The following is a 57114-nucleotide window of genomic DNA, read 5'->3' on the forward strand; positions in this document are numbered from 1 at the left end:
GGACCTGTTCGCCCAGCTGCGCCAGCTGGCCAAGCCGCTGGGCATCACGCTGGGGTCCGGGCGCGATGTGGACCCCGTGGGGAAGCACGACGACATCCACAAGTCGCTGCTGGCCGGCTTGCTCAGCCACATCGGCGTGTACGAGGAACGCAAACGCGAATATGCCGGCGCCCGCGGCACTCGGTTCGCCATTTTCCCCGGCTCGGCGCTGTTCAAGAAGTCGCCGGACTGGGTGATGGCGGCTGAACTCGTGGAAACGTCCCGGCTCTGGGCCCGTGTGGCGGCAACCTTTGATCCCGGCTGGGCCGAGGAGATTGCGCCCCAGCTGTGCAAGCGAACGTATTCGGAGCCGCACTGGTCCAAGAAAATGGGCTCCGTGATGGCCTACGAGAAGGTCACGCTCTACGGGGTGCCGATCGTGCCGCAGCGCAGGATCCAGTACGGCCGGATCGACAAAGAACTCAGCCGCGAGCTGTTCATCCGCCATGCCCTGGTGGAGGGCGATTGGCGAACGCACCACAAGTTTTTCCACCGCAACCGCAGGCTGCTGGCCGAGGTCGAGGAACTGGAGACCCGGATGCGCCGCCGCGACCTGCGGGTGGACGACGAAACGCTGTTCGAGTTCTACGACGAGCGGATCGGCCCCGATGTGGTCTCGGAACGGCACTTCGACAAGTGGTGGAAGGATGCCCGGGCGGACAACCCCACGCTGCTCGATTTCGATCCGGACGCCGTGCTGGCTGCCGACGCCGAGGAACTGGACGCTGCGGCGTTCCCCAAGATCTGGCAGCAGGGATCGTTCGAGCTCCCGCTGAGCTACGAATTCTCGCCGGTGGCACCGGGCGCCGCTCCGGATCCGTCCGACGGCGTGACCGTGCACGTGCCGGTCCTGTTCTTGAACCAGCTGGACGAAGCCCCCTTCCGCTGGCAGATCCCCGGGCTTCGGGTGGAACTGGTGACGGCACTGATCAAGTCGCTGCCCAAGCAGATCCGTAAGAACTTTGTCCCGGCCCCGGACGTGGCGCGGAGCGCGGCCGCGGCGCTGGCAGCTGACTTTAATCCGGCCGAGGACGAGCTGGAGCCCTCGCTGGAACTGGTGCTGCGCCGGTTGAAGGGGCACATCATCCCGCCCGGTTCCTGGAACTGGGACACCGTGCCGCCGCACCTGCGGATGACCTTCCAGGTGGTGGACGGCAAGGGCAAGGTGCTGGACGAGGCCAAGGACCTGTCGCGGCTGCAGCAGGAACTGGCGCCGGCCAACCGGCGGGCGATCGCCGAGTCGCTGGGCGCGACGCCGAGTCTCCACGCGGCCGCGAGCGGCCTTGGTCGACCACCGGCTCAATCTTCGACCGGACAGGGCCGCGGCACCGCCGGCAAGAAACACGGCAAGCACGGCGGCAGGCAGGGAGCCGCCGCGGCCGGTGCCGTCCCCGGTGCCGGCACACCGTCGTCGCCCTCCCCCGCGCAGACTACCGGCGGCGTGCAGGAACGCAGCGGCCTGACCGCTTGGCCGGAAGGTGACCTTCCCCGCGAGGTCAAGCGCGAGGTGGCCGGCCACACCGTGACCGGTTACCCGGCGCTGGTGGACGAGGGCACCACCGCGGGTGTGCGGGTCTTCCAGACCCCGGCAGGTCAGCAGGCGGCCATGCGCGCAGGTCTCATCCGGCTGCTGGTGCTGCGCGTCCCCTCGCCGCAGCGGTACGTGCTGGACCACCTGAACAACACCGAGAAGCTGACCTTCACGCAGAACCCCCACGGCTCGGTCGCGTCGCTTATCGATGACTGCACGCAGGCAGCGGTGGATAAACTGGTGCCCGCCGACTTGCCGTTCACCAAGGCCGGGTTTGACGCGCTCTACGAGCAGGTCCGCGCCGATCTGATCGACACCGTCTTTACCGTGACCGCCATTGTGGAGAAGATCCTCTCCAGCACGCGGCGGATCCAGAAGGAACTGAAGTCCAACGCCAGCCTGGCCCTGATCAGCCCGCTCTCCGACATCAAGAGCCAGCTGGAGCAGCTGGTCTACCCCGGGTTCGTGGCTGCCACCGGCTATGCACAGCTGAGCCAACTGCCGCGTTATCTGGAGGGCATCGAGCGCAGGCTGCAGAAACTCCCCACGGCCGTGGGCCGCGATGCGCAGCAGATGTCCGTGGTTCAGCGCCTCGAAGACGAGTACGACGACGCCCGGGCGGCCCTGAAGCCCGGCAGCTTGGACGGCGCCGGACTGGACAAGGTGCGCTGGATGCTGGAGGAACTGCGGATCAGCTTCTTTGCGCAGGAACTTGGCACGGCGTTCTCGGTGTCGGAGAAGCGCGTCCGGGCGGCCCTGCACGAGGCGCTTTCCGGCTGAGGGCGGGCGCCGGGTCTGCTGACCTCTGGGGCTGGCGCCGAGGCTAACCCGGCACAGTGCCCGGCCCGCCGCACCAAGCGCCCCTCAGCGCAGGCCCGGGTCAGTCCGCCGGGACGAAGTCTCCGTGGCCGGCGTCGCGGAGAGCCGCCCGAAGACGCTTGGCGGATTCCTCCATCACGTCCGGATCGGGGTTCTGCTGGGCGCGTTTGAAGTCGAACTCGGCCTCGGAGTTCGACGGCCAGACATGCAAGTGCAGGTGGTTTACCTCGAAGCCGGCGATGATCAGGCCCGCACGGGCGGCACCGAAGGCCTCCACCTGGGCTTTGCCGATGGTCTGGGCGACCGCGGTGAGCTTCTGCAGCAGGTCGGCCGGGGCGTCGGTCCAGCGGTCCACCTCTTGCCGGGGCACCACCAGCGCATGCCCGTCCGCGAGCGGACCGATGCTCAGGAAAGCCACCACGTCGTCGTCCTTCCAGACGAAGCGCCCGGGGATCTCGCCGTCGATGATCTTGGTAAAGAGTGTGCTCATGTACGCCATCCTTGTCAGTCGGTCAGTCAGTCAGTCGTCAAAGTCAGTCAGTCAGTCAGGTTCAGCAAGCCAGGTTCTGGGTTGGACAGTCAGTTGGCAGCAGTCAGCAAACCAGGTGTCCAGTGCAGGTGTCAGTCGTTGAGCGAGGCGATGTCCAGCACAAACCGGTAGGCAACGTCGCCGGCCACCATCCGGTCATAGGCCACGTTGAGGTCCGGCGCGCGCACCAGCTCGACGTCGGCGGTGATTTCGTGCGCGGCGCAGAAATCGAGCATCTCCTGGGTCTCGGCGATGCCGCCGATGTTCGACGCGCCGTAGGCAATCCGGTCGCGCATCAGCAGGTTGACCGGCACCGGCGGCATCGGCTCGGGCGGCACGCCCAGCTGGATCAGCGCCCCGTCACGCCGGATGGTCCGCAAATACGGCGCCAGGTCGTGGGCCACGGATACCGTATCGATGACCAGGTCAACGCTGCGCCGGGCGGCGGCGAGCGCCTCGTCGTCGCCGGTCACCACCACGTGGTCGGCACCGAGTGCACGGGCGGAATCGGCCTTGTCCGCCGAGCTGGTGAAGACGGTCACAGACGCGCCCATGGCCTTGGCCAGCTTGACCGCCATATGGCCCAGCCCGCCGAGACCCACCACACCAACGGAATCGCCGGCTTCCACGCCGAAGTAGCGCATCGGCGAGTAGGTGGTGATGCCCGCGCACAACAGCGGTGCGGCAGCGGCCGGGTCCAGCTCCGGCGGCATCCGCAGCACGAAGTTTTCATCGACGACGACGGAGGTTGCGTATCCGCCCTGCGTCACCTCGCCGCCGTGGCGCCGGTCGCGGGCGCCATAGGTGCCCACCGCGCCCTTGGCGCAGTACTGTTCAAGTCCCTCGTCGCAGGAGGTGCAGTCACGGCACGAGTCCACCATGCAGCCCACGCCCACCAAGTCGCCGACGGCGTGGAGCGTCACATCCTGGCCGATGGCGGTGACCCGTCCGACGATCTCGTGGCCGGGCACCAGCGGGTAGTCGATCTCGCGCCACTCCCCGCGGACGGTATGCACATCGGAATGGCAGAGGCCGCAGAACGCGATGGCGATCTCCACGTCGTGGGCACCCGGGTCTCGGCGTTCTACCTGCAGCGGGACCAGAACGGCCCCGGGGGCCTCCACGCCGTAGGCCAGGGCCGTGTTCATGCTGCTCCTCGGTGTCTGCAGGTCCGCTGCCGCATGAGCCAGCTGTTCCTGCTGAAGTGAAAGCGCTTTTCCCAGCGGCGGTGGTGCCGGACGGCCAAGTGTCATGAGCCTGACGCTACCTTTTGCCGGCCCGCCATGCCACCGGGACGCACCGTCTGTGACGCTCTGGATTCAGTAGTGAACGACGTCGGGTGCCTGCCGGTCACGGCTCGTCGCCTGTTGCTACCGGCAGGTCCGGATGCCCGCACCACTGAGACCACGAACCAGGAAACAAGGCGGCATCGATGCCGGCCTCGGCCAGGGCCGCAATCTGGTGCGCGGCGGTAATGCCGGAGCCGCAGTAGACCGCTACGTCCCGTCCATCGGCGCCCAGGTCCTTGAACCGCGCCGCGAGTTCTGCGGCGGGCAGGAAATGTCCGGCCGGGGCGAGGTTGCCCGTGGTCGGTGCGCTCACCGCGCCGGGGATGTGGCCCGCGCGCGGGTCCACCGGCTCCAGTTCGCCTCGGTAGCGCTCGGCAGCGCGGGCATCAAGCAACAGCGAGGTGGCGGCGAAGTCCAACACGTCTTCCAGCTCCAGCCGGGGCATCCGCCCGCTGCCCAGTTCGACGTTGCCCAGCGATGCCATCTCGTCGCCGCTGTCGAGTTCGTAGCCTTCGGCCTGCCACGCGGCCAGTCCGCCATCGAGCAAATATACGGTGTCGAAGCCGCCGTCGCGCAGCAGCCACCATACCCGGGCGGCGGACAGGCCGCCGTTATCGTCATAGGCCACCACGACGTCGTTGTTGTTAATGCCCCAGTCCCGCGCGGCCTCGCGGAAGGCCTCCGGCTCCGGCAGCGGATGCCGGCCGCCGGATGCGGACGGTGCGGACGCAAGTTGCGTCGGCAGGTCAACGTAGACCGCTCCGGGAATGTGGGCCTGGCGGTAGCGGTTCCGGCCTTCGCCGTCGCCGTCGCCGAGTTTCCAGCGGACATCCAGCAGTACGGTGCGCTGTCCGGAGGTCATCCGTTCACGCAGCGTCTGCACGTCCATCAGAGTCCTCATGAGATCTCCTCCTGACTGCTGGCGGGCGCCGTTGCCCGCCTGTGTGGGGCCAGTCCATCACAGCAGCCCCTGCCGGGCCAAGGATCCGGGCGCGGACACCACTCCCGGAGCTGTCAGGCCAACTCCACGCTCTCCCCCGGCGACAGGTGCTGATAGCTGGTGCCGTAGTGGCCGCCAAAGAGCGTCACGTGCTTCTCCACCAGCGGCAGGCCACGGTCGCTGAGCCCGGCGTCGTGGATGGGGTACGCATGTTCGGCGCGCATGGCCGTGACGAAGTCGATCACCTCGGCGGTCTTCGACCACGGCGCGTGGATAGGCACCAGCACATTCTTCACCATCAGCCCGTGCGGCACGATGAAGGAATCCCCCGGGTGGTACAGGTTGTCATTGACGACGTAGCCGATGTTGGCCACCACCGGGATGTGCGGATGGATCAACGCATGCTGGCCGCCGAAGGTGCGGATGCGGAAGCCTGGCACCTCGAACTCCGTCTCCGGTTCGGCGGCGTGGATCCGCGCGGCCGTCTCCGGAGCGGACGCTCGGAGCTCGGCCGCAACCGAGGCCGGAGCATACAGATTCATTCCATCCGCCTCAGCGAGCACGCCGAGCACCTTGTCCCGGTCAAGGTGGTCCGCGTGCTCGTGGGTCACCAGGATGGTGGAGGCCCCGTCGAGGGCTTGCTCCACCTCGGAAAAATTGCCGGGGTCGATCACCAGGACATGCCCGTTCTCTTCGAGCCGGACGCAGGAGTGGGTGAATTTTGTCAGCTGCATGGCACCAACCCTAACGGCGCGCGGCACCCGGCGGTACGGCGGCCCCGCCGGCCCGGCAAATCAGGCCTGCTGGTAGGCTGGAGAGAGCCCACGGGCGCCCAGATCAAGCAGCAAGGAGCCGAAGCGGACATGTCCGTCCCGTCAGCCAAACCGCAGGCGCAGCGCCGCGGTTCGGAGCAGCGAGTGACCCGCCAGCGGGTAGCGGTGGCCACGGCCTTGGACAGCCTGGAGGACTTCGTCAGCACGCAGGAACTGCACCGCTGGCTGCAGCAGCGCGGCGAGTCGGTCTCTTTGGCCACCACCTACCGGATCCTGCAGTCCATGGCCGACGACGGCCAACTGGACGTCATGCGCAACGGCGAGGGTGAAGCGGTTTACCGGCGCTGCGCCGTCGAGCACCACCACCACCACCTGCTCTGCCGGAACTGCGGCAAGACCGTGGAGATCGAGGCTCCGGCGGTGGAACAATGGGCAGCCCGGATGGCGAGGGAGCACGGCTTCACGCAGGTGGCGCACACTGTGGAAATGTACGGGCTGTGCCCAGAATGCAGCACCGCCCAGTGACCCGCCAATTCAGCAACCCGGCAGTCCAGTAGCCTCAGGCGCTTATCCGGCGCTGACCTTCACCGCGGCCACAGTGCGCCGGCCCACCGTGCCGCGGCGCTGCCGCCGGGCGCCGACCAGCCGGCAGACCACGTAGATCAGGAACGAAATCGTGGTCACGTAGGGGCTAATCGGCAGGCTGCCGCCCAGGGCCAGCAGGATCCCGCCCAGCGTTGCGGTCACGGCGAACAGCACGCTGAGCAGCACCACCACCCGCGGCGAACTGCTCACCCGGAGCGCGGCGGCCGCCGGCGTAATCACCAGCGATAGCACCAGCAGGGCACCGACCACCTGGATGGACAGCGCCACGGCCAGCCCCAGCAGGAACATGAAAACAATCGCCAGCGCACCCACGGGCACGCCGCGGGCCTCGGCCAAGTCCGGATCGGCGCTGGCAAAGGTCAACGGACGCCAGATGGCCAGCAGCCCCAGGACCACTACCGCCGACCCCGCGGCCAGCAGGTTCAGCTGCACGGTGTCCACGGACACGATCTGCCCGGTCAACAGGCCAAACTTGTTCGCCGACCGGCCCTCGTAGAGCGAAAGAAACAGGATGCCCAGGCCCAGGCCGAAGGACATGATCACACCGGTGATCGAGTTCCGGTCCCGGGCGCGCATGCCCAGTACGCCCAGCACGACGGCGGCAATCACCGAGCCCACCAGCGACCCGAACACCACGTTGGCGCCGATTAGCAGGGCGAAAGCCGCCCCGGCGAAGGACAGCTCGGCGATGCCGTGCACCGCAAACGCCAGGTCCCGCATCATCACGAACACGCCGATCAGCCCGCCGACCAGGCCCAGGATGGCGCCCGCGATCAGCGAATTGCGCACCAGCGGAAGCAAGTCGCCGTAGTCGCTGAAATTGAAGACCGCGTTCAGCAGCTCCGAGGGGTCCATGGTCACTCTCCCTCGCCGTGATGGTGCGTGGTGGCGTCCGGCAGGCCCACCACAACGATGCGTCCCTGGTTGTGGATGACGTCGACGTGGCTGTTGTACATCCGGGACAGCACCTCGGTGGTCATCACTTCTTCCGGCGTGCCCACGCGGAACTGCCCGCCCGCCAAGTACAGCACCCGGTCCACGTAGTCGATAATCGGGTTGATTTCATGCGTCACGAAGACCACGGCACTGTTCTTTTCGTGGCATTGCCGGTTGATCATCGCGCTGACGGCCTGCTGATGGTGCAAGTCCAGTGAAAGCAACGGCTCGTCGCAGAGCAGGACTTGCGGGTCGGAGGCCAGCGCCTGGGCCGCCCGCAGCCGCTGTTGCTCGCCGCCGGAGAGCTGCCCGACCGGGGCGTCCGCGTACCCGGAGGCGCCCACCATCTCGAGCAGTTCATCCACCCGCCGGCGGTGCTTGCGCGTGTGCAGCCGGATCCCCCACCGGTGACCGTCCAGGCCCAGACCCACCAGATCGCGGGCCCGCAGCGGCGTCTCCGGGGCGAAGGTCTTCTGCTGCGGAATGTAGCCGATGTCCCGGCTGCCGCGTTCCAGCGGCCGGCCATTGATCTCGGCGGTACCGTGGGTCAGCGGCTGCAGGCCCAGCAGCACGCGCAGGAAGCTGGTCTTTCCCGAGCCGTTCGGGCCCAGCACCGCGAAGAACTCCCCCGGCTCGATCGTCAGGTCCAGGTCATGCCACAGCACGCGCTGGCCGAAGGACAGCGAAGCTCCCTGCAGGCGGACGGCGGCGGACGCGGCCCCGCTCATCCGCGCAGCGCCTTCTCCACCGCGTGGAGGTTGTCGCCCATCCAGCCCAGGTAGTCCTGGCCTTCGGGCAGGGTCTCGGTGAAGTTGACGACGGGCAGGCCCGCCTTTTCGGCCAGCTGGCGGAGCCGCTGTGTCTGCGGGCCCTCGGTCTGTTCGTTGTAGGCGACGAACCGGACCGACCCACCGGTCACCAGGTCTTCGGCTTCTTTGAGGGCCTGCGGGGCCGCGTCGCTGCCTTCCTCGGCTGCCTCCATGAAGTCCTCGGGAGTCTTGTTCTCCAGCCCGAGGGCATCGAACAGGTGCAGCGGCACCGGATCGGTGGCCGCTACGGCTTCCCCGTGGGCCGTTGCGGCGAGGGCGTCCACCTCGGCGCGCAGCTTGTCCAGGCCGGCATGGAACTTCCCGGCGTTGGCTTTGAAGGTGTCGGCCTGCTCCGGGTCCAGCGCGGACAGCTTCCCGGCAACGGCATCGGCGACCTTGGCCATGGTGGGGAGGTCGTACCAAACGTGTTCGTTGAAGCCGCCATGGCCGTGGTCCGCGTGGCCGGCGTCGGAGCCGGTTGCCTCAGACGCGTGCGCCGCATCGTGTTCCGCGCCGGGCAGCGGCGACAGTTCCACCGCGGTGATGATGTGGTTGTGGTCGACGCCGGTGTCGTCGGCGAGTGTGTGCATGAACGTGTCATAGCCGCCCCCGTTTTCCAGCACCAGGTCAGCCTGGGAAACCGCCAGCTTGTCGCGGGCCGTTGCCTCATAGGAGTGCGGGTCCTGGGCCATCCGGTTGACGATCGACGTGACCTCGACCTGGTCGCCGCCGATGCTGCGGGCCAGGTCTCCGTAGACGTTCGTGGAGGCGACCACGCTCAATCTGCCGTCCGCTTCGCCCTCGCCCCCGGCAGCGGCGCAGCCGGACAGCAACAATGCCGTCACGGCCAATCCTGCCAACACGGGGGTGGTACGGGAGTGCCTCACGGAACCTCGGTTCTACTCACAGTTGAGAATCAGTAACAATAAGGATTCCAGCTTAGCGCATTGCGAACCGTTCGCATTACTGCGGGCGCGGAACCGTCCAGCAGTTCCGCGCCCTCAGACGGGTTATTCGCCGGTCCGGCGCAGTCCCTGGGCCTGCGTCTCGTCGCGGATCTCGCCCACCAGCACTTCGATCACGTCCTCGAGGAACAGCACGCCGTGGGTAGTGCCGTCGTTGCCCAGCACACGGGCCAGGTGCGAGCCGGTCCGCTGCATGACGCCCAGCGCGTCCTCGATCTCTTCGTCCAACGCCAGATTGGCCAGCGTACGGACCTTGGTGACCGGGATCGTCTTGTTGAACCGGTCCTCCGGGATGGTCATGACGTCCTTCAGGTGCAGGTACCCGGTCAGATTGTCGCCGGCGTCGGCCACCGCAAACCGGGAAAACCCGGTCCGGCCCACCACCCGCTCGAACTGCTCGGGCGTGGTGTCGACGCCGATGGTCACCAGCTGGTCAAGGGGCACCATCACGGTGGCCGCCGTGACGGCCGAAAACTCCAGCGAACTGGAGATCAGTCCGGCATCGTCGTCAACCAGTCCGTGCTTGGTGGACTCCTGCACGATCGACTGGACTTCCTCCAGCGTGAAGGTGGAGGTCACCTCGTCCTTCGGCTGGATCCGCACGGCCCGGAGAATGTGGTTGGCCGACCAGTTCAGCGTGGCGATCACCGGCCGCACCACCTTGGACACGGCCACCAGCGGCGGAGCCAGCAGCAATGCGGCCTTGTCCGCCACCGAAACGGAAATGTTCTTCGGCACCATTTCGCCAAACGTCACGTGCAGGAAGGTCACCGCCAACAGCGCCACGGCGAAGGAAATCCCATAGGAGACCTCATGCGGAACGCCCAGCCAGCCCTCCAGCGGCAGCAGCAGCAGTTCCTTGATCGCCGGTTCAGCCACGTTCAGAATCAGCAGCGAACACACGGTGATGCCCAGCTGGGCACAGGCCAGCATCAGGGACACGTGCTCCATGGCCCAGAGGGTGGTCTTGGCCCGCTTGGAGCCGGCCTCCGCCAACGGTTCGATCTGGCTGCGGCGGGCGGACATGACGGCGAACTCGGCGCCGACGAAGAAGGCGTTGCCGAGCAGCAACACGACCAACCAGAAAATACCCATGGCCGCCATCAGAGCTCACCCGCCTTGCCGGCATCGGGCAGCGCGGCGCTGGCAGCCGGATCGGGAATGAAGCGCACCCGGTCCACCCGCCGCCCATCCAGCCGCTCGACCTCGAGGACGCCGCCGTCCACCGGGACCGTGTCGCCGACCACGGCAATCCGGCCCAGTTCGGCCATGATGAAGCCGCCAACCGTTTCATAGCTGGCCTCGTCGGGCACGGTCAGCTGCGGGATCTGTTCGGTGACCTCATCGGGGCGCATCAGACCGGGGAAATACCAGTTTCCGGCGGCGCTCTGCAGCACTCCGGGCTTGACCCGGTCGTGTTCGTCGGCGACCTCGCCGACGATTTCCTCCACCAGGTCCTCCAGCGTGACCACCCCCGCGGTTCCGCCGTACTCGTCGAGGACCACGGCGAACTGCAGGTTCGCGGCACGCAGTTCGGAGAGCAGCGAGTCCAGGTGCACGGTCTCGGGCACCCGCAGCACGTCGGTCATGATGGTGGCCGCGGGCAGCACTGCACGCTTCTGGCGCGGGACGCCGATGGCTTTCTTGATATGCGCGACGCCGCGGACGTCGTCGGGCGATTCGCCGAGCACCGGGAACCGGGAGAAGCCGGTACGCCGGGCCGCGGCGATCAGGTCTGCCACGGTCTGGTCCGCATCAATGAACTCAACGCGGATGCGCGGAGTCATCACATCGGCCGCAGTCCGGCCGGAGAAGGACAGCGTCTTGGCCAGGAAGTTCGCGGTGCCGGCGTCCAGCGTGCCCATTTCGGCGGAGCGGCGCACCAGCGATGCCAGTTCGGAGGGAGTCCGGGCTCCGGAGAGTTCTTCCTTGGCCTCCAGCCCGAACAGGTGGAGCACTTTGTTGGCAAAGCCGTTGAGCATCAGCACGAAGGGCTTGAAGACCGCGGTGAAGACCAGCTGGGGCCGTGCCACCAGTTTGCCGACCGCCATCGGCAAGGCTATGGAAGCGTTCTTCGGTACCAGTTCGCCCAGCAACATGGAGAGCAGGGTGGCGATCACCATGGCGATCACGGCGCCAATGGGCTGGATGACCGCCTCGGCCAGGCCGAGCGCCGCCATCGGCGGACGCAGCAGGCTGCTGATAGCCGGCTCCATCAAGAAACCGGTCAACAGTGTGGTCAAGGTGATGCCGAGCTGGCAGCTGGAGAGCTGCGTGGAGAGCGACTTCAGGCATTTCATCAGCGGCACTGCGCCACGGTCGCCGTTGTCGACGGCGCGCTGCACAGTGGGCTGGTCAAGGGCCACCAGGGCGAATTCAACGGCAACGAAGAAGCCGGTGCCGAGAATCAGCAGCAGGCCGGCGGCGATTTGGATCCATTCCATCAGCGCGCCGCCGTCCTGCAGGTCAGGCGGTCAGATGGAGGGTGGTCATCCGAGCCCGGACTAGAGGGCTCCTGACCGGCCGCGGAGGCGGCCAGGGTGTGATGGGCACGTGCGCGGGATTTGCCGGTGCTGGGTGACGCCTCGCAGCTGTCAGCCGTGTGGGCTGCCTGTACTCCCGCAGTGTGGCATGCACCTGCGGGGCGCGTCACGGACCGGCTCCTAGAATAGCTGTCCATTATGGGCACTAGCGTAGCAGTCGCACCCCGAGCCGGACCGCGGCGCGGACCCCTGCGCCGCTACCAGCTCTGCGGGACCGGGCGGCCTTCTTCATAGCCGGCGGCCGATTGCACGCCGACAATCGCCCGTTCGCGGAACTGCACCAGGTTCTGCGCACCGGCGTAGGTCAGCGAGCTGCGCAGTCCGGCGGTGATCTCGTCCAGCAGGTCCTCGACACCGGGGCGCAGCGGGTCAAGGTACATCTTCGAGGACGAAATGCCCTCCTCGAAGAGCGCCTTGCGCGCCCGCTCGAACGCGTCCTCGCGCCGGGTCCGGTTCTGTACGGCACGGGCTGATGCCATGCCGAAGCTCTCCTTGTATTTCCGGCCGCTGCTGTCCGTGAGCAAATCCCCCGGACTTTCGTGGGTCCCGGCGAACCAGGAGCCGATCATCACCTGGCTGGCGCCGGCCGCCAGCGCCAAAGCCACGTCGCGCGGATAGCGGACCCCGCCGTCGGCCCATACGTGCGCGCCAAGTTCCCGCGCGGCCTCCGCGCATTCCTGCACGGCCGAGAACTGCGGGCGGCCTACGGCGGTCATCATCCGGGTGGTGCACATGGCGCCCGGTCCCACGCCGACCTTGACGATGTCCGCGCCGGCTTCCACCAGATCGCGCACCCCTTCGGCGCTGACCACGTTGCCGGCCACCACGGGTACCTGCGGATCCAGGCTGCGCACGGCGTCCAGCGCGTCGAACATCTTGCGCTGATGCCCGTGCGCGGTATCCACCACCAGCACATCCACGCCTGCCTGCAGCAGTGCCTCGGCCTTGCCCTTGACATCGCCATTGATGCCGACGGCGGCCGCCACCTTCAGTTTGCCCTGCGGGTCCAGCGTGGGGGTGTAAATGGTGGACCGGAGCGCGCCCGAACGGGTGAGCGCGCCCAGCAGCATGCCGTCGTCGTCCACCACCGGTGCGAAGTTCGCCGAGGCCGAGTCGAACAAATCGAAGGCCTGGCGCAACGAGGTGTCCGCCCCGGCGTCGAACATGGAAGCCTCCAGCAGCAGCGGGTGGGCCGCCATCACCGACTCGAGCGAGGCGTAGCGGTCCACGCCTTCGCAGTCCTCGGCGCGCACCACGCCCACGCACTTGCCGGCGTCGTCCACCACCGCAACAGCGCCGTGCGCGCGCTTGTCCATTAGGTGCAGGGCGTCAATGACGGTGCTGCCGGTGGTCAGCTTCAACGGTGTTTCGAAGACAGTGTGCCGGCTTTTGACCCAGCCGGTGACCTCCGTGAGGACCTCGGACGGCACATCCTGCGGCAGCACCGCGAGTCCACCCCGGCGCGCCATCGTCTCCGCCATGCGGCGTCCGCTCACGGCGGTCATGTTTGCCACCACCAGCGGGATCGTGCTGCCCGTGCCGTCCCCGGCGGACAAGTCCACGTCCAGCCTGGACGTGACGTCGGAGCGCGAAGGCACCAGGAAGACGTCCGAATACGTCAGGTCGGTCATGGGCTGGTTGATCAGGCGCATGGATGCTCACTTTCCTCGTCGCTGTGCCGGCCGGCGGAACGTCCGGGTACAGGTGGTGCGGGAACCGCATGGTGCCCGGGGCCTGCGGCAGCGCACCGCAGTTGAACGGCGCAGCTCCCCCCGGAAAGTCTAGAGGCACCTGCGCCGGGATCGAATCGGAGCGCTGTTCGGCGGCACAGGTGGTAAAGATTAGCCTGCGTTGCGAAAGTGTCATTAGACTGGCTACTGGTCCAGATCTAGTGCGCGCCAGACGCGCACTCGCAATTCCGCTGCTAGCCGGCAGGTCCGGAAGGCAGCCAGGGAAGCGCGTGATCTGCAGGGCAAGCGGCAACTCACGGAAGAGGCGTATTACAAGTGCCAGAGCATCCCAACCTTCGTCTACCCGAGGAATTTGGCGGTAACGAATGGCTCGTCGACGAAATCTACGAGCAGTACCTCCGAGATAAGAATTCCGTGGACAAGAAATGGTGGAGCATCTTCGAAGCAGCCAATGGTGCCGGCAATTCTAACGATGCTGCTCCCGCGCAGTCCCCGTCCCGTCCCGCTCCGGTGAAGGACACGCCCCAGGCCTCGAGTGAGAGCACTGCCACCGATCGGGCCGGAACCAAGCCGATTCCAGCCGACAACGAGCCGGCCCCCAACACCTCCACCGACACGGCCGCTGCCCCGGCCAAGCCCGCCGCGAAGGCGGAGCCGAAGCCGGCACCGATCCCGGCCCAGCTGCCCAAGTCAGCGCCCAGCGCAGTCGCCGAAGAAGACACCGTCTCCGTGCTCCGCGGACCGGCCAAGGCCATCGCCACCAACATGGACGCCAGCCTCAGCGTGCCCACCGCGACGACGGTGCGGGCCGTTCCGGCGAAGCTGCTGATCGACAACCGCGTGGTCATCAACTCCAATCTGGCCCGTGCCCGCGGCGGCAAGGTCTCCTTCACCCACCTGATCGGGTACGCCGTGGTCAAGGCGCTGGGCCAGTTCCCCAGCCAGAACGTCCACTACGAGGAGATCGACGGCAAGCCAGCGGCGGTCCAGCCGGCCCACGTGAACTTCGGCATTGCCATTGACATGCCCAAGCCTGACGGCACCCGCCTGCTGGTGGTGCCGAACATCAAGCGCGCCGAGACCCTGAACTTCTCCGAGTTCTGGCATACCTATGAGGACCTGATCAAGCGGGCCCGCGCCGGCAAGTTGACCGCCGACGATTACGCAGGCACCACCGTCTCGCTGACCAACCCGGGCGGCATCGGAACCGTCCACTCCGTGCCGAGGCTGTCCAAGGGCCAGGCCACTATCGTTGGCGTCGGTGCCCTTGAGTACCCGGCCGAATTCCGCGGTGCCAGCGAAAAGACGATCGCCGCCCAAGGCGTCGGCAAGATCATCACGCTGACCTCCACCTACGACCACCGCGTGATCCAGGGCGCGGGCTCGGGCGAGTTCCTGCGTCTGGTCGAATCGCTGCTGCTGGGCGAGCAGGGCTTCTACGATGAAATCTTCGAAGCGCTGCGCATCCCCTACGAGCCGGTCCGCTGGCGCTCGGACAACCAGGTGGACGTCGAGCTGCAGGTCAACAAGATTGCCCGCATCCAGCAGCTGATCCATGCCTACCGCGTCCGCGGCCACCTGATGGCGGACATCAACCCGCTGGAATACGTCCAGCGCAAGCACCCTGACCTGGACATCAACACCTACGGGCTGACCCTGTGGGACCTGGACCGGGAATGGGTCACCGGCGGGTTCGGCGGCGCCGACCGGCTGAAGCTGCGTGACATCCTCGGGGTGCTCCGCGATGCCTACTGCCGCACCACCGGCATTGAATACATGCACATCCAGGATCCGGCCGAGCGCGAGTGGTTCCAGAACGAACTGGAGCGCCCCTACGCCAAGCCCAGCCGCGAAGAGCAGCTGCGCGTGCTGGGCAAGCTGAACGCCGCCGAAGCGTTTGAGACCTTCCTGCAGACGAAGTTCGTGGGCCAGAAGCGCTTCTCGCTGGAGGGCGGCGAATCCCTGATTCCGCTGCTGGATGCAGTGATTTCCGACGCGGCCGACGACGGCCTGGACGAAGTGGCCATCGGCATGGCCCACCGCGGCCGGCTGAACGTGCTGACGAACATCGCCGGCAAGACCTACGCACAGGTGTTCCGCGAGTTCGAGGGCACCCAGGACCCGCGCAGCGTCCAGGGCTCCGGTGACGTGAAGTACCACCTGGGCACCGAAGGGAAATTCACCTCCGACAACGGCAACGAGACCAAGGTCTACCTGGCCGCCAACCCCTCGCACCTGGAGGCCGTCGATCCGGTGCTGGAGGGCATCGTCCGCGCCAAGCAGGACCGACTGGACCGCGGCGACGAGTTCCCGGTGCTGCCGGTCATGATCCACGGCGACGCGGCCTTCGCCGGCCAGGGCGTGGTGGCGGAAACGCTGAACCTCTCCCAGCTGCGCGGCTACCGCACCGGCGGAACCATCCACATTGTGGTCAACAACCAGGTCGGTTTCACCACCTCGCCGCACTCCTCGCGGTCCTCCGTGTACTCCACCGACGTGGCCAAGATGATCCAGGCTCCGGTCTTCCACGTGAACGGAGATGACCCGGAAGCCGTGGTCCGCGTTGGCCAGATGGCCTACGAGTACCGCCAGCGCTTCCACAAGGACGTCGTCATCGACATGGTCTGCTACCGCCGCCGCGGGCACAACGAGGGCGACGACCCCTCGATGACGCAGCCGATGATGTACAACCTGATCGAAGCCAAGCGTTCCACCCGCAAGCTGTACACCGAGGCCCTGGTGGGCCGCGGCGACATCACGCAGGACGAAGCGGACCAGGCACTGCGCGACTACCAGGAACGGCTGGAGCGCGTCTTCGCCGAAACCCATGCAGCGCAGACCTCGCCGCTCCCGATCATCACCAAGGATTCCGCGGCGGTGTCCGATCTGGAACGCCCGCTGTCGCAGCAGGCAGAGGAGAAGGACAACGTCCCCTCCGAAACCGCCATCTCGGCAGAGACCCTGGCGAAGATCGGCAAGGCGCATCTGGACATTCCGGACGGCTTTACCGTCCACCCGAAACTGAAGGCCCTGCTGGAGCGCCGCGAGCAGATGTCCCGCGAAGGCAACATCGACTGGGGCTTCGGCGAACTGGCTGCGTTCGGCTCGCTGCTGATGGAAGGGGTCCCGGTGCGACTGGCCGGCCAGGACTCCCGCCGCGGTACCTTCGTGCAGCGCCACGCCGTCTTCCACGACCGCGTGAGCGGCGAAGAGTGGGCGCCGCTGAGCAACCTCTCGACTGAACAGGCCAAGCTGTGGATCTATGATTCGCTGCTGTCCGAGTACGCGGCCATGGGCTTCGAATATGGCTACTCGGTGGAGCGCCCGGATGCGCTGGTGCTCTGGGAGGCGCAGTTCGGTGACTTCGTCAACGGCGCCCAGACCGTCATCGACGAGTTCATCTCCTCGGCCGAGCAGAAGTGGGGCCAGCGTTCCTCGCTGGTGCTGATGCTGCCGCACGGCTACGAAGGCCAGGGCCCGGACCACTCATCGGCCCGGATCGAGCGCTTCCTGCAGATGTGCGCCGAGGACAACATGATCGTGGCCAACCCGACCACCCCGGCCTCGCACTTCCACCTGCTGCGCCGGCAGGCCTACAACCGGCCGCGGAAGCCGCTGATCATCTTCACGCCGAAGCAGTTGCTGCGCCTGAAGGCCGCTGCCGCCCAGGTCGAGGACTTCACCACCGGAACCTTCCAGCCGGTCATTGGAGATGTCCAGAACCTCAGTGGCAATGAGGTGGACCGCGTGGTCCTGGTCTCCGGCCGGCTCTACTACGATCTGCTGGCCGCACGCCAGAAGAGCTCGGACACCAAGACCGCGCTCATTCGGGTGGAGCAGCTGTACCCGCTGCCGGCCGAGGAGATCAAGGCGGAACTGGCGAAGTACCCGAACGCCGAGGTGGTCTGGGCCCAGGACGAGCCCGGAAACCAGGGACCGTGGCCCTTCATGGGTCTGTACCTGCCGGAGGCTTTGGACCGGCCGCTGCGCCTGGTCTCCCGTCCGGCCTCCGCTGCGACCTCCACCGGCTCGGCCAAGCGCCACGCCGTGGAGCAGGACGTTTTGGTCAAGAAGGTCTTTGAACGCCGGTAAGTAGGATGGTGGGCGGGGGGCCGCAGGGCGCCCCGCCCACTTTCTTTTAACCATTTCTCTTAAGCACCGTCTCCAGCCCGTCGAACCAGAAAGCTACCCGTGGAGCAACGCAGAATCAGGATCGCCGCAGTGGGTGAACAACTGCTGGCCGGCGTGGGAGACCCGCGCGCCCTCGGTTGGCTGGGCCGTACCTTGGCCCGGACCAACCCTGATCCAGCAACCCTGGAATCCTTCGTGCTGGCCTCGCCCAACGAAGGAACGGAGGAGCTGGCGGGCCGCTGGCTTCAAGAAGCCGGACGACGTTTCGACGACGGTTTCGAAAACCGGCTGATCATCGGCCTGTCCGGCCGCGACCTTGAGCTCGGCTTGTCCACAGCCCGCAGCCGCCTGAACCTGGCCAACATCCTCGACGGCGCGGCACAGCTCAGCGTCAAAGTCTTCGTGGTGGGTCCACCCCCTGGACTGGATGGGGAGCGCAATGCCCAGCTGGCCGAGCTGTCCACCGCCTTCGGCGATGTGACCACGCGCCGCAAACACGTCTTCGTCGATACCTTCACACCACTGCTCAATCACGAACAATGGCGCACCGATCTGGTCAGCAACGGCGGAACACCGGGCCAAGCCGGCTATGGGCTGCTGGCGTGGCTGGTCCTGCACCGGGGTTGGTATCCGTGGTTGGATCTGCCCGAACCCTTCTAGCCGCCCCCAGCTCCGCTGGACAGTGGGGCAACATGTTCAGCACCCAGACGGCGGGACCGGTCACTCCGGCCCCGCCGTCCTGTCGATGCAGGCGGTACAGCCCTTGCTCAAAGTCCTGCAGTCCCACCCCTTGTCAGCTGGCAGTTCGAGATATATCGTGTTTCCCATCGCACGATATATCGCGTTCGGAGCGGTGTATCACCATAGGCAGGACAAGCCATGAACGATACCTGGAGCATCGGCGGTCCACAGACCATCGACGTCGACGAGGTCCGCGCGCTCAAGGCCTCCATCGTCAAAGGGCGGCTGGACATCATCGCGCACGACGAGCCGACCGTCAGGGTGGAGGTCTCCGAGGTCATCGGCGCACCGTTGGAGATGACGCTGCGAGGCGGCACGCTGGAAATCAGCCACCACAAGGGCGGCGAGGGTCCGCTGGGGTTCTTGACACGACAGGTCAACCTTGCGGTCTCCGGCTACCGAGAGGAGGCCCTGATCAGCATCGCCGTGCCGCGGGACGTTGCCGTCAAGGCCTCCACCGTCAGTGGGGACGGCTTGGTGTGCGGCACGGCCGCCAATGCGGATTTGAACACTGTGTCCGGGTCCATGATGGCCGACCAAACGACCGGAGTGCTCACCGTCAATACTGTCAGCGGCGAGATCATTGTCCGTCGGCACAGCGGCACTTTGGCGGTGAAGAGTGTTTCCGGCGAGGTGACTGCCGCCGGCGACCTAGACCACGTCCGGGCCAGCACGGTCAGCGGCGACCTGAGCTTTGACCTGCAGGGCGCCCCTCAGGATCTAGCCGTCAATTCCGTTTCCGGCAACGTCACGGTGCGGGTGCCCGAACACTACGGCGTGTACGTTGCTGCTTCTTCGGCTACCGGCAGCATTACCGTCAATGACCAAAAGTTCTTCGGCTTTTCGGAGAAGGTCAAGACCCGGATAGGTCCCGAGGGCCGCGGGCTCACCCTCCGGTCCTCCACCGTCTCGGGCACCTTGGCGGTTTTCCACCGGGACACAGCCGGAAGCCAGGTGAACTGATGCCTCCAGTCTTTGCCCATGGCGCCTTGCGACTCTATCTGCTCTCCTTGGTGGCAGAAGGAGACAAGCACGGTTATGACATCATCCGAGCCCTCAGCGATCGATTTGGCGGCACCTACTCCCCCAGCGCGGGCACCGTCTATCCCCGGCTGGCGAAACTTGAGGAGGAGGGACTGGTTGCCACTGTCTCGGATGGGCGGCGAACGGTCTACAGCATCACCGATGCCGGGCGGCAGGAACTGGCCGCCCGGCAGGACGAGCTGGCCGACGTCGAAGCAGACATCTCCGCGTCCGTGCGGCGCCTCGCCGACGGGTTGCGGGAGGAATTGCGCAGCTCCATGAAAGGGCTGCGCGCGGATCTCGCAGCATCGGCCGAGGCCGCCCGCAGTACAGCCCGGAAGTCTCCGCGGGCGGCAGACGCCGCCGGTCTTCGGACGGTGAAGGAACTGGAGCACCTGCTCAACGACTTCCGCGACGAGGTCCGGGTGTGCTTGCGCCGGCGCAGCGCCACCGGCGCCGTGGATGAAGTGGCAGTGCAGACCATCAGGACGGTGCTGGACCAGGCCAAGGCATCGATCACCGCGGCGTTGCGCTGACGCCTACCCTGCAGCTTGTGTCAGTTAGGAGCAGGCGCGGGCATGTGAAAGACTGGTGCGCAGTTCTTTTTCATCCAGCAAAGGAGGCAGCTATGAGCAAGCGTGCACGCAAGCGCCGTGACCGTAAGCGCGGCGGCGCAAACCACAGCAAGCGCCCCAACACCTAAGCGGTTGGGCACCAGCCCGCGCGGCTGATGCTGCTGAAGGAAGAACCCCCGTGCCCGATTGGGCGGCGGGGGTTCTTCTCTTCTGTGCTGCGGGTTGGCCAGCCGGGGGGCGGGCCCGCCGAAAGACCTAAACGATGTCGGATTCCCTGATGTGGCCGATCTTGTCCAAGATACGTTCCTTGAGGGTCTGCGGTGCAGCCTCCTGACAGGAGCGCTTCACCACCGAGCGGATCAGGCATTCCAGATTGTGTTCTTCGGCGCACTCTTGGCAACTGTCCAGATGCGCCTTGATCTCCGCGAGGTCGTCGCGGGAGAGTGCGCCGTCAACGTACTCGTAAATCCGCTGCATCCGGTCGTCTTCGCAGTCGCCCAGTCCGTGGCAGTCGCTCATTTGACGTTCTCCTGTTGTGTCCCCACCGCCGCTGCGGCGTCTTTCCTGTCTTTGGTACCTGTCATCCCGCGTTCGTGCGCATAATCCGCAAGCAGTTCGCGCAACAGCTTGCGTCCCCGGTGCAGGCGGGACATCACGGTACCGATGGGGGTGTTCATGATTTCCGATATTTCTTTGTACGCGAAGCCCTCTACATCCGAGAAGTAAACGGCCAGCCGAAATTCCTCCGGGATGGCCTGCAGAGCGTCCTTGACGTCAGAGTCCGGCAAGTGGTCCAACGCCTCTGCCTCCGCAGACCGCAGTCCGGAGGAAGTGTGAGAGGCGGCTTGGAACATCTGCCAGTCCTCTACCTGGTCCGTATTGGACTGTTGCGGTTCGCGCTGGCGCTTCCGGTAGAGGTTGATGTAGGTGTTCGTCAGGATCCGGTACAGCCAGGCCTTGAGGTTGGTACCCGGCTTGTACTGATGGAATGCGGAAAACGCCTTGGTGTAGGCCTCCTGCACCAGGTCCTCGGCATCGCTGGGATTGCGGGCCATCCGCATGGCCGCAGAGTACAGCTGGTCCACATACTGCATGGCGTCGCGTTCAAAGCGGGCACGGCGCTGATCGGCAGTTTCCGTCTGGACGTCAACCTCATCCGGCTGCCCCGTTGTTGCGGGGTTGCTGCGGTTCTTGGCGGCGTCCGAATTCTCAGTCGTCATTGGCTCCCAGTCTACGCTGAGCTTCACGAACCCCTGGGCCGATGCCGCGCCGTCTACCCGCCCCGCGTGGGCCGGTTCGGCAAGCGCTGTTGTCACAGGTTTTCCCTTCGTTCGGACACGTTCTGGACCGGAGACGATGCACCGGCATTCCTCAGATACGTAACGATCGCTGCCGGCCGGCTATTCCCTGCCGATGATGGACTATCCGCCCTGCGAGGTGTGCGGTGCCAACAAAAGTGCCAGACTAGTGTCCAGTGCCGCCTTCCCGCGGTTTGGCCGATGGGAAGGGCACAGATTCCTTCGACGCACGCTGACGCCCAGGAGGCCTCCATGTCAATCGTCCGCCTTGCCGCCCGTCCCCTGCTGGCCACCAGCTTCGTAGCCACCGGGATCGACCGTCTGCGACACACTGAGGAAACGGCTGAGTCCCTGCGGCCGCTGGTTCAGCAGACACAATCCGTCCTTCCCGCAGCAGGAGCGTTGGTCGGGCAAGAGAAGACGATGGCGCGCGTCATCGGCGCAGCGCAGGTGGGAGCAGGCGTCCTGCTGGCCATGGGCAGGTTTTCCCGGCTTGCTGCGGCTCTGCTGGCCGGCACCACCGCCGTTAACACGCTGGTGGAATACCGCACGGCAGATTCCGCTACACCAGAAGCCAGACGCGTCCGCCGCAACCGGCTCTTGAAGAACCTGTCGCTGATCGGAGCCGTCATGCTGGCTGCCGTCGACACGGCCGGACGGCCCGGACTGGCCTGGCGGGCCGAGCACCTGGCCGCGGATGCCCGGCGCAACGTCCGTTCCATCAGCAAGGGCGCGCGCCGCAGTGCGGGATCGATGGGCAAGGACGCCCGCAGGCAGCTGAAAAAGGCGGAACGCGTAGTGCGGGAAGCCACTGCGGATGTGGTGGGATCCTGAACGCAATGCCCCTTGTTTCCAGCAGTTGGCCGGCTCCCTATGCAGAGAGGCCGATCGACGCAACGGTCCAGATCCCTGCTTCCAAGTCCCTGACCAACCGCTATTTGGTGCTCGCGGCGTTGGCCGACGGTCCCTCCCGGCTGCGCGCCCCGCTGCATTCACGTGACACCTTCCTGATGGTGGCAGCGCTTCGTTCGCTGGGAGCCCGGATCACCGAGGCGGAGGGGGACGGCCGGTTCGGCCCCGACCTGTTGGTAGAACCGATTGATCCGGCACAACCGCTAGGCGGTGCCGGTGTCGACTGCGGTCTGGCGGGCACCGTCATGCGCTTCGTGCCGCCGCTGGCAGCGCTGTGTACCGGCGACGTGGAGTTCGACGGCGACCCCGCGGCACGGCGCCGGCCGATGTCCCCCACCATCGACGCACTGCGCCAATTGGGCGTGCTGGTGGACGACGACGGTCGCGGCAGCCTCCCGTTCCGCATTACCGGCACCGGCAGTGTGGCTGGAGGCCATCTGGCGATTGATGCCAGCGCGTCCTCACAGTTCGTGTCCGCCCTGCTGCTGGTCGGTCCGCGCTTCCGCGACGGCCTGCATCTGGAGCACGTCGGCGAGCGCGTGCCGAGCCTGGACCATATCGCCATGACGGTCCAGTTGCTGCGCGACCTCGGCGTGAGCGTGGACGATTCCACCCCGAACCACTGGGTGGTCTCCCCCGGCCCGATCCGTGCCTTCGATACCCGGATCGAGCAAGATCTCTCCAACGCCGGCCCGTTCCTGGCCGCCGCCTTGGCCACCCGGGGCCGGATCAGGGTGCCCAATTGGCCGGCTTCCACCACCCAGGTGGGCGACGCCTGGCGGGACATCCTGCCGCGGCTCGGCGCCACGGTCACGCTGGAAGACGGAACGCTCACGGTGGTCGGCGGCGAAAAAATCACCGGCGCGGACTTGGCCGATACCAGCGAATTGGCTCCCACCGCGGCGGCCCTGTGCGCGCTGGCCGACGGCGAGTCCCGGCTGAGCGGCATTGCCCACCTGCGCGGACACGAGACCGACCGCTTGGCCGCCTTGGTGGCGGAGATCAACCGCTTGGGCGGCGACGCAGAGGAGACGGACGACGGACTGTGGATCCGGCCCCGGCCGCTGCACGGCGGGTTGTTCCATTCCTACGAAGACCACCGGATGGCTACCGCCGGTGCCATCATCGGCTTGGCCGTGCGCGGCGTGGAGGTTGAGGACATCGGAACGACGGCGAAGACCATGCCCGAGTTCCCCCAGCTCTGGCAGGAAATGTATGCTGCCGCACCGACGCCTTCGGCGGGCTGACGGTGGCGCGTAGTACTGGAAGCTGGGATGAGTCGGATGTGCGCATCCGCCCGAACAAGCGCGGAACGCGTCCGCGCACCAAAGACCGCCCGGCCCACGAGGATGCCGAGCTCGGCCGGATCGTGACCGTCGACCGTGGCCGCTACACCGCCGTCGTCGATGAAGACACTGATGGCGAGCGCATCGTCGTCGCTGCCCGCGCCCGCGAACTGAGGCGCACTCCGGTGGTGGCGGGAGACTTCGTGGCCTTGGTCGGCGATGTGTCCGGCGAACCGGACAGCCTGGCCCGGCTGGTCCGAGTGGAGGAACGCCGCACCCTGCTGCGCCGCAGCGCGGATGACACCGACCCGGTGGAGCGCGTGGTCGTAGCCAACGCTGATCAACTCGTCATTGTGGTGGCCGCGGCGAATCCCGAACCTCGTACCGGGTTCATCGACCGGGCGCTGGTGGCAGCGTACGACGCCGGGATCAGCCCGCTGCTGTGCGTCACCAAGGCGGACCTGAAGGACCCGGCCGAGCTGTTGTCCAACTACGAGCATCTGGACCTGCCGGTGATCGTCAGCCGCACTGCGGCTGTGGACGCTTCCGGGGTGGACACGCTATCCGACGAGGGCCTGTCTGCCCGGCTGGACACCGAGGCGGTGGCAGAGCTGCGCAGTTACCTGGACGGCAAGGTCACGGTCACTCTGGGCCACTCCGGCGTCGGCAAGTCCACCATGGTCAACGCACTGACCGGGGCGCAGCGGGCCACCGGCGGGGTGAACGCCGTCACCGGGCGCGGCCGGCACACCTCGTCGTCGGCTTTGGCTTTAAAGGTTTTGGACGCGCCGGCCGGCACCTGGATCATCGACACTCCGGGCATCCGGTCCTTCGGCTTGGCCCATGTGGATCCCGACCGCATCCTGTCGGCCTTCCCGGATCTGGAGCCCGGCACGGCCGACTGCGCGCGCGGCTGCAAGCACGACGCGTCGGCAGTCGACTGCGGACTGGACGCCTACGTGGCTGACGGCGGTGCCGGTGAGGCCGGGCCCGCCCGGCTGGCGTCGCTGCGCCGTTTGCTGGGCGCCGAGGAACGGCCGGAGGCCAAAGAGCTCGGCACGGTCTAGGTTCGGCGCCCGGCTGCTGGCGCTGCCTCCCGCGTCCGCGCTGCACTTACCGATAGGTTGAAACGTATGACCCACGCTCCGCAAACCTACAACGACGATCTGCGCCTGGCCCATGTGATGGCCGACTCCGTGGACGCGCAGACCATGGCCCGGTTCAAGGCCCTTGACCTGAAGGTGGAGACCAAGCCGGATCTGACGCCAGTCACCGACGCGGACCGGGCCGCCGAAGAAGCCATCCGCGGGCAGCTCTCCCGGTCCCGGCCGCGCGACGCGGTGCTGGGCGAGGAGTTCGGCAGCAGCGGCCACGGCTCCCGCCGCTGGATCATCGACCCGATTGACGGCACCAAAAACTTTGTCCGCGGCGTGCCGGTCTGGGCCACCCTGATCGCCTTGGTGGACGAGGGGCAGCCGGTGGTGGGCCTGGTCAGTGCCCCTGCGCTGGGCAAGCGCTGGTGGGCAGCCAAGGGAACCGGCGCCTATACCGGGCGTTCGCTGGCCGCCGCCACCCGGCTGCAGGTTTCCGCAGTGGATCGGCTGGAGGATGCCTCGTTGTCCTACTCCAGCCTCACCGGCTGGAAGGAGCGCGGGAATCTGGACGATTTCCTCGATCTGACCGAGTCGGTCTGGCGCACCCGCGCGTTCGGCGACTTCTGGTCCTACTGTCTGGTGGCCGAAGGTGCCGTGGACATTGCCTGCGAACCGGAGCTGAACCTCTACGACATGGCCGCGCTGGTCCCGATCGTGACCGAAGCCGGCGGGAGGTTCAGCTCGCTGGAGGGCGAAGACGGACCGTTCGGCGGCAATGCGCTGGCCACCAACAACCTGCTGCATCAGACAGCCCTGCACCGCCTGAACCCCGAACTGCGCGGACAGCGCCCGGCGGGTTCGGCCACGGCCGGGTATGACGATGAAGCAGCCGGCGGCATCGACGGCGGCGAGGGCCGCTAACCGGCTGTTTGACAAGGAGCACCACGTGGCACACGGCGGCCCCCGGATGGACGACGAGCGGCGCCGCGCCTACGGCGGCACCTTCCAGCAGGGCGGCGAACACTACGACCGCATCCGTCCCGGCTACCCGGACGACGCGGTGGACTGGCTGCTGCCGGGCAACGCCCGCACCGCCGCCGACGTGGGGGCCGGCACCGGGAAGTACACCGCCGCCTTGGCTGCCCGGGGGCTGCAGGTGATTGCGGTGGACCCGTCTGCGGACATGCTCGCCCAGCTTCAGCGCAATCTGCCCGCGGTGACCACGGTGGTGGGCACCGCGGAGCACACCGGGCTCGCCGGCGCCAGCGTGGATGTTGTCACGGTGGCCCAGGCCTGGCACTGGACGGACCCGCTCCGGGCCAGCACCGAGGCCGCGCGCATCCTGAAGCCCGGCGGCGTCTTGGGACTGGTGTGGAACCAGTTGGATACCGGTGTGCCGTGGGTGCACCGGCTCACCCGCATCATGCATGCCGGCGACGTGCTCAAGCCGGATTTTCGTCCCCGGATCGGCCCGGAGTTCAGCGGACTGGAAGGGCACGAAACCCGGTGGCAGGATCCGCTCAGCACGCTCGATGTGATGGAGCTGGCCAAGACCCGCAGTTATTACCTGCGCGCCAACGCGGCGACCAGGACGAAAGTGTTGGCCAACCTCGACTGGTACCTCCACGACCATCTCGGCCACTCCCCCGGGGCGCCGATCGGGCTGCCGTACCTGACCCACAGCTGGCGGGCGCGGGCGGTCTGACGCCGGAGCGCTGTTAGAGGTGCTCGCTGCTTGTGTTGAGGTCCACCGTCCGGCAAAATTTAGGCATGCCGAAAATTTGGGTGAAGGTATGCCTGATGGCCACAGCCGCCATGCTGGCGGTCGCCGGCTGTGCCCGCCCGGCCGCACCCGCCGCCGCCGGACCGGGAGAACGGCCGCTGGTACTGACCACTTTCACCGTCCTGGCAGACATGGCGAACAAGATTGGCGGCGGACACGTCGAGGTCATCTCCGTCACCAAGATCGGCGCGGAAATCCACGGCTACCAGCCCACGCCGTCGGACTTGGTCAAAGCACAGGATGCCGACCTCATCCTGGACAATGGGCTGGGGCTCGAACGCTGGTTCGCACGCTTCGTGAACGCCGTCCCGGCCCCGCATGTGGTCCTCAGCGACGGCGTGAAGCCGGTGAACATCACTGCCGGAAACTATGAAGGCCGCCCGAATCCGCACGCCTGGATGTCGCCCGAGGCTGCCAAAATCTACGTGGACAACATCGTGCACGCCTTCAGCGACCTGGTGCCCGAACACGCCGACGATTTCCAGCGGAACGGCGCGGACTACCGCCACGAACTGGACAAACTGATGGACGACCTGAAGGCTGCCTTCGCCGATCCGGCGGCCGTTCCCGCCTTGGTCAGCTGTGAAGGGGCCTTCTCCTACCTAGCCCGCGATGCCGGGCTGCACGAGGCGTATCTCTGGCCGGTGAACTCGGACGCCGAGGGCACGCCCCGGCAGATCAAAGAAGTCATCGGACAGGTCCGCGAACACCGGATCCCGTCGGTGTTCTGCGAATCGACCGTGAACCCGGAATCGATGCGGCAGGTGGCCAAAGCTACCGGCGCCCGGTTCATCACGCCGCTGTACGTGGACTCCCTCTCCGGACCGGATGGTCCGGTCCCCACCCATCTGGAGCTGATCAAGCACGACATCTCCCTGATCAAGGAAGGACTGGCGCCGTGAGCACGCACATCATCCCGGCCGAGGCCCCGGCTATCTCGGTGGCCGGCCTGCGCGTGGCCTACAACGACGTCGTTGCGCTGGACGACGTCGGCGCAACGGTGGCCTCGGGAACCATCTGCGGGCTGATCGGGGTCAACGGCTCCGGCAAGTCGACGCTGTTCAAGTCGCTGATGGGGCTGGCCCATCCGTCGTCCGGCACGGTGGAACTGTTCGGACTCTCGCCCCGGCAGGCGCGCAAATTGAACCTGGTCAGTTATGTTCCCCAGTCCGAAGACGTCGATTGGACCTTCCCGGTTTCGGTGCGGGATGTGGTGATGATGGGCCGCTACGGCCGGCTTGGGCCCATGCGCCGGCCGCACCGGGAGGACCGTGAAGCTGTGGAGGCGGCGCTGGAACGGACGGGCCTGAGCCGCCTGCAGCACCGGCAGATCGGCGAGCTGTCCGGAGGCCAGCGGAAACGCGCTTTCGTGGCCCGCGGCATCGCCCAGGACGCCGGACTGTTGTTGCTCGATGAGCCATTCGCCGGCGTGGACAAGGCCTCCGAAGCCAGCCTGATCTCCCTGCTGAAAGAGCTGCGCCGCGAGGGCAAGACGATCCTGATCTCCACCCATGACCTGGCCGGCATCCCGCAACTCTGCGATGAGGCGATCCTGTTGCACCAGAAAGTCCTGGCGCACGGATCTCCGGCGGAGGTGCTGACAAACGACAACCTGGCTCTCGCCTTCGGCTCGGCGCTGGTTGGCCCCACGGAAGGAGCCCGCCGTGGACTTGCTTAACTGGCTGCTGGAACCGCTGCAATACGGGTTCCTGACCCGCGCCCTGCTGGTCACGCTGGCAGCCTCCATCGTGTCCGCGGTGTTGTCCTGCTGGCTGATTTTGATGGGCTGGTCGCTGATGGGCGATGCGGTTTCCCATGCGGTGCTGCCAGGCGTAGCGTTGGCTTACATCATCGGCGTCCCGTTCTCGCTGGGCGCCTTCGTCTTCGGCGCTGCCGCGGTGGCGCTGATCGGCGGTGTACGCTCCTCCACCCGACTGAAGGGCGACACCGTGATCGGCGTGGTGTTCACCGCGTTCTTCGCCGCCGGCCTGGCCATCATCTCCAAAACACCCAGCCAAACCGATCTGCAGCACATCCTGTTCGGCAACGTCCTCGGCGTCAGTGACGGCGAGCTGCTGCAGGTGCTCGGCCTGGGCGCAGTGACACTGTGCGTGCTGCTGTTCAAGCGCCGCGATCTCACCCTGTTCGCCTTCGACCGCGTCCACGCCCATGCCGTCGGACTCAGCACCCGCTGGCTTTCCGTGCTGCTGCTCGGGCTGCTGGCGCTCACCGTCGTCGTCGGCCTGCAGGCAGTGGGCATCGTGCTGGTGGTGGCCATGCTAATCACCCCGGGCGCTACCGCCTTCCTGCTGACCCGGCGCTTTGACGCCATGCTGGCCATCGCCGCCTCGGTCACCGCCGCGGCCTCGGTCGCCGGCATCTACGCCAGCTACTACCTGGACGTCGCTACCGGGGCGGCGGTGGTCCTGGCGCAGGCCCTGGTCTTCCTGGTGGTCTACCTGTCCGCCCCGCGAACCGGGGTAATCTGGCAGTTGGTACGCCGCCGGTCCGCAGGGCAGCGCGCCGCCAGGCAGCCGGAAACCAGCAGCACCGGGCTGTAAGCGTGCCGTCCTTGTCCAACGAAAGGGTGAAACCGCATGCCACCGGCCAGGAAAACAGCGCTCAGCAGCGGCTCGTCCAGCGTGCAGGACTATGTCAAGGTCATTTATGCCTTCACCGAGTGGCAGGACAAACCCATCACGTCCTCACAGCTGGCCGTGCGCCTGGGCGTGGCCAACTCATCGGTCTCCGAGATGGTGCGCAAGCTGGTGGAGCTGCAGCTGGTGGACCACCGGCCGTACAGCGCCATTGAACTGACCGACGCCGGCCGGCGGCTGGCGCTCACCATGGTCCGCCGGCACCGGGTCCTGGAGACCTTTCTGGTGCAGGAACTCGGCTATGCCTGGGACGAGGTCCATGACGAAGCCGAGCTGCTCGAACACACCGTCTCGGACACTTTCATCAACCGGATGGCGGCCAAGCTAGGCAATCCGCAGCGCGACCCGCACGGCGACCCGATCCCGGCTGCGGACGGCACGGTGCACGTGCCCAACGCCGTGCAGCTGGAGGAACTCGACGGCGGCCACACCGGCCGCATCACCCGGATCAGCGACGCCGACGCCGATCTGCTGCGCTTCTTCAGCTCCGAGCGAATCAGGCTCGACGACCGGGTTGAAGTTGTTGGCCGGCGCCCCTTCGGCGGTGCGTTAGTGGTCCGTGTCGGTCCCACCGAATCCGCCCGGGAGCTGGACTTGGGCTACCAGGCTGCCGCCGCGTTGTGGGTGCACGCTGATCCGCACCCCGGCTGCCTGCTCGCTTCGTGAGCACGACGCCGGCCGGCCGGCTGCGGGTCGCAACTGCACCGTCCCTCCCGCCCGCCAGGGGCAGCTGAGCCGCCGTTGCCGGCCGCGCTGGGCCTGGCAACGGTGGACTGAACACGGCTCCTTCCTGCTCCGCTCCAGCCCCTTTCCGGACCTGCCGGACGGCGTTTCTGAGGGCCGCAACGGCTCTGGCGCCGCACACAAGGGCAGGTTGATCGGTTAGGCTCGGCTGTATCCGAGCCTGGAAGCGGAAGAAAGGTGTCCCTTGGCAACTCTGGGAATCGAAGAAGAATACCTGCTGCTGGATCCTGCCACCGGCCTGCCGGCCCCCAAGGCCGACAAGGTCGCCGAAAACCTTGAAGGATCGTTGCATGTGGCCCGCGGGGATATCCAACGGGAACTGCTCACGTGCCAGATCGAGACCGCCACCGCGGTCTGCTCCACGCTCACCGAAGCTGAGGAGTCGCTGCTGAACTTCCGCCGGGAACTTGATGCTGCGGTCCGCAAGACCGGCGTCCGGGCCGCGGCCACGGGCACTGCACCGCGGATCCAGGACGATTACCCGGAGGTCACGGACAAGGAGCGCTACCACCAGCTCAAGGCCAGCGCCAAGGGCATCGTGGCCGACCAGTTCGTCAACGGCCAGCACGTGCACGTGTCCGTTCCGGACAAGGAAGCCGGCGTGCAGGCCCTGAACCGGATCAGGCCGTGGTTGCCGGCAGTGGTGGCGCTCAGCGCCAACTCGCCGTACTGGCTGGACCGGGATAGCGGATTCGGTAGTTGGCGGACAGTGCACTACCGCCGCTGGCCGATCCAAGGCTGCGCGCCGGTCTTCCGCGACGCCGCAGACTACGAGCGCCGGATCCAGCGTCTGGTGGACTCCGGCGTCATTATTGACCGCGGTGTCCTCACATGGCTGGCCCGGCTCTCTGACCGCTACCCCACCTTGGAAGTCCGGGCGGCAGATGTGCAGCTCGAGGCCCAGGACGCCGTGTTGATCGCCGCGGTTATCCGCGGCTTGATCTCCACGGTGCTGGCCGATGAGGCCGCCGCGCGCACTTTCCGACAGCCGGACCCCGAGTTGCTGGATGCTGCCGTCTGGCAGGCGGGTCGGCAGGGCCTGACCGACCGGTTGGTGGACCCGGAGTCAGGGGTGCTGCTGCCGGCACGGGATGTGGTGCGGATGCTGCTGCGCTACATCCGGCCCGCGCTGGAGGACGAAGGCGACTCGGCCTGGGTGGACGCCAGCATCGAACGGCTTTTCGCCACAGGAACCGGCGCCGAACGTCAGCGCAAAGCGATGGAGTCCGGCGGGCTCACGGCGCTGATGAGTCTCTACGCAACGTCGCTGACCGCCGAACCATAGCCCTGAGGCACTCAGACGAACGGCCACCTGCCCGGCCTGCCACTGCCGCCCGCCGAAGCCGGCTCCATGAGCAGGGGCGCCATGATGTTGGTGATCTTGGCCGAAGGCTCCACCCTGAACTCACTCCAGAGCCGCGTCCTGAAGACTTCGAACGCCCGCAGCGCCTGGGCATAGTTTCCATCGGCAATGTGCGTCTCCAGCAATAGGCGCTGGGCGCTTTCCCGCAATGGCTCGATGGCGATGGCAAATCCTGCAGCGTCCGTCGCCAGGTCCGTCTCACCGCGGTCCAGATGCTGGCTGGCGAGACGCTCCAGCGCCGTTAGCCTCAGCTGCTTCCAGCGTTCTTGCTCAGCCACGACCCAGTCCTCGTACCATCCGGGCAGCAGCTCGGCTGTGCGCAGCAAATCAAGCATGGCCGGCCGCAGGCGGACCGCCCGGTCCCCGTCTAAGGAGGCAAGTCGCTGGCGGACTTCATGGACATCCACTGCCACGTCCTCAGCGAGCGCCAGCGGATCCCTGCTTTCGACCAGCAACCCCGGCTGCTGGTGGGACACCATCCAGATGGTCTCCCGCAGGCTCCCCGTTGCCTGCCGCTCGGAACTGTCCGGCCACAGCAGGCCTGCCAGGAACGCGCGTGGCTGGCTGCCAAGCAGTGCCAAAACGGCGATCAGCCGCTGCTGCCGAATGGTTACTTTGACCGGAAATTTTCCGTGGCGAATCTGCCATCCCCCGAGTAATTGGATTTCCCAGGTGCGATCTTCTGCGTTCATTTTCGTTGCCCCCCAAAGGCATTATTTAGGCACCCCTTGCCACTGCCGAGAACGTCTCCCCGTTCAGCTTCCCACCCTGTCGCTGGTTGTCAACGCGACTAAAGGATTCATCCAGAAACTACCTGAACGGTAACGGCCCCAGTAACGGCGCACCCAGCGCATCGACTCGTTGTCAATAACTGGCCAGTAACGCTTGCGTAACACCAGACGCCATCCAATGTGGTCTACACGCACGTCGATCAGAACCGTGACCGACACTAGCGCCGTCCGGCCTAGTGTCGGTCCCGTCAGCTCAGGAGGACTGCCATGGCGCCCTGCTTGTTCACCGCCCCGCAACTGTGCAGCCGGGCGCCCGGCCCCCAGACCGCGTAACTGCCGGCGTGCCACGGCAACCGGAGACCCAAGGCGCGGGCACCTCCACGCCAGCGTGCCATCGAGGACGGGGCCGGCGCGCCGTCCGGCGACTGGATTCGTTGCAGCAGGAAGCGGCATGAGCGCTCCGGCCAGCAGCGGGGCCAGGCACCGACTGCCAGAGACAGAGCACACAAACTCGAACCCCACCTTGGATGCCAGCGGCATTCTCAGCTGTGCTTCAGGCCAGGGAAAGGTGCGCTGGCGCCGCGGGGACCGGCTGGAACGGCTCTTTGAGGACCGCTGCGACGAGCTACGGCGCGACGGCGCGTCGGGCCGGCTCGCCGTCGACAGTCCCGGGCAGTCATTGAGCTACGATCAGCTCGACGCCCGGGCGAACCAGCTGGCCCGCTACCTGATCTCCCGCGGCGCCCGGCCCGGCGACCGGATTGCGCTGCTCTTCGACCAGCCGGTCCGGGCCTACACGGGCGTGCTGGCAGTACTGAAGACCGGTGCCGCCTTTGTTCCCCTCGACGCTGGTTACCCGTCCGACCGCCTCGGCTACATCGTCGAGGACGCGGACGTGAGCCTTGTCCTGTCGCAATCCCACCTGCGTGACCGGATGCCTGAAACTGCCGCTGCCTTCGTCTGCCTCGACGAAGAGGACCCGCTGGTGGCCGCACAGGAGTCCTCGCGTTTAGTACCGGGAGAACAGGTCGCGCACAGCGGCGATCTGGCGTACATCATCTACACCCCCGGCTCGACCGGCCGCCCCAAGGGTGTGGCCATCGACCATCCCAGCATCTGCAACTTCGTGCTCGTGGCGGCCGAGGTCTACGGCTACCAGCCGACCGACCGCGTCTATCAGGGCATGCCCATCGCCCTGGACTTCTCCGTGGAGGAAACCTGGGTACCGTGGATGGTCGGTGCCACCCTGGTTCCCAAGCCCGGCGGCACCAGTCTGCCGGGCATGGACCTGGGCCGGTTTCTGCGGGACCAGCACATCACCGCCCTGTGCTGTGGCCCCACCCTGCTGGCCACCTTGGACGAGGACCTGCCGGAGCTGCGGTTCCTCCTGGTCTCCGGTGAAGCCTGCCCGCGTGACCTCGTCACACGGTGGCACCGCCCGGGCAGGAGGTTTCTGAACGTCTACGGCCTCACCGAAACGACGGTCACGGCCACATGGGATGTGGTCCATCCGGACAAGCCGGTCACGCTCGGTGCTCCGCTGCCCACCTATTCGGCCGTCATCCTGCACCCGGAGGCAGCGCGGGCTTTGCCGCCGGGAGAGCTGGGCGAAATCGGGATTGCCGGCATCGGCCTCGCCCGCGGATATGTCAACCGGGACGACCTGACGCAGAAGGTCTTCATTCCGGATTTCCTGGGCATTGAGAACAATCCCACCGGACGGATCTACCGGACCGGGGATTTGGGCCGGTTCACCGACAGCGGCACCATCGAATATCTGGGCCGGATCGACAAGCAAGTCAAGATCGGCGGCTCCCGGATCGAACTGCCCGACATCGAATCTGTGCTGCTCCAGCACCCCGGCATCGCCTCGGCAGTGGCCAACACCTACGAGCCAGCGCCCGGAATGATCGAACTCGTGGCCTATTACACGCTGCGCCAAGACACGGCCGAGATCGATGAGGCCGCCGTCAGCGCCAAGCTGCGCGGGATGCTGCCCGGCTACATGGTGCCGGCGTACCTGGAGCGCTGCACCGAGATCCCGGTGACGCCCAGCGGTAAGGCCGACCGCACGAAGCTGCCGCCGCCCACTGGAGCGCGCCTGACCGGTGCAGAGCCATCAATGGACTCCCCCGGAGAGCGGGACGAGCTCGGCGCCGACCGTGATCGGGCAGCGCGGACTTAAAGTTGCGGCAGGTGGCTCCCCGGTCCATGGTGGTAGGTGATGATGACCAGACGCGAAGCAGCCCAGTTCCTCGATATCCCACCGGAGATGGCGAAACGCCACGGCATCCCCTCCCGCATAACCCAGGAGGAGCTCGCCGCGTTGGACGCCAACCCACCGGGCTGGCTGGCCCAGTCACGCGCCAACCGCACCGGCAAGCGGCCCGTCTGGACCACGCTGCACTGCGTTGTCTGCGGCCACACGGAGGCCGCCCGACCGAAGAAATGGTGGCCGGACTTCACCTATGTCTACTGCCAGCATCATGATCCGGTGGAGCTGCCGGGACTGCCGGCTGGATGGGTCCGCAGCGAGTATGACGGGATCGGCACCAGATTCATCGGCATCGTTGACGTAGCGCTGCCCGGCTCCTGAGTCTCGGGGCCTTGGGCTGCCCGGCAGGAAAAGAACGCGGCAGGAAAAGAAAAAGCCCCGGAAGTCCGGGGCTAAATCAGTGGAGATGGGGGGAATTGAACCCCCGTCCGATGTTGTGTTGCCAGGACTTCTCCGGGCGCAGTTTGCGTCGGGTTTTCTTGGCCCCAGCCATCCTGCAAACAGGTGGCTGACCCGGGCCCAGCCGTCTAAATGTCCCGAATACCCCAACGGCGAAGGTATTCAGCAGTGGCTCTCTTAATGACGCCAGCATCCGGGGCGAGAGCATCCCCGGGCTGACGGACTTGCAACGCTACTTAGGCAGCGAGTGCGAAGTCAGTGCGCTTAGATTCGGCACTTATTGGTTTGCAGAGAGCGTTTCCGAGATAACTCTGCATCCTCGGCCCGCTTCCCCTGGCGCGACTAACATCGTCGAAACCTGTCATCCCCGTATGTAGTTATCAAAATAACCATGTGTGCCGGCCAGCTACCTGTCCGGAGCATCCAGTGTAACCCATCCCCGCAGCTGTCTATTCCCGCCCCATTCTAGCCAGCGTGCGCGGGCGAGATTACTCTCAAACCATGGTCGTGCGTGCGACGGAAGGCACACCGCAGGGACCGGCATCAATCTCGGCGACGTTCGGCATCGAGGAAGAGTTCCTGTTAATGGATCCCCGGTCTGCACAACCGGTGCCGACGGGGCCGGAGGTGCGGGCGGCCCTGCGTCTGGATACCAACCCGGACTGGGTCAGCACCGAGTTGCTGAATTGCCAGGTGGAGACCGCCACCCCGGTATGCCACACGCTGGACGAAGCGGCCGAGGCGCTGCTGGACTTCCGCCGCGATTTGGCCAAGAGCGCCGTCGCAACCGGGGCAGCCGCGGCCGGGATCGGGGTGATTTTCGACGCCGATCTGCGCCCGGCGTCCGTGACCGACACTCCCCGGTACCGTGGTATTGCCGAACGTGCACCGGCACTGGTCGCCGACCAGTATGTCACCGGCATGCACATCCATGTGGAAGTGCCGGATCCGGAAGTGCGGCTGCAGGTCCTTAATCGGCTGCGGCCCTGGCTGCCACTGTTGACCGCGGTCTCGGCCAACTCGCCGTTCTGGCGGCATGCGGACAGCGGCTTCGCCAGCTGGCGGACCATCCTGTACCGCCGGTGGCAGATCCAAGGCTGCCCGCCGTTCTTTGCCGACCTGCACGATTACCGGGTCCGCGTGCGGCAGCTGTACGCCTCCGGGGTAGTACCGGACCCGGGGCACATCTCCTGGGTCGCGCGGCTCTCGGACCAGTTCCCCACCATCGAAATCCGGGCCTCGGACAGCCAGCTCACGGCCGCCGACAGCGTGCTGCTGGCCGGACTGTCCCGGGCGCTGGTGGCTACCGAACAGGCCGCCGCCGTCGCCGGCCGCCCGGCGGCCAACCACTTCCCCGAGCACCTGGATGTGGCACTCTGGCAGGCTGCCCGGTTCGGGCTGTCCGACAAACTGGTGCATCTCGACTCGGCCACGCTCTGGCCCGCGTTCGATGTACTGGAGTTGCTGCTCCGGCACATCGACGACGCCCTGGAACAACACGGCGACCGGGGCTGGGTACATGAGCAGTGCGCTCGGCTCCGGTTGGAGGGCAACGGTGCGCAGCGTCAGCGGGCGGCGCTGGCCAGCGGCGGGCTGGCCTCCTGGCTCGAGCTGGTGAGCCGGTCCATCACGGCGGGCTGACGTTGCCGAAGCATCAAGGTGCCTGCCCGACTCGCGAGAGGCCTGCGGATCAGGCCCCGCGGTTCTTTTCCCGCATGGCGCGCAGGGCCTCGCGGTTGTCCTGCTTCTCGCGCAGCGTTTGGCGCTTGTCGTAGTCCTTCTTGCCGCGGCCCACGCCGATCTCTACTTTGGCCAGGCCGTCATTGAAGTACAGCTGCAGCGGCACAATGGTGTAGCCGGACTCCCGGGTCTGGCGGGCAATTTTCTCCAGCTCGGCCCGGTGCAGCAGCAGTTTCCGCCGGCGCCGGGCGGCATGGTTCGTCCAGCTCCCGTTGAGGTATTCCGGGATGTAGACCGACTCGAGATACAGCTCATCGTTGTAGAAGATGGCGAAGCCGTCAACCAGCGAGGCTCGGCCCTCGCGCAAGGACTTCACTTCGGTTCCCATCAAGGCCATCCCGGCCTCGTAGGTATCCATGATGTGGTAGTCGTGCCGGGCCTTTCGATTGGTGGCCACTACCTTTCGGCCACTTTCTCTGGGCACGGGGTAACTCCTTCGTCGTCGGAACGTTCCATTATAACGGCGCTGGGGCGTTTAGTCCCGCGCGCCAGCTCCCGCCGCAGGACTAGAGCAGGCCCATCGGGTTCACGAAGTCGCCATTCACGATGGTTTCGAAGTGCAGGTGGCAGCCGGTGGAGTTTCCGGTGCTGCCCACGTAGCCGATCAGCTGGCCGCGGGAGACGCTCTGGCCCGCGTAGACCACGTACTTGTTCAGGTGGTAGTAGTTCGTATCCAGGGCATTACCACCCACCACACCGTGACTCATCGTGACGCTGTTGCCGCCGCCCCACACGCTGCCGTCGGCACGCACCACCACGCCGGAGGCCGGTGCATAGACCGGGGCGTTGCAGCCGGGTCCGTAATCGATCCCGCTGTGCAGGTAGCCGCCGGTGCCGAAAAAGTCGATGGTGCCGGGCGGCGTGGCCCGCCAGCCGAACCCGGACGTGATCACGCCGCTGGTCGGGGCGATCAGGCCAAAGGACGACGGCGATTGGGTCACCGGCTTCGGCGGCTTGACCTTGGGAATGATCTGCGGCACCGGCTGGCCGTTGTTCCGTGCCGCCTGCTGCGCCGCCTTGATCCGGGCCTGTTCGCGCTCCCACGCTTCCTGAGCCTTGCGCTGCGCTTCGGCTTCCCGCCGGGCCTTCTCCTCCGCCTCGCGGCGCAGCCGTTCCTGCCGCTCCTTGATCTGCGAGAGCACCTGCTGCTGGGCCTGTTCGGTCTTGGCCAGCTCCTGCTCGATCTCGGGCTTGCGTGCCTGCAGGCTGTCCGACAGCGCCGAGGTCTCGGAAATCAGCTGATCGACCTTCTGTTTCTCGGCCGCCGCCTCGTCGCGGGCGGTCTGTTCCGCCGCCAGCGCTTCCTCGGCTTGCGCCTTCAGGTCCCGGATTTCCTCTTCCACTGCCTCCAGCCGCGCCTGCGAGTTCACGTTGGTGGCGTTCTGCTGGGAGAGTTTGTTCAGCGCCGCGTTCTGGCTGCGCAGCGCCTGATCTGCCAGATCGATCGTGCTGGCAAGGCTGGCATCGCCGTCTGAGCCGAAGAACAGCGACAGGTTGGACGGCACCCCGCCCTGCTTGTAGGCCTGGGTCGCAATCTGGCCGATCACCTTCTTGGTTTCTTTGAGCTCTTCGGCGTCGCTGGCCAGCTGCTGGTTGATCTTGTCCTTGGTCTGCAGGGCCAAGTCCACCCGCTGCGCCAGGGCGGCGACCTTGTTGGCAGCAGCGTCCACCCGGCCCTCGGCCTCGGTCAGCTTCTGCTGGGCTCCGGGCAGCCGGCTCTGGTACTCCTTGAGCTCCTTGACCGTCTCCACGATGTCCGCGTCGAGGAACTCCAGGGAATGCTCGATCTCCTCGATTTCCTGTTCCAGGGCCGCCTTGCGGTCGTCCAGTTCATCCGCCTGGGCCGGTCCGGCAGAGCCCAGTGAGAAGGCGAGCAGAGCCGCCATGGCGGCACTCAGAATCCCCTGCGGAAGGCATTTCTTCCGCGGCGTTGAACGGCTCACAGCCTGGCTCCCCAATGTCAAGTTCTGCTCACGTTTCACGATTCTAAACCTTCAGGTAGCGGCGCAGGGTCAGCAGGGACGATATTCCTGCCAGGACAGCCCCCAACAGCACCAGCGCGGGGCCGATGACCAGCATGGTGTTGGAGGAAATGAATGCAGTGTCGGGGTACTGGCTGGCCAGCCAATCACCGATGAAAAAGTGCGCCACGGCCCACAGGGTGGCCGAGGCCAGCAGCGCGCCGACCACGGCGGCGATCACGCCTTCGAGCACGAACGGCAGCTGGATCACTGCCTTGGAGGCTCCGACCAGGCGCATGATGCCGGTTTCCCGGCGGCGGCTAAAGGCCGAGAGCCTGATGGTGGTGGCAATCAGGAGGATGGCGCAAACAATCATGATGACGGCGATGCCCACCGCCACCAGCGAGGCGATGTTCATGACGTTGAAGACCTTTTCCAAGATCTCGCGCTGGTCCACCACCACCTCCACGCCGGGCAGCGAGGAGAAGATTTCGTTGATGACCTCGTACTTCTGCGGATCCACCAGGGAGATACGGAAGGATTCCGGCAGCTGGTCGGCGGTCACCGAATCAACAATCGGGGAATTGGCAAACTGGTCGCGGAAGTGGCTCAGCGCGTCCTCCTGCGATTCGTACAGGTAGGTATCCACATACTGCTGCACCGCCGGACTGCTCAGCGTGGCCTCGATCTCGGCCCGCTGCTCATCCGTCACCGGGCCGGACGCGCAACTGGCCGCCGTCGAGGTGTCAACACACAGGAAGACGGCCACCTGGACCTTGTCGTACCAGTAGCCCTTCATCTGGTTGATCTGCATCTGCAGCATGCCGGCAGCGCCCACGAAGGTGAGCGAAATGAACGTCACCAGCACCACGGAGACCACCATGGACAGATTCCGGCGCAGCCCGGAACCGATTTCGCCGAGGATAAAAGCCAGTCTCATTTGGCCTCCTCCGGCTCGCCCAGGTAGATGCCTTCGGCCTGGTCCCGCACCAGCACGCCGTCGCGCAGTTCGATCACGCGCTTGCGCATTTCGTTCACGATCACGTCGTCATGCGTGGCCATCACCACGGTGGTGCCGTTCTGGTTAATCCGGTCCAGCACCTTCATGATGCCCATCGAGGTGGTCGGATCCAGGTTGCCCGTGGGTTCGTCGGCCAGCAGGATCCCGGGCTTGTTCACCACGGCCCGGGCAATCGCCACGCGCTGCTGCTCGCCGCCGGAGAGTTCGTGCGGCATGCGGTGGTCTTTGCCTTCCAAGCCCACCGTCTTGAGCACCTCGGGCACCGTCTCCCGGATCACCGCACGGCTGCGTCCGATGACCTGCATGGCAAACGCCACGTTCGCGAAGACCGTCTTGTTAGGCAACAGCCGGAAGTCCTGGAATACGACGCCGATGCCGCGGCGCAGTTTGGGCACGCGCCAGCTGGGAATGTTGGCCACATTCTGGCCGGCGACGTAGACCGCGCCGCGGGTGGCACGGTCTTCTTTCAGAACCAGCCGGATGAACGTCGACTTTCCGGACCCGGAGGCGCCGACCAAGAACGCGAAGTCCCCGCGGTCGATCTCCAGGCTGATCTTGTCCAGGGCAGGACGCGAGTTCTGATCGTAGATCTTCGTGACGTTATCGAATCGAATCATGACTACTTTGTGCCTCAGTGCCGAGGACGAGGGCCTGTGCTTGGGGGAAGAAACCTCAGCCTCTCGACTATAAGCACGCAGCCTTGGGTTTAGCCTGCAGGACTCCGGGTGTGTCGTTTCACCCGCTCGGCCAAGGCCTGGCGCACCGTACCGGCCACCTCGACGGCGCCCGGGCTGTCCATGACGATCGTGTAGTGGTTGGTTCCGGGCACGTCGCGAACCTGCAGTTCGGGCAGCCGACCGGCCCACTGGTTCACGTACTCCGGCGTATACAGGCCCGCGTCCTCGTTCAGCAGGCCGCGCGGCGCCCGCAGCAGCACGGCCGGCACGTCCAGTGACTCCAGCGCGTCCATCAGGTCCGCCCCGCCGTTGAGGTCGGCGGTGTCACGGGCCATCGCCTCGTAGTTCGTGGCGGGCCGCAGCAGCGGCGGTTCGCCGGCGAGGTCATAGTCAATGTAGTCCTCCACCAGCGCGTTCCAATGGTCGGCGAAGGCCGGGTGTACGCGCCAGAAGTCCCGGTAGGCCTCCCGGCTGGGGAAGGTCGCCGCAAGCCGCTCGGCCGCCGGCCCCAGCACGGACTGGATGACCTCGTCGTCGCTGAGCCCGGCGGGCACTTGCAGCGGCAGCCCGCCGTCCACCAGCACCAGCGACTGCACCAACTCTGGATACCGACGGGCCAGCACCACGGAGGCGAACGCCCCCATGGAATGGCCGACGACGACGGCGCTGCCCACCCGGTGTGTTGCCATCACCTCGGCGAGGTCGTCGGCGTGCGCCGCCATGCCGAACGGTCCGGGCAGTTGGTTGCTGCGGCCACGGCCGCGCAGGTCCGGGGCGATCAGCCGCACGCCGTGGAGCTCCCGCGCCAGCAGGCCCCAGGTGCGGTGCGACGCCGTTACGCCGTGCACGGCCAGCACGGCCGGCGCGTCCGGGTCCTGCGGGCCCCACACGCCGGTGCGCAGGGTCCCGCCGCGGACCGGAACATCCAGCGTGGCGTAGGGCAGGGCTGCCGGTTCGGCGCTCATCGGGCAGACCACCCGCCGTCCATCGTGTAGGACGCGCCGGTGACCATGCCGGCGTCGGCACTGGCCAGCCAGCAGGCCAGCGAGGCCACTTCGTGCGGCTCTGTCAGGCGTTTGACGGCGCTCTCGGTGAGCATCACCTGGGCCACCACTTCTTCCTCCGGCAACTGATGCAGGCGGGCCTGGTCCGCGATCTGCTTCTCCACCAGCGGCGTCTTCACGTAGCCGGGATTGATGCAGTTGCTGGTCACGCCGTGCGCCCCGCCCTCCAGCGCGGTGACCTTGGAGAGGCCTTCGAGCCCGTGCTTGGCGGAGACGTACGCGGACTTGTAGGCGGAGGCCCGCAGCCCGTGCACCGAGGAGATGTTGATGATCCGGCCGAAGCCGCGCTGGTACATGCCGGGCAGTGCCGCGCGGATCAGCAGGAACGGGGATTCCAGCATCAGGCGCAGCATTAGCCGGAAGTCCTCCGGCGCGAACTCCTCGATCGGGTTGATCCGCTGGATGCCGGCGTTGTTCACCAGGATGTCGGTGTCCACCGTCGCCGTTTCCAGTGCGCGGGTATCGCTGAGGTCCACCTGCCAGGCGACGCCGCCGATGTCCTGCGCGACGCGTTCGGCGGCCGCACCATCCAGGTCCGCCACGGTGACCTTGGCGCCGCGTTCGGCCAGCGCCCGGGCGCAGGCTTCACCGATGCCGCTGGCACCGCCTGTGACCACGGCGCTGCGGCCTGTCAGAGTCTGTTCAGCCATGGGGTTGTCCTTCCGTCCCGTGCGGGTGTCCGGGCGCCAGCGCCCGCTCGATAAACTGCATCATTTCTTCAAATACATGGTCGGGCACTTCCCGCGGAACGGGCTGCACACCGGCGTCGTCTTCCCAGAGCACCCAGCGCATGCCGATCAGCTCGCCGATGCCCATCAGCGCCCAGGCCGCGACGTCCGGATCCATCGGACGGACCTCGCCGGTGGCCTGCGCCGCCTTCAGCCCCTCGATGTAGCCGTTGACGATGCGGGTGTAGTGCATCCGCAGCGCGCCCGGCGAGACGAATTCGGCCTGCCGGACAATCCGGTAGAGCGCGGGGTGCTCCGCGGTGAAGCGGAAGAACGCCTTGAACCCGGCCCGCTCAGCTTCCAGCCGGTTGCCGGCGGACTTGGCGGCCTCGGTCATCGCGTGGCGGACCCGCCGGTTGAGGTCCTCGACCACTTCGTCGAAGATCGCCTGCTTGCCCTGGAAATAGAGGTAGAAGGTGCCCAGGCCGACCTCGGCCTGTTCGGTGATCTTGACGATCGAGGCGTCGTGGTAGCCCACCGAGGCGAACACGGTTTCCGCCGCCTCCAGCAGCTTGGCGCGGGTCCGGGTGCCCCGGGCGGTGCGTGGTGCGGCACTCATGATTCCTGCTCCGATCCTGCGAATGCCGCGCCCGCTGGGAGGAGCCCGGGGCTGGCCGCGGCCTGCCGCAGCCGTCCGCGGGCCACCTTGTTCAGCGCCGTCCGCGGCAGGGTCGGGACAAAGTCGAAACAACCGGGGACCTTGAAGGAGGCCAGCTGCGCCTTGCAATGCTCGGCCAGCTCTTCGGCGTCGGTGATTTGCCCCGGGCGGACCACCACGTAGGCCAGTCCCGTTTCGCCCCAGCGTTCATCAGGGACCCCGACGACGGCGGCCTCCGCCACCGCGGGGTGCGACAGCAGGACCTGCTCCACCTGGGCCGGCGACACGTTCTCGCCGCCGGAGATATACAGATCCTTGATCCGGTCCACGATCCGGTAGAAGCCGTCCGCCGTGCGTTCCACCAGGTCCCCGGTGCGCAGCCAGCCGCCGGCGAGCGCGGCCGCCGTCGCCTCCGGGTTGCGGAAGTAGCCGGCGAAGACGCCCGGGCCCGAGACCAGCAGTTCGCCCGTGGCGTTGCCGTGCAGGATCTCGCCGGTGGCCGGATCCGCGACCGCGACGCTGACGTGCGGGTAGGGCTTCCCCGCGTAGCCGATCATCGACGCGGCCTCTTCATTGGGCAGGCAGAGCACATTCGGCGACGCCTCGGTCAGGCCGTAGCCCTGGCTCAGCGCCACGCCGCGCTTGTGCCAGATCCGCAGCAGCGGTGCCGGCATGGACGCCCCGCCGACGATGGCGTGCTGCAGGCTGGAGAGGTCGGTGGACGCGAAGTCCGGGTGCTCGGCCAGCATGGCGTATTGGGCGGGTACGCCCATCATGGTGGTGACCCTGCGCTCGGCGATCAGCTGCAGCACCCGGCCGGCATCGAACGTCCGCTCCAGCACCACCGTGGCACCGGTCCACCAGGCCAGCAGCGGCTGGATGTTCCAGCCGCCCACATGGAACTGCGGCAGCGCCGCCAGCACAACATCGGAGCTGGACAGCTCCATGGTGCGGGAGAGCGAGAGGTTGGTCCAGAAGCAGTTGGCGTGCGTGAGGATGGCCGCCTTGCTGTGCCCCTCGGTGCCGGAGGTGAAAATCATCAGCAGGGCATCGTCGTCGTGCACGTGCCGCTGCACCGCGGCCTCGACCGCGGTGCCTGCCACCCGCCGGGTGGGGCCCGGCACCTGCCGCTCCACCCCGGAAGGCCCGGGTGCCGCGGTGCGCGGCGGCAGCGGCAGCATCGCGGCTGCGGCCGCGGCGAGCGCGTCGAATTCGTGCTCCACCAGCAGCAGTGCCGGGTCGGCCAGCTGCAGCTGCTCGGCGATCTCCCGCGGCGACAGCCGCCAGGACAGCGGCACCAGGACCAGGCCGGCCTTGGCGCAGGCAAAGAACAGCACCACGTGGTCGGCGGAGTTGCCGGTCAGGGTGGCGATCCGGTCCCCCACCCCGTAGCCGGCGGCGCGCAGCCGGCCGGCCAGGGCAACGGCCCGGGCATCGAGCTCGCGGTAGCGCAGGACCACCCCGCGGTCGTCGATCGCCACCCGGTCCGGCGTGGACACGGCGCGGTCGGCGGTCCAGCGGCCCAGGGTGTGGAGCCCGTCCTGCTGGTTGTGCTGCTGGTTCACTCGGCATTCTCCAGTGCTTGGCGCTGCCGGGCGGCTGCCTGGCGGCGCTGGCCGCGGCTGAGGGTGGCCCTGTGCACCGCTCCGGTGATGCCGCCGGGCAGGAAGAGGACCACCAGAATGAACAGTGTACCGAGGATGAACAGCGGCTCCGAGAGCGGGATCCGCAGGATGTCCGGCAGGCCGGCGATGGCCTCGGACTGCGCCAGCGCGGTGAGCCGCTGGTCCAGCAGCGTGTAGAACACGCCGCCGATGATGGCGCCCCAGCGCGAGCCAACGCCGCCGAGCACCACCATGACCAGCAGGGTGATGGTGAAGTCCGCGGAGAGGCTGCGCGGAACGGCGCCGGACTGCAGCAGCAGGTAGACCATGCCCACCGCGGAGGCCAGCACGCCGCCCACCACGAAGACGAGCAGCTTGATCAGATAGGGCTGGACGCCGATCACGCGCACGCGCAGCTCGTTCTCCCGCACGGCCGCGGCCACATGGCCGGCCCGGCTGTACTGCACCCAGGTGACCACGGCGAAGACCACCAGCAGCACGATCAGCGCCAGCCAGTACAGGTTGCGGGTATTCGCCACGCCCAGCAGGGACTCGGGCAGGTTTTCGGTGGCCAGGGTCAGGCCCTCTTCGCCGCCGGTGGCCTGGCCCGGGTTGCGGCCCACCAGCACGTGGCCGGCCTCGGCGAAGGCCAAGGTCACCATGGCGAACGGGATGCCGGTGACGCGCAGCCCCACCGCACCGACCGCGTGGGCCAGCACGATCACCAGCAGCAGCGTCAGCCCCATGGCCGGCAACAGCGGGATGTCGAACGTGTCCAGGATGACGCCGAGCCCGTAGACTCCGGCACCGAAGTAGAGCGCGTGGCCGAAGGAGAGCAGCCCGGTAACGCCCAGCAGCAGGTGGTAGCTGAGCGCCGCCGCGGCCATCAGCATGCACATGGCGATCAGCTGCAGCGACCCCGGCGTGTAGGTGGGCCCGGGCAGCACGCCCGGCAGGGACAGGTTCAGCAGCGGCAACAGGGCCAGCAGGACCACGGCCGCTCCCCCGGCAGCCCACTTGAGCAGGCTGCGGCCGCCGGCGGCAGCACCGCCGTCGTTCTTGCCTTTTCGCGGACCCCGCTGCCGCGCGGCTGGGGCGGCCGTGTCCGGATGGGCGACGGTGCCCCCGGCCGGTGCCGGCTGCACTTCGGACTGCTGGTCGGTCTTGCTGGTGGTCATGATTTCCTCCCGAGCAGGCCGGAGGGCCGGAAGAGCAGGACAAGGGCCAGGGCGACGACGACGACGAAATCCCCGGTGCCGTAGAGGTAGAAGTTGGCGAACTGCTGCAGCAGCGCCACCACCACCGACGCGATGGCCGCACCGGTGAGCGAGCCCAGGCCGCCGATCACGGTGACGATGAAGGCGAAGATCAGCAGCGAGCCACCCAGCAACGGCGAGACGTACTGGAAGTAGTGGCTGGCGAGCACGCCGCCCAGCCCGGCCGCGGCGCCGCCGATGGCGAAGACCAGTGTGAAGGCCTTGCGGACGTCGATGCCCAGCGCGGTGACCATGGAGCGGCTTTCCACGCCGGCGCGGATGATCATGCCGTAGCGGGTGCGCTTGAGGAAGAACACCAGGCCCAGCAGCACGAACACTGCGGCGATGATGGCCACGAAGCGGTCGTTGGCGATCTGGGCGCCGAGGATGCTGGTGGTCTGGCGGAACCACTCCGGTCCGGTGATGTGGATGGTGTCGGTGCCCCAGATGCCGTCGAACAGCGCGACCGACGCCAGCGAGAGGCCGACGGTGACCAGCACCTGTTCGATATGCCGCTCGTACAGCCTGCGGATCAGCACGAACTCGGTGAAGGCGGCAAACAGCGCGCCCACCACGGCGCCGATCAGGAGCGAGCCGAGGAAGGTCCACCAGTTGTCGGCTCCGGCGCGGCGGGCGAATTCCCAGCCGGCGAACGCGCCCAGGGTCAGGAAGGAGCCGTGCGCGAAGTTCAGCACGCCCATCAGGCCGTAGATCAGGCTCAGCCCGGAGGCCACCAGGAAGTACAGCGCGCCCAGCCCCAGGCCGGTCACGGTCAGCAAGACGATGGTGCTCACTTCTGCGCTCCGTTCCGGTCGGTGGTGGCGTTGACTGCGTCCGCGCCTTCTGGTTTGTCGCCGTGCCCGGCGTCGGCGTGGACGCCCAACAGCCGCTGGGTCAGGTCCTCGTTGTCCAGGAATTCCAGCGCGCTGTCGGTGGTGTGGACCACCCTGCCGCCGGAGAGCACCACCGCGCCGGCAGCCAGCTGGCGGACCACCTGCAGGTTCTGTTCCACCAACAGGATGGGCACCGTTTCCGCAGCGCGTTCCAACGTTTCGGCGACTTCCTGCACGATCTTGGGGGCCAGGCCCTTGGTCGGTTCGTCGATCAGCAGCAGCTTGTTCTCGTTCAGCAGTGCCCGCGCCAGCGAGACCATCTGCTGCTGGCCGCCGGAGAGCGTACCGGCCATCTGCGAGGCGCGCTTGACCAGGTCGGGGAAGAGTTCCTCCACCAGTTGGCGGCGCGGGGACGCGTCCCGTTCGGCCAGCCGCAGGTTCTCCGCCACGGTCAGCTTGGAGAAGACCTCCCGGTCCTCCGGGACGTAACCCACGCCGCGGCGGATGATCTTGAACGTCGGTTCCTTGTCGATCCGGGTCCCGTCCAGCGTGACGCTGCCGGTGCGCGAGATCAGGCCGATGACGGCCTTGATGGTGCTGGTCTTGCCCACGCCGTTGCGCCCGAGCAGGGCGGTGATGCCGGTGGCCGGGACGGAGAAACTAACGTCCTCCACCACCTGCTGGCCGGCAATGTGGGCGGTCAGGCCGGCGATTTCCAGTACCGGGCGGGCGGTGCCGCCGGGCGCTGCGTCCGCGGCTGGCTGCGGTTGCTGGCTCATACGGGTTCTCCCAAATAGGCGCTCTGGACAGTGGGGTTGGCCATCACCGCGTCCGGGGTGTCGATGGCCAGTAGCTTGCCGTGGTGCATGACTGCCACCCTGTCCACCAGCCCGAGGACCACATCCATGTGGTGCTCGACCATCATCACGGTGCAGCCGCGGTCGCGGTGCATCCGGCGGATGATTGCGCTGAGTCCCGGGACATCGCCGGAGGCCACCCCGGCCATCGGTTCGTCCAGCAGGATGACGGCGGGATCGCCGGCCAAGAGCATGGCGATCTCCACCTTGCGCTTGTCACCGTGCGAGAGGTCTCCCGCCGCGGTCTGCAGTTTGTCCTCCAGCCCGACCTCGGCGATGTTGTTCTTGGCCAGGGAGGTGGCTGCGTCCGTTCGCGACGGGAACCGGAAAACCGACAGGCTTCCGCCTAAGGCGGCCTGCGCTGCCAGCCGGACGTTTTCCAGCACGCTCAGCCGCGGAAACAGGCTCGAGGTCTGGAACGTTCGGCCCAGTCCGGCCCGTGCCCGGTGGTGGATCGACGCCGAGGTGACGTCGGCGCCGTTGAGCTTGACTGATCCTTCCGTCGGCTTGAGCACGCCGGAGATGAGATTGAACAACGTGGTTTTGCCGGCACCGTTGGGTCCGATCACGCCGACCATTTCGCCGGTCGCCACGGAAAATCCGACATCCTCGAGGATGCGGGCGCCGCCGATCTGCAGGCCGAGGCCGTCGACCAGGAGCGCGGGCTGATCTGGGGAGGTCATCATGTCACTTTCTGTGCGGTCACGGACCGAGGTCATTTGCCGGGTTCGCGGCCAGGGGCGCCGCCCTCCGCGTGGGTCGGGCGGCGCTCCTCGCCTTGCGGTCCCTGCAGCCGGAGCTGTGCAGCGGGGCTTCGGTTACTTGGCTTCCGGCGGAGCCACAGCGTCGGCCGGGATCGCCTTGATCAGCTCGGGCGCCCAGTCGCCGCCCTGCTTCACGAGCTTGGCCTGGTACATCTCCTGCAGCAGCGCGTGATCGGAGGCGCGGACGGTCGTCTCGCCCTTGGGTCCGTCGAACGTGTAGCCCTCCAGTGCGGCAACCATGGCGTCGACGTCGGTGCCGCCTTCCTTGACCGCCTGGACAATCATCTGGCCGGCAACAAAGCCGTCCGGAGTGAACAGGTCCGCCTTCTTGCCCTCGGCTTCGACCTTTTCGATCATGGCTTTCTCCACGTCGTTTCCGGCCGCGCCGGGGAAGTAGTGGTTCAGGAAGCTGATCTTGTCCGAGGCTGCGCCGTACGCGCCGAAGGTGGCGGCGTCTCCCAGGCCGGTAACGATCGGAGCGGCGTCAAAGGCGCCCTGCTGGCTCAGGGCCTGCCACATGGACCCCGACGTGGCCCCGGCCCAGGCAACAAAGACCAGATCCGGCTTCGCATCGATGAGCTGGCGGGCGAACGGGGTGAACTCGGTGGCGTCTTCGGGCACCAGGACGTCATCGACCTCGGCACCCTGCTCGCCGAGGACGGCCTTGACGGCGGCGAGGTTGCCCTGGCCGAACGCGTTGTCCTGGCCGAACACCACTACCTTCTTGCCTTTGAGGTCCTCCACGAAGGTTCCCGCGGTGGCCACGTCCTGCAGGCTCTGGCGGCCGGAACGGAAGGTGTATTTGTTGATGCCCTGCAGTGCGTCGGTAGCGGCCGGGCCGGAGATGTAGAGCACCTTGTTCTGCGCGGCCTGCTCGGCGAGCTTGAGCGCGATGCCGGACACCACGGTGCCGGCCAGGATCTTGTAATCCTTGCCGATCAGGTCCTTGGCGACGTTGACCGCCTTGTCGGGGTCACCGCCGTCGTCGTGGTAAGTCAGGTTCAGCTTGGTGCCGTTCACCTCGCCGGTGCCCTCGGTGGCATAGTCGATGCCTGCCTGCAGGCCTTGGTGGTAGGCCGCGCCATAGGCGGCGAGCGGGCCGGATTCGGAATAGACGATGCCGACGTTGATGCTCTCGGGCGCACTGCTTGCCTCGCCGGCCGCACCGGCAGTCTCGCCGCCGGTGGTTGGCGCGCATGCGCTCACGGCAAGTCCGGTGGCCAGCGCTGCGGCCATCAGGAACTTCTTTGTTGCCTTCACTCCGATGCCTTTCGTTGAAGAATCTGCTGAGGAGAAAACTGGAACTGTCTGAACCTGATGGTCGGCTCGCCCGAACCTGAAAGGTGATTCAGATTACGGTAAATCTATGGCGCGGCTCACAGCAGTGTCAACATCAGCGCCCTGGCAGCAGGTCACGATTCGGTTGCAGAGCTGGCTTGAGTTCGGCGCCGGAACCGTGGGGTGACCCAGTCGCGGCCCTATCATCGAGACGCGACTCCCCCCTGCTGACCGTCCCCGGACGGCAAAAAGCCCGGCCGCTCCAGAGGGAGCGACCGGACTTTTGGGCAGCCTTGAGGTTTAGTTATCCGCGTTGCGGTTGTTGGCGCGCCAACGGATGCCGGCGTCGATGAAGTCGTCGATTTCGCCGTCCAGCACCGCGCCGGTGTTCCCGACCTCATGTTCTGTGCGCAGGTCCTTGACCATTTGGTACGGGTTCAGCACATAGGAGCGCATCTGGTCGCCCCACGAGGCTTTGACGTCGCCGGCGAGCGCCTTCTTCTCCGCGTCCTGCTGCTCCTTCTTCAGCAGCAGCAGCCGGGACTGGAGCACGCGCAATGCGGCGGCGCGGTTCTGGATCTGCGACTTCTCGTTCTGCATCGACACCACGATCCCGGTGGGAAGGTGGGTCAGCCGGACCGCGGAGTCAGTGGTGTTCACGGACTGCCCGCCCGGACCGGAGGAACGGAACACGTCCACCTTGATCTCGTTGTCCGGAATGTCGATCGAGTCGGTCTGTTCAATCAGCGGAATGACTTCGACGGCGGCGAACGACGTCTGCCGGCGGCCCTGGTTGTCGAACGGGCTGATCCGGACCAGGCGGTGGGTGCCGGCCTCCACCGAGAGCGTGCCGAAGGCGAACGGTGCCTTGACTTCAAAGGTGGCCGACTTCAGCCCGGCCTCTTCGGCGTAGGACGTATCCAGCACCTGGGTCGGGTAGCCGTGGCGTTCTGCCCAGCGCAGGTACATGCGCATCAGCATTTCGGCGAAGTCAGCGGCGTCAACGCCGCCAGCACCGGAGCGGATGGTCACCACGGCCTCGCGCTCGTCGTACTCCCCGGACAGCAACGTGACGACTTCGAGTTCTGCCAGTGCTTTCTTGAGCGAGTTCAGTTCGCTGGCGGCCTCGGCCATGGAGTCTTCGTCGCCGGCGTCTTCCTGACCCAGTTCCACCAGGACTTCCAGATCCTCGATCCGTGCGGCCAACTTCTCCAACCGTTCCAGCTCACTTTGGCGGTGCGACAGCTTGGAGGTGATTTTCTGCGCCGCGGCCGGGTCGTCCCACAGGTCCGGCACGCCTGCCTGCTCGCTCAGCTCGGCGATATCCTTGCGGATCGTCTCCACGTCGGAGACTGCTTCGATGGAGTCATACGTGGCGCGCAACGCGCGGATTTCAGCGGGAAAGTCGATCTCAGCCATGGTTCTCCAAGCGTACGCCATGGTGGGGATTCCTCTCCCCCGGCAGGTCAGGCCTCCGTCCTCGCGAGACCCCAAGTCCCCAGTCGGCGTCGGTTCTGGCCGTGCATAGGTGGGCCGCGCGGGCCGGGAAAACCTGCCTGCACTTTCTGGCTGCCCCTAGCACCCGCGCCGGACCTTGCAATAACCTTTGGGAGTGCGAGGTGCGGTTGTTCGCGCGCAGCGCACGGGGACCGGGGCATCCTGATTTACGTTCCACCTTGTGGGGAGGCTGCAATGTCCAGTCAAAGTGACGGTCAGGTTCAAACCCGGCGAAAAAGGCAGAAACCCGAACGACAGCGAAACGGCCAGCCGCCGCAGCCAATCAGGTCACGAAGACTTCTGGGGGCTGTTAGTGCGCTGGTGCTGGCCGCCGCAACCATTGTCACCGCTGCCGGACCCGCTGCCGCCGCAGAAGAAGGCAGCTACACGGTCGTCCTCAAAGACAGCGTCACGAATGTCGACTCCACCGCGGAGGCGCAGGGGAAGAAGTACGGGTTTACGCTCTCAAGCACCTACGAACACGCGCTGAAAGGCTACTCGGTGACCATGACGGCTGCGGAGGAAGCGCAGCTCGGTGCCGATCCAGCCGTTGATTTCATTGCCCCCGAGCGGGAATTCACGTTGGCAGCGGACGAGGCCGAGGACAATCAGTCTCCCTCGATCACCGGCTTCCTGCCCACGTGGTGGCAGCGAGTCGGCGGCACCGACCAAGAGGCGGCCGAGAACGGCCGGCAGATCATGGTCAACACCGCCGTCATCGATTCCGGCGTCGACGCCACCCACCCGGACCTGAACGTCGTTGGCGGCGTGGACTGCTCGTCCGGCACCGCGGTCGACGTCACTCCCGTCGACCCGAAAGGGCACGGAACGATGGTTGCCGGAGTTCTTGCGGCGGAGAACAACACCTTCGGGGTGATTGGCACCGCTTACGGCGCCCCGCTCTGGTCCGTCCGTGTCATGTCAGACGCGGGAACCATCTCAGAGGCTGCGCTGCTCTGCGGTGCCGACTGGGTAGTCTCCACGCGCACGGATGCCGACCCGCAAAACGATATCCAGGTCGCCAACATCAGCATCGGCGGCCCTGGCCAGGACCAGGGAAATTGCGGCAACGGCGTCGATGCCCTGCACAAGATGATTTGTCAGGGATCCGCGGAGGGGATCGCCTGGACGGTTGCCGCCGGCAATGCGGCGGCGGACTTGGCGAATACCATTCCGGCCACCTATGACGAGGTGCTCACCGCCACCGCCATGGCGGACTACGACGGCCGTCCCGGCGGCGAGGCAACGCCCATCTGCAGCGGTGGGTCAGTTCCCAGCGCCGACGACCATTTCGCCAACTTCTCCAACTTCGCGACCCAAGCTGCGGACGTTGCGCATACCGTTGCAGGCCCCGGAGTCTGCATCACCTCCACCTACCCGGGAGGCCTCTACAACACGGCACACGGCACCAGCTTCTCCAGTCCGGCTGTCGCCGGCTCTGTGGCCCGCTGCATCGACAGCGGGATGTGCCAAGGCGACGGGCAGTCCGTGATTAAGGGATTCCTCGCAGCAGTCGAGGCGTACAACAATCAGAACAACCAGTACGGGTTCATGGGCGACCCGCTCCGCCCGGCTTCCGGCCAATACTTCGGCTACCTCACCACCATCAAGTGGGGCGACTAGAGGTTTTATGCACAGTGCGTCTCCTCCCGCGCTCTGACGTGGTCTGGGCGCCAGCCGGGGGCCCGAGCTACCGGCCGGCGTCTCAACTCTAGGAGCTACATCTGGACGGCGCCGGTCTGCTGAAGCAGCTTCAGCATGTCGGTCGCTCCCCAGTGCTCCGCCACTTTCCCGTCCTGAATGCGGATGATGTCGATCCCGCTGAACTCCACCGTGTTGCCGGTGGGAGCCGTGCCCATCAGTTCGCCCTGATGGGTACCGGTGAGGACAACGCGCGCCGCCTCTAGATCTCCGTCGACCATCGTGGGCTCGATAGCCTTCGCCTTGATGTCCGGGAAAGCCGACCTGAACGTCTTCACGTAGAACTTGATGCCCTCCAGGCCGGACGGCTGCCCGGGCATGGGCTCTTCGTGATCCGTGTAGTTTTCACTGCCCAACTCGTCGATCAGGTCAAGATTCCCTTCCTCCATGACCTCCCGGTAGAACCGCTCGATCAGTCCTGATCCGCCAGCCATTTTCCGATTCCTTGCCTCGGTTCGAAATTCCCCCGCTTTAAGGCTCCCACCGGCGCCGCAGCGACACGCCGCAAATGTGTGGCCCTCACGGCGTGCACAACTCCAGCCGTGGCTGAAAAACGTGATCTTCTCCGGCCGTGCTGCTGCTAGGCTGATCGGGTTTTGGCCGGAATGAACGGGGGCACCGTGTACGAGGAAAAGTACTGCACTGTGGGTGATGGCCGCACGCTGGCCTACTTCGATCTTGGCGACCCCTCCGGCCCTCCGGTGGTGCACCACCACGGTGCTCCCAGCGGCAAGCTGGAAACCGCTTTCTTCAACTTGGATGACGCCGCTGCGAAGGCAGGTGTGCGGCTGCTTGCGGTGGACCGGCCGGGCATCGGCGGGTCCACACCCAAACCGGGCCGCACCCTTCTCGAATGGGCCGACGACGTCGACGCGTTCGCGGACCGGCTGGGCCTGCAGAAATTCAGCGTGATGGGGTATTCGATGGGCACCCCGTCCGCCCTCGCCTGCCTGCACCGCATGCCGCACCGGATCGACGCCGTCAGCATCGTCTCCGGGTCCGGCCCCTCCGACGTCCCCGGTCTGGCCGACGGCAGATCGCCCGACGTCGCCCGGGTCCTCAAGTTCGCACAGCACCGCCCGCGTCTGACCTCCGCCGTGCTGGCCTTCATGAAGTTCGGCACGCGCAGCCCGGAGAAGATGATCGCCGCGTCAGGCAAGAGCATGCCGGAGGCAGACCAGGCAGTCGCTGCCCGGGCCGGTGCCGCCCTGCGGTTCGCTGCCTTCTTGACGGATGCCATGCGACACGGCACGGCCGGAGTGCGCGACGACATGGGGCTCGCCGCATCGCCTTGGGGATTCACCGTCGAGGACCCCGGCGTACCGGCGTTCATCTGGCACGGCACGGCGGACCGGAACGTTCCGGTGGCGACGGCGCGCTGGCTCTCCGACCGGCTGCCCTCCGCCGAACTGCAACTGGTCGACGGCGGCGGACACATCTCCGTGCTGGACGCCTCGGCCGAAACAGCCCTGCAGCAATTGCACCAGCAAGCGCTTCGTTAACCACTGAACGTAGGTCAGAGAGTTGGTTCGACGACCTGGATGCCTTGGGTGCAGCCACCGTCTATTTTTGTCGCGCAGACGCTAAGTACGCGTCTGTAAAGTCGATGCTGTCACAACGGCGCAGGCCGCAATGTCTTCCCGCTGACAATTGGATCTGCTAACCTCACGGCAAGGCATAGTGGAACCTCTGGCCCAGTGGACGGGGCAACAGTGAGAACCTTGCTTGTCGACAGTGAATCCTTGTCGCCGTCAGTTCGATGCTTCGGCAGGGGTGACATGCGCGCCGTCCTCCTTCTAGTTCTCCTCAGCATCCTTTCCTTGATAACGCTGACCGCCGCGGCCAACAGTCCCGCCGCGTCTCGATCGCTAAGCCATGACAGCGGCGCTGAAGGTACGAAGGCAGCGCTCGTTCGGATCGAGCTAAGTGCGGCCGCCGAGATCGCGCACATCGACCACTCCACCGGCGAGGTGGAAATTTCCCGCGGCCGGTCGACTGTTCCCTTGGGATATGCCACCGGCGTTTTGACTTCCGCGGATGGGATCGTGGCCACCACTTGGGAAAACCTCGCAGTCAACGAGGGAGCAGTGGCTGTGTATGCCGCGAACGAACTATTCCGCAAAGTGATCGGTGTACCCATCGTCGGCAATGGAGGCAATCCGGGCCGGCGGGGCTCCACTCCCGACCCGCACTGGGGGCCCCACCTGCAGCACTGCTACAACCAAGTGACGCATTGCATCCTCTTCCGCGTCCCGCAGTACCACGTCCGCACCTACACCACCAAGCCAGGCGGAGTTATGGCCGAACTGCTCAACGCCCCGTCCAAGCCGCACGACGTAGCGCTGCTGCGAATCAGTGGCGGCGGTGGTGCACCTACCGCCGCGCTTGCCGCACCAAACACTGCGCCCGGCGCCGAGACCCTCCTGATGGGCTTCACGAAAAGGCCAACGCCCGAGGCAGGCCCGGCCGAGATTCCGGTGAAGTTAGACGCGGCGGCCGGACTAATCAGCTCCCCGAAAGACCTCGCCGCGCCGCTAAACGCCGGTGTGTCAGGCGGACCTGTGCTCGACCGGACGGGTCAGGTTTTAGGACTCGCCGGACCCCGCCGGCCGGACGGATCGGCCACGCTAGTACCCGCCGCGGCCATTAGGGCGGCAATGGCAAAGGCAGGTGTGGAGGCGTCACCGTCGAAATTCGACGCCGTGTTCCGACGGGGCATCGATCACCTCTCATCGGACAATCAAGGCGGATCCGCTGAAAGCGCTCTCGAAGAGTCTTTGACGTACTATGATTCCGCCCTCGCGACGAGTCACCTTAAAGAGGCTCGCGCCATGAAGAACGAGCAGGCCACCGACGGCTCATCGGCCGCTGCAAACGCAGGCTCAACCGGGCCTTCACCGGCCGTGCTCGTGCCTATCATCGCCGGGGTGCTGCTTCTGGCCGGCATCGTGGGGGCCCTCGCCCTGCGGCGCCGCGGAGCGTTCGCAACTTCGGCTGGCAACCGCACCCCGCCTCCTGGCGCTGGCCGCCCGAAGGCCGCCCCCGCGGTGACGCCGGCAGTCCCGGCGAAGCGTTCCGGAGCCGGCACCGAGCGACCCGTGCAGACGACGGTTGCGCGGGTCGGCCGCGAGCAGGCGGATGTCCGGAACGACCTCGAGTGGACGGACTCCGCTCGGGCCAGAGCCGCAGAGCACCAAAGCCCGGCCCCGCCACGTCCCCCCGCACCCGTTAAGCCGGCAGCGTCGACTCCGGAGGCAAATCCGAACGCGAACGCCAACGTGGATCGGATCGGGGACGGCGGCGAGACCCGCGCAGCGGGTCCACTGGCGCCCCGCTTCGCCGATGGAGAAGCCTTGAACTTCTGTCCCCACTGCGGCAGGCGGGTGCTGCCGGGTGCGAGGTTTTGTACCGGCTGCGGTGATCCGGTCGGTTGACCCGTGGATCATCTGCAGGACTACCTCGATCCCGGGGCCGAGATAGAGGGCTACCGGATCCAGTCGCTCATCGCCCGCGGAGGCATGGGTGTCGTCTACAGGGCGCTTGACGTCCAGCTCAGCCGCCCGGTTGCACTCAAGCTCCTTGCCCCCGAACTCTCAGCCAACAAGAAGTTCCGTCAGCGATTCGTCCGCGAGTCCAAGCTCGCCGCCTCCGTAGACCACCCCAACATCCTGCCCATTTACCACGCCGGGGAGTGGTCTGGGCTGCTCTACATCGCCATGCGCTACGTACACGGTACGGATGTCAAAACGGAGCTCGATGCGCGCGGCCTACTGCCACTGCCCGAGGCACTCCGCATCTTGGCCGACACCGGCGCCGCCCTCGACGCCGCGCACGCTGCCGGACTCGTCCACCGGGATGTGAAGCCCGGCAACATCCTGCTCTCCGACGACCGGGTGGACGGCCGCCGCCACGTCTACCTCACCGATTTTGGTCTGACCAAGCGTGCTACGTCCGCCACCGGCATGACGACGGCGGGTCACTTCCTCGGCACCCTGGACTACGTCGCACCCGAGCAGATCCGCGGCGAGGACGTCGACGGCCGCGCCGACGTCTACGCACTGGCGTGCGTCGCGTACACGTTGCTCGCCGGCCACCCGCCGTTCGATCACGACGACGACTCCGCCCAGCTCTGGGCGCACATGGCCGAGGAACCGCCACGCCTCCGCGAGGAACGACCGGAGGTGCCGGCCGCCGTCGAGCGCGCCATCCTAGTCGGGATGGCGAAACAGCGGGAGGACCGTCCACCCACTTGCGACGCTTTGGTCGCCATGATGACGGACGACCTAGCCGTCGGTGGCACGCCCCGGGAAAACCCCAGCGATGCGAACGCAGTCACCCAGCCCGCGGCCGCGGCGCCGGACAACGCTCCCGACTTTGCCGTCCCCATCGCAGCTGGTCAGCCCGCGGGTGCTGGTCTCGCCGCCCGCCCCGCCCGCAAGGCCGGACAGCGCGCCGGGCCGAGGCGTCGCGAGGGTGCCCCTCGGCGCGGACGAGTTGGGCGACTAGCCGCGCTGGGCGCCGTGCTCCTCCTGCTGCTGGCCGCTGGTCTACTGCTACCGCGAGTACTGTCCGGAGACAAGCGCGTGGCCTTCCACTCTGATGGTGTCCCTTACACGCTCGATGTCCCGGAAAGCTGGACCGCGCGCGGCCGCGAGGCGGGCGACAGCACCGTCAGTGTGCTGTCCGACGCGGACCTCGCCGGGCTCTTCGCCGACGAGCCGGAAGCGCCGACAGCAGCCGCCCGGACGGCTGAGGAGGACCCGGCCAGCGTCGTCGGGCTCGCCATCTACCACCGGCCCGCCGGGCTGACCGGTCAGTCCCCGGCAGCCCGAACCAGCACAGCCGAAGCCCTCCTGCCCGGGCGGGACGCGCACTTGGTGGATCGCGGCGCGGCCACTGTCGGGGAGGTCGAGGGGCAGGCCATGGAAGGGACCATACCCCTCTCCGCCTCCGTCACGTTGCAAGTCCGCGTCTTCGTCGTAGACACCAACCCAGTTCAGCTCCTGGTGTTCTTCGCCCCCTCGTCACTGTTCCAAGATCGCAGCGAAGTCTT

At 66.7% G+C, this 57114-nt stretch carries 52 protein-coding genes and 1 other RNA gene (2 of these 53 cut by a window edge); 24 read left to right on the forward strand and 29 right to left on the reverse strand.

What is annotated here, in order from left to right; translation table 11 throughout:
- Positions 1–2350, forward strand: the 3' portion of a protein-coding gene (gene hrpA / locus AC5RWX_RS03100; RefSeq protein ID WP_493943411.1) for an ATP-dependent RNA helicase HrpA. It extends 1670 nt beyond the left edge of the window; the window shows 2350 of its 4020 coding nt (coding positions 1671–4020); the start codon falls outside the window, past its left edge; the stop codon is at positions 2348–2350.
- A gap of 100 nt (positions 2351–2450) precedes the next feature.
- Here hrpA and AC5RWX_RS03105 read toward each other — a convergent pair whose 3' ends face one another.
- The 4 genes from AC5RWX_RS03105 to AC5RWX_RS03120 form a co-directional block, all read right to left on the reverse strand.
- Entirely contained in the window at positions 2451–2879 is a 429-nt protein-coding gene (locus AC5RWX_RS03105) for an HIT family protein (protein WP_493943412.1), read from the reverse strand.
- Positions 2880–3010: 131 nt separating this feature from the next.
- Positions 3011–4066, reverse strand: coding sequence for an NAD(P)-dependent alcohol dehydrogenase (locus AC5RWX_RS03110; RefSeq protein ID WP_493938823.1), 1056 nt, complete (start codon positions 4064–4066; stop codon positions 3011–3013).
- Positions 4067–4268: 202 nt separating this feature from the next.
- Positions 4269–5108 (reverse strand): sulfurtransferase, encoded by an 840-nt coding sequence (locus AC5RWX_RS03115; protein WP_493938821.1) that lies wholly within the window; start codon positions 5106–5108, stop codon positions 4269–4271.
- 113 nt (positions 5109–5221) lie between these two features.
- A complete protein-coding gene (locus AC5RWX_RS03120; RefSeq protein ID WP_493938819.1) occupies positions 5222–5881 on the reverse strand; it encodes an MBL fold metallo-hydrolase in 660 nt (219 codons plus the stop codon).
- Positions 5882–6010: 129 nt separating this feature from the next.
- Between AC5RWX_RS03120 and AC5RWX_RS03125 the strand changes: the two genes are divergently transcribed.
- On the forward strand, positions 6011–6445 hold the full coding sequence (locus AC5RWX_RS03125; protein ID WP_493938817.1) for a Fur family transcriptional regulator: 435 nt from the start codon (positions 6011–6013) through the stop codon (positions 6443–6445).
- A 42-nt stretch (positions 6446–6487) separates the two neighbouring features.
- On the opposite strand, the gene AC5RWX_RS03130 is transcribed toward AC5RWX_RS03125, so the two are convergent.
- The 6 genes from AC5RWX_RS03130 to guaB1 form a co-directional block, all read right to left on the reverse strand.
- Complete coding sequence (locus tag AC5RWX_RS03130; protein ID WP_493938815.1) at positions 6488–7381, reverse strand: metal ABC transporter permease; 894 nt, start codon at positions 7379–7381, stop codon at positions 6488–6490.
- A 2-nt stretch (positions 7382–7383) separates the two neighbouring features.
- On the reverse strand, positions 7384–8190 hold the full coding sequence (locus AC5RWX_RS03135; RefSeq protein WP_493938813.1) for a metal ABC transporter ATP-binding protein: 807 nt from the start codon (positions 8188–8190) through the stop codon (positions 7384–7386).
- On the reverse strand, positions 8187–9116 hold the full coding sequence (locus AC5RWX_RS03140) for a metal ABC transporter solute-binding protein, Zn/Mn family (RefSeq protein ID WP_493938811.1): 930 nt from the start codon (positions 9114–9116) through the stop codon (positions 8187–8189). Before AC5RWX_RS03140 ends, AC5RWX_RS03135 begins: the two co-directional genes overlap by 4 nt.
- A 165-nt stretch (positions 9117–9281) precedes the next feature.
- Positions 9282–10340, reverse strand: coding sequence for a hemolysin family protein (locus tag AC5RWX_RS03145; protein ID WP_494096960.1), 1059 nt, complete (start codon positions 10338–10340; stop codon positions 9282–9284).
- A complete protein-coding gene (locus tag AC5RWX_RS03150; RefSeq protein WP_493938808.1) occupies positions 10340–11680 on the reverse strand; it encodes a hemolysin family protein in 1341 nt (446 codons plus the stop codon). The genes AC5RWX_RS03145 and AC5RWX_RS03150 overlap by 1 nt, the downstream gene beginning before the upstream one ends.
- Before the next feature lie 296 nt (positions 11681–11976).
- Positions 11977–13431, reverse strand: a complete 1455-nt coding sequence (gene guaB1 / locus AC5RWX_RS03155; RefSeq protein WP_493943413.1) for a GMP reductase — start codon at positions 13429–13431, stop codon at positions 11977–11979.
- A 354-nt stretch (positions 13432–13785) separates the two neighbouring features.
- Between guaB1 and AC5RWX_RS03160 the strand changes: the two genes are divergently transcribed.
- The 5 genes from AC5RWX_RS03160 (at position 13786) to AC5RWX_RS03180 (ending at position 20068) form a co-directional block, all read left to right on the forward strand.
- The gene (locus AC5RWX_RS03160; protein WP_493938806.1) at positions 13786–17562 is read left to right on the forward strand and encodes a multifunctional oxoglutarate decarboxylase/oxoglutarate dehydrogenase thiamine pyrophosphate-binding subunit/dihydrolipoyllysine-residue succinyltransferase subunit; all 3777 of its coding nucleotides are present in this window, start codon (positions 13786–13788) and stop codon (positions 17560–17562) included.
- 99 nt (positions 17563–17661) lie between these two features.
- A complete protein-coding gene (locus tag AC5RWX_RS03165) occupies positions 17662–18261 on the forward strand; it encodes a GDSL-type esterase/lipase family protein (protein WP_493938805.1) in 600 nt (199 codons plus the stop codon).
- Positions 18262–18480: 219 nt separating this feature from the next.
- A complete protein-coding gene (locus AC5RWX_RS03170) occupies positions 18481–19305 on the forward strand; it encodes a DUF4097 family beta strand repeat-containing protein (protein WP_493938804.1) in 825 nt (274 codons plus the stop codon).
- Complete coding sequence (locus AC5RWX_RS03175) at positions 19305–19901, forward strand: PadR family transcriptional regulator (protein WP_493938802.1); 597 nt, start codon at positions 19305–19307, stop codon at positions 19899–19901. The genes AC5RWX_RS03170 and AC5RWX_RS03175 overlap by 1 nt, the downstream gene beginning before the upstream one ends.
- Positions 19902–19993: 92 nt before the next feature.
- Complete coding sequence (locus AC5RWX_RS03180; RefSeq protein WP_394940783.1) at positions 19994–20068, forward strand: 50S ribosomal protein bL37; 75 nt, start codon at positions 19994–19996, stop codon at positions 20066–20068.
- 127 nt (positions 20069–20195) lie between these two features.
- Here the strand turns inward: AC5RWX_RS03180 and rsrA are convergent, their stop codons facing one another.
- Positions 20196–20459 (reverse strand): mycothiol system anti-sigma-R factor, encoded by a 264-nt coding sequence (gene rsrA / locus AC5RWX_RS03185; RefSeq protein ID WP_493938801.1) that lies wholly within the window; start codon positions 20457–20459, stop codon positions 20196–20198.
- Positions 20456–21160 carry a sigma-70 family RNA polymerase sigma factor gene (locus AC5RWX_RS03190; RefSeq protein ID WP_493938799.1) on the reverse strand — a complete coding sequence of 235 codons (705 nt, stop codon included), beginning with the start codon at positions 21158–21160 and terminating at the stop codon, positions 20456–20458. The genes rsrA and AC5RWX_RS03190 overlap by 4 nt, the downstream gene beginning before the upstream one ends.
- Positions 21161–21490: 330 nt before the next feature.
- Between AC5RWX_RS03190 and AC5RWX_RS03195 the strand changes: the two genes are divergently transcribed.
- The 10 genes from AC5RWX_RS03195 to AC5RWX_RS03240 all read left to right on the forward strand — a co-directional run bounded on the left by AC5RWX_RS03195 (position 21491) and on the right by AC5RWX_RS03240 (position 30999).
- Positions 21491–22072 carry a DoxX family protein gene (locus tag AC5RWX_RS03195; protein WP_493938797.1) on the forward strand — a complete coding sequence of 194 codons (582 nt, stop codon included), beginning with the start codon at positions 21491–21493 and terminating at the stop codon, positions 22070–22072.
- A gap of 5 nt (positions 22073–22077) precedes the next feature.
- Positions 22078–23397, forward strand: a complete 1320-nt coding sequence (gene aroA / locus AC5RWX_RS03200; RefSeq protein WP_493938796.1) for a 3-phosphoshikimate 1-carboxyvinyltransferase — start codon at positions 22078–22080, stop codon at positions 23395–23397.
- Between the two features lie 2 nt (positions 23398–23399).
- The gene (rsgA, locus tag AC5RWX_RS03205) at positions 23400–24503 is read left to right on the forward strand and encodes a ribosome small subunit-dependent GTPase A (protein WP_493938795.1); all 1104 of its coding nucleotides are present in this window, start codon (positions 23400–23402) and stop codon (positions 24501–24503) included.
- A gap of 66 nt (positions 24504–24569) precedes the next feature.
- Positions 24570–25451, forward strand: a complete 882-nt coding sequence (gene hisN / locus AC5RWX_RS03210) for a histidinol-phosphatase (protein ID WP_493938794.1) — start codon at positions 24570–24572, stop codon at positions 25449–25451.
- 25 nt (positions 25452–25476) lie between these two features.
- Positions 25477–26235, forward strand: a complete 759-nt coding sequence (locus tag AC5RWX_RS03215; protein WP_493938793.1) for a class I SAM-dependent methyltransferase — start codon at positions 25477–25479, stop codon at positions 26233–26235.
- Positions 26236–26300: 65 nt separating this feature from the next.
- On the forward strand, positions 26301–27215 hold the full coding sequence (locus tag AC5RWX_RS03220) for a metal ABC transporter substrate-binding protein (RefSeq protein WP_493938792.1): 915 nt from the start codon (positions 26301–26303) through the stop codon (positions 27213–27215).
- Positions 27212–27991 carry a metal ABC transporter ATP-binding protein gene (locus AC5RWX_RS03225; protein ID WP_493938791.1) on the forward strand — a complete coding sequence of 260 codons (780 nt, stop codon included), beginning with the start codon at positions 27212–27214 and terminating at the stop codon, positions 27989–27991. Before AC5RWX_RS03220 ends, AC5RWX_RS03225 begins: the two co-directional genes overlap by 4 nt.
- Complete coding sequence (locus AC5RWX_RS03230) at positions 27978–28874, forward strand: metal ABC transporter permease (RefSeq protein WP_493938790.1); 897 nt, start codon at positions 27978–27980, stop codon at positions 28872–28874. The genes AC5RWX_RS03225 and AC5RWX_RS03230 overlap by 14 nt, the downstream gene beginning before the upstream one ends.
- Positions 28875–28910: 36 nt before the next feature.
- Positions 28911–29636, forward strand: coding sequence for a metal-dependent transcriptional regulator (locus AC5RWX_RS03235; RefSeq protein ID WP_493938789.1), 726 nt, complete (start codon positions 28911–28913; stop codon positions 29634–29636).
- Positions 29637–29898: 262 nt separating this feature from the next.
- Positions 29899–30999 carry a carboxylate-amine ligase gene (locus AC5RWX_RS03240; protein ID WP_493938788.1) on the forward strand — a complete coding sequence of 367 codons (1101 nt, stop codon included), beginning with the start codon at positions 29899–29901 and terminating at the stop codon, positions 30997–30999.
- 11 nt (positions 31000–31010) lie between these two features.
- On the opposite strand, the gene AC5RWX_RS03245 is transcribed toward AC5RWX_RS03240, so the two are convergent.
- Positions 31011–31769, reverse strand: a complete 759-nt coding sequence (locus AC5RWX_RS03245; RefSeq protein WP_493938787.1) for an AfsR/SARP family transcriptional regulator — start codon at positions 31767–31769, stop codon at positions 31011–31013.
- A 490-nt stretch (positions 31770–32259) separates the two neighbouring features.
- Between AC5RWX_RS03245 and AC5RWX_RS03250 the strand changes: the two genes are divergently transcribed.
- Both AC5RWX_RS03250 and AC5RWX_RS03255 read left to right on the forward strand, forming a co-directional pair.
- Positions 32260–33993 (forward strand): amino acid adenylation domain-containing protein, encoded by a 1734-nt coding sequence (locus AC5RWX_RS03250; protein ID WP_493938786.1) that lies wholly within the window; start codon positions 32260–32262, stop codon positions 33991–33993.
- Between the two features lie 39 nt (positions 33994–34032).
- A complete protein-coding gene (locus AC5RWX_RS03255; protein ID WP_493938785.1) occupies positions 34033–34404 on the forward strand; it encodes a hypothetical protein in 372 nt (123 codons plus the stop codon).
- Between the two features lie 77 nt (positions 34405–34481).
- Here AC5RWX_RS03255 and ssrA read toward each other — a convergent pair.
- Positions 34482–34851: a transfer-messenger RNA gene (gene ssrA, locus AC5RWX_RS03260) on the reverse strand.
- A 132-nt stretch (positions 34852–34983) separates the two neighbouring features.
- Here ssrA and AC5RWX_RS03265 point away from each other — a divergent pair.
- Positions 34984–36123 carry a carboxylate-amine ligase gene (locus AC5RWX_RS03265; protein WP_493938784.1) on the forward strand — a complete coding sequence of 380 codons (1140 nt, stop codon included), beginning with the start codon at positions 34984–34986 and terminating at the stop codon, positions 36121–36123.
- Between the two features lie 49 nt (positions 36124–36172).
- Here the strand turns inward: AC5RWX_RS03265 and smpB are convergent, their stop codons facing one another.
- From smpB to prfB, 14 genes are all read right to left on the reverse strand, one after another.
- Complete coding sequence (gene smpB, locus AC5RWX_RS03270; protein ID WP_127511404.1) at positions 36173–36646, reverse strand: SsrA-binding protein SmpB; 474 nt, start codon at positions 36644–36646, stop codon at positions 36173–36175.
- An 82-nt stretch (positions 36647–36728) separates the two neighbouring features.
- The gene (locus AC5RWX_RS03275) at positions 36729–38108 is read right to left on the reverse strand and encodes a peptidoglycan DD-metalloendopeptidase family protein (protein ID WP_493938782.1); all 1380 of its coding nucleotides are present in this window, start codon (positions 38106–38108) and stop codon (positions 36729–36731) included.
- A 100-nt stretch (positions 38109–38208) separates the two neighbouring features.
- Positions 38209–39123, reverse strand: a complete 915-nt coding sequence (gene ftsX / locus AC5RWX_RS03280) for a permease-like cell division protein FtsX (RefSeq protein ID WP_493938780.1) — start codon at positions 39121–39123, stop codon at positions 38209–38211.
- The gene (gene ftsE / locus AC5RWX_RS03285; protein WP_493938779.1) at positions 39120–39821 is read right to left on the reverse strand and encodes a cell division ATP-binding protein FtsE; all 702 of its coding nucleotides are present in this window, start codon (positions 39819–39821) and stop codon (positions 39120–39122) included. The genes ftsX and ftsE overlap by 4 nt, the downstream gene beginning before the upstream one ends.
- A gap of 89 nt (positions 39822–39910) precedes the next feature.
- Complete coding sequence (locus AC5RWX_RS03290; RefSeq protein WP_493938778.1) at positions 39911–40846, reverse strand: alpha/beta fold hydrolase; 936 nt, start codon at positions 40844–40846, stop codon at positions 39911–39913.
- Complete coding sequence (locus AC5RWX_RS03295; protein ID WP_493938777.1) at positions 40843–41595, reverse strand: 3-hydroxybutyrate dehydrogenase; 753 nt, start codon at positions 41593–41595, stop codon at positions 40843–40845. The genes AC5RWX_RS03290 and AC5RWX_RS03295 overlap by 4 nt, the downstream gene beginning before the upstream one ends.
- Positions 41588–42232, reverse strand: coding sequence for a TetR/AcrR family transcriptional regulator (locus AC5RWX_RS03300; protein WP_493938776.1), 645 nt, complete (start codon positions 42230–42232; stop codon positions 41588–41590). The genes AC5RWX_RS03295 and AC5RWX_RS03300 overlap by 8 nt, the downstream gene beginning before the upstream one ends.
- Positions 42229–43836 (reverse strand): class I adenylate-forming enzyme family protein, encoded by a 1608-nt coding sequence (locus AC5RWX_RS03305; protein ID WP_493938775.1) that lies wholly within the window; start codon positions 43834–43836, stop codon positions 42229–42231. Before AC5RWX_RS03305 ends, AC5RWX_RS03300 begins: the two co-directional genes overlap by 4 nt.
- Positions 43833–45053: a branched-chain amino acid ABC transporter permease gene (locus AC5RWX_RS03310; RefSeq protein ID WP_493938774.1), complete on the reverse strand. Its 1221-nt coding sequence runs from the start codon at positions 45051–45053 to the stop codon at positions 43833–43835. Before AC5RWX_RS03310 ends, AC5RWX_RS03305 begins: the two co-directional genes overlap by 4 nt.
- On the reverse strand, positions 45050–45925 hold the full coding sequence (locus AC5RWX_RS03315; protein ID WP_493938773.1) for a branched-chain amino acid ABC transporter permease: 876 nt from the start codon (positions 45923–45925) through the stop codon (positions 45050–45052). The genes AC5RWX_RS03310 and AC5RWX_RS03315 overlap by 4 nt, the downstream gene beginning before the upstream one ends.
- Positions 45922–46743 carry an ABC transporter ATP-binding protein gene (locus AC5RWX_RS03320; RefSeq protein WP_493938771.1) on the reverse strand — a complete coding sequence of 274 codons (822 nt, stop codon included), beginning with the start codon at positions 46741–46743 and terminating at the stop codon, positions 45922–45924. Before AC5RWX_RS03320 ends, AC5RWX_RS03315 begins: the two co-directional genes overlap by 4 nt.
- The gene (locus tag AC5RWX_RS03325) at positions 46740–47504 is read right to left on the reverse strand and encodes an ABC transporter ATP-binding protein (protein WP_493938914.1); all 765 of its coding nucleotides are present in this window, start codon (positions 47502–47504) and stop codon (positions 46740–46742) included. The genes AC5RWX_RS03320 and AC5RWX_RS03325 overlap by 4 nt, the downstream gene beginning before the upstream one ends.
- Positions 47505–47639: 135 nt before the next feature.
- Positions 47640–48845: a substrate-binding domain-containing protein gene (locus AC5RWX_RS03330; RefSeq protein ID WP_493938770.1), complete on the reverse strand. Its 1206-nt coding sequence runs from the start codon at positions 48843–48845 to the stop codon at positions 47640–47642.
- A 318-nt stretch (positions 48846–49163) separates the two neighbouring features.
- Positions 49164–50282, reverse strand: coding sequence for a peptide chain release factor 2 (gene prfB, locus AC5RWX_RS03335; protein ID WP_493938769.1), 1119 nt, complete (start codon positions 50280–50282; stop codon positions 49164–49166).
- A 399-nt stretch (positions 50283–50681) separates the two neighbouring features.
- On the opposite strand from prfB, the gene AC5RWX_RS03340 reads away from it, so the two are divergent.
- A complete protein-coding gene (locus tag AC5RWX_RS03340) occupies positions 50682–51983 on the forward strand; it encodes a S8 family peptidase (RefSeq protein WP_493938768.1) in 1302 nt (433 codons plus the stop codon).
- 95 nt (positions 51984–52078) lie between these two features.
- On the opposite strand, the gene AC5RWX_RS03345 is transcribed toward AC5RWX_RS03340, so the two are convergent.
- Positions 52079–52495 carry an ester cyclase gene (locus AC5RWX_RS03345; protein WP_493938766.1) on the reverse strand — a complete coding sequence of 139 codons (417 nt, stop codon included), beginning with the start codon at positions 52493–52495 and terminating at the stop codon, positions 52079–52081.
- A gap of 171 nt (positions 52496–52666) precedes the next feature.
- On the opposite strand from AC5RWX_RS03345, the gene AC5RWX_RS03350 reads away from it, so the two are divergent.
- The 3 genes from AC5RWX_RS03350 to AC5RWX_RS03360 all read left to right on the forward strand — a co-directional run.
- Positions 52667–53563 carry an alpha/beta fold hydrolase gene (locus AC5RWX_RS03350; protein ID WP_493938765.1) on the forward strand — a complete coding sequence of 299 codons (897 nt, stop codon included), beginning with the start codon at positions 52667–52669 and terminating at the stop codon, positions 53561–53563.
- Between the two features lie 318 nt (positions 53564–53881).
- On the forward strand, positions 53882–55495 hold the full coding sequence (locus AC5RWX_RS03355) for a trypsin-like peptidase domain-containing protein (RefSeq protein WP_493938764.1): 1614 nt from the start codon (positions 53882–53884) through the stop codon (positions 55493–55495).
- 3 nt (positions 55496–55498) lie between these two features.
- Positions 55499–57114, forward strand: partial view of a serine/threonine-protein kinase gene (locus AC5RWX_RS03360; protein ID WP_493943415.1) — the 5' portion only. 37 nt of this gene lie beyond the right edge of the window; only the first 1616 of its 1653 coding nucleotides appear in the window; it begins with the start codon at positions 55499–55501; the stop codon falls past the right edge of the window.

The organism is Arthrobacter sp. SPT-J7 (assembly GCF_059089965.1).

Bases quoted from the DNA above. Each gene is read 5' to 3' on its own strand.
- hisN (WP_493938794.1), top strand. From the start codon at position 24,570: ATGACCCACGCTCCGCAAACCTACAACGACGATCTGCGCCTGGCCCAT.
- AC5RWX_RS03290 (WP_493938778.1), bottom strand. From the start codon at position 40,846: ATGAGCGCCGAACCGGCAGCCCTGCCCTACGCCACGCTGGATGTTCCG.
- AC5RWX_RS03170 (WP_493938804.1), top strand. From the start codon at position 18,481: ATGAACGATACCTGGAGCATCGGCGGTCCACAGACCATCGACGTCGAC.
- AC5RWX_RS03190 (WP_493938799.1), bottom strand. From the start codon at position 21,160: ATGACGACTGAGAATTCGGACGCCGCCAAGAACCGCAGCAACCCCGCA.
- AC5RWX_RS03300 (WP_493938776.1), bottom strand. From the start codon at position 42,232: ATGAGTGCCGCACCACGCACCGCCCGGGGCACCCGGACCCGCGCCAAG.
- ftsE (WP_493938779.1), bottom strand. From the start codon at position 39,821: ATGATTCGATTCGATAACGTCACGAAGATCTACGATCAGAACTCGCGT.
- AC5RWX_RS03145 (WP_494096960.1), bottom strand. From the start codon at position 10,340: ATGGCGGCCATGGGTATTTTCTGGTTGGTCGTGTTGCTGCTCGGCAAC.
- AC5RWX_RS03275 (WP_493938782.1), bottom strand. From the start codon at position 38,108: ATGGCGGCTCTGCTCGCCTTCTCACTGGGCTCTGCCGGACCGGCCCAG.
- guaB1 (WP_493943413.1), bottom strand. From the start codon at position 13,431: ATGCGCCTGATCAACCAGCCCATGACCGACCTGACGTATTCGGACGTC.
- aroA (WP_493938796.1), top strand. From the start codon at position 22,078: ATGCCCCTTGTTTCCAGCAGTTGGCCGGCTCCCTATGCAGAGAGGCCG.
- AC5RWX_RS03110 (WP_493938823.1), bottom strand. From the start codon at position 4,066: ATGAACACGGCCCTGGCCTACGGCGTGGAGGCCCCCGGGGCCGTTCTG.
- rsrA (WP_493938801.1), bottom strand. From the start codon at position 20,459: ATGAGCGACTGCCACGGACTGGGCGACTGCGAAGACGACCGGATGCAG.
- AC5RWX_RS03130 (WP_493938815.1), bottom strand. From the start codon at position 7,381: ATGGACCCCTCGGAGCTGCTGAACGCGGTCTTCAATTTCAGCGACTAC.
- AC5RWX_RS03320 (WP_493938771.1), bottom strand. From the start codon at position 46,743: ATGAGCCAGCAACCGCAGCCAGCCGCGGACGCAGCGCCCGGCGGCACC.
- AC5RWX_RS03310 (WP_493938774.1), bottom strand. From the start codon at position 45,053: ATGACCACCAGCAAGACCGACCAGCAGTCCGAAGTGCAGCCGGCACCG.
- AC5RWX_RS03345 (WP_493938766.1), bottom strand. From the start codon at position 52,495: ATGGCTGGCGGATCAGGACTGATCGAGCGGTTCTACCGGGAGGTCATG.
- prfB (WP_493938769.1), bottom strand. From the start codon at position 50,282: ATGGCTGAGATCGACTTTCCCGCTGAAATCCGCGCGTTGCGCGCCACG.
- AC5RWX_RS03120 (WP_493938819.1), bottom strand. From the start codon at position 5,881: ATGCAGCTGACAAAATTCACCCACTCCTGCGTCCGGCTCGAAGAGAAC.
- ftsX (WP_493938780.1), bottom strand. From the start codon at position 39,123: ATGAGACTGGCTTTTATCCTCGGCGAAATCGGTTCCGGGCTGCGCCGG.
- AC5RWX_RS03105 (WP_493943412.1), bottom strand. From the start codon at position 2,879: ATGAGCACACTCTTTACCAAGATCATCGACGGCGAGATCCCCGGGCGC.
- AC5RWX_RS03250 (WP_493938786.1), top strand. From the start codon at position 32,260: ATGAGCGCTCCGGCCAGCAGCGGGGCCAGGCACCGACTGCCAGAGACA.
- AC5RWX_RS03325 (WP_493938914.1), bottom strand. From the start codon at position 47,504: ATGACCTCCCCAGATCAGCCCGCGCTCCTGGTCGACGGCCTCGGCCTG.
- AC5RWX_RS03150 (WP_493938808.1), bottom strand. From the start codon at position 11,680: ATGGAATGGATCCAAATCGCCGCCGGCCTGCTGCTGATTCTCGGCACC.
- AC5RWX_RS03255 (WP_493938785.1), top strand. From the start codon at position 34,033: ATGATGACCAGACGCGAAGCAGCCCAGTTCCTCGATATCCCACCGGAG.
- AC5RWX_RS03245 (WP_493938787.1), bottom strand. From the start codon at position 31,769: ATGAACGCAGAAGATCGCACCTGGGAAATCCAATTACTCGGGGGATGG.
- AC5RWX_RS03265 (WP_493938784.1), top strand. From the start codon at position 34,984: ATGGTCGTGCGTGCGACGGAAGGCACACCGCAGGGACCGGCATCAATC.
- AC5RWX_RS03135 (WP_493938813.1), bottom strand. From the start codon at position 8,190: ATGAGCGGGGCCGCGTCCGCCGCCGTCCGCCTGCAGGGAGCTTCGCTG.
- AC5RWX_RS03350 (WP_493938765.1), top strand. From the start codon at position 52,667: ATGAACGGGGGCACCGTGTACGAGGAAAAGTACTGCACTGTGGGTGAT.
- AC5RWX_RS03125 (WP_493938817.1), top strand. From the start codon at position 6,011: ATGTCCGTCCCGTCAGCCAAACCGCAGGCGCAGCGCCGCGGTTCGGAG.
- AC5RWX_RS03115 (WP_493938821.1), bottom strand. From the start codon at position 5,108: ATGAGGACTCTGATGGACGTGCAGACGCTGCGTGAACGGATGACCTCC.
- AC5RWX_RS03235 (WP_493938789.1), top strand. From the start codon at position 28,911: ATGCCACCGGCCAGGAAAACAGCGCTCAGCAGCGGCTCGTCCAGCGTG.
- AC5RWX_RS03175 (WP_493938802.1), top strand. From the start codon at position 19,305: ATGCCTCCAGTCTTTGCCCATGGCGCCTTGCGACTCTATCTGCTCTCC.
- AC5RWX_RS03195 (WP_493938797.1), top strand. From the start codon at position 21,491: ATGTCAATCGTCCGCCTTGCCGCCCGTCCCCTGCTGGCCACCAGCTTC.
- AC5RWX_RS03220 (WP_493938792.1), top strand. From the start codon at position 26,301: ATGCCGAAAATTTGGGTGAAGGTATGCCTGATGGCCACAGCCGCCATG.
- AC5RWX_RS03295 (WP_493938777.1), bottom strand. From the start codon at position 41,595: ATGGCTGAACAGACTCTGACAGGCCGCAGCGCCGTGGTCACAGGCGGT.